Raw genomic sequence first — 57,671 nt, 5'->3', positions numbered from 1 at the left:
TCATTGTTGCAAATATTACTAAAGATACTCCTATAAATAATAATGTAAATGACTTATATACGATTTCTTTTGTAAATCTTCGTCCAAACACTTCAGTATCTTCTCTTCCTTTTATTACACATATAACAGTTAATACTAATATACCGAAAGTTACTGTCTTCAAACCACCTGCAGTTGATCCAGGAGACCCTCCAATAAACATTAATATTATAGTTAAGAATTTACTTGCTAAAGTCATACCACTAGTTGATACACTATTAAATCCTGCAGTTCTCGGGCTAACAGATGCAAAAAATGAATTTAATAGTTTATCTTTAATATTCATATTTGCTATTGTTTCAACGTTATTATATTCAAATATAAACATTAAGATTGCTCCACCGAATACTAATATTGCCGTAGTTATTAGTACTAATTTAGAGTGAAGTGACAATTTCTTAATCCCTTTAAATTCATATATTTCTAAAAGAACTGTAAAGCCTAATCCTCCAATTATTATTAGCGCACTTATTACTAAAATCACTACGCTATTACTTGAATACCCTACAAGGCTTGTTCCAAGCAAATCAAATCCTGCATTACAAAAGGCTGAAATTGAATGGAAAACACTGTAAAACATACCTCGAGCAATACCATATTCAGGCACAAATTGAGTTGATAACAATAAGGCTCCAAAAAATTGGACTGATACAGTAAAAACTAAAACATACTTAACCATTTTTACAAGACCTTGAATTGAATATGTGTTCATTGCTTCTTGCATAACAAGTCTTTCTCTTAAAGTTATTTTCTTACCTAATATCAAGGATATAAGAACTGCAAAAGACATAAATCCAAGCCCACCAATTTCTATCAATGTCATAATAACACTTTGCCCAAAAACACTCCAATGTGTACTAGTATCTAATGTTATTAATCCAGTTACACATACTGCAGATGTAGATGTAAAAATAGCATCTAAAAAATTAGTTGGCTCACCTGTTCTCGATGAAATAGGTAGAGATAGTATAATTCCACCTATTAAAATTGCTATTAAGAATCCTAATGCTAATATTTGAACTCCTTTTAGCCTAAATTTTTTTTTCAAACTAAACTGCATATCTTCACCTCTTAGATATACTAACTATATATATTTAAATTAATAATCATATAATTAATATTAGTATAGTATAAATTAAATTATTTAAAGAAAATATAGTTATTATTTTTATATAAATTATTAACATAACTTTATAAAAATCATATTAAATATTATATTTTTATAATTTATATTCTAATATTAATTATTATAAACTGTTTATATATATATTATTTATATTTATTTACAAAAAATGCGACCCTATGGTCGCAATAGATTATTTGTTTAGTTGGCTTTTTGCTACTTCTACTAAATCTGCAAATGCCTTAGGATCATTTATAGCTATTTCTGATAACATTTTTCTGTTCATATCAATTCCAGCTAACTTGATTCCATTTATGAATTTTGAATATGAAAGACCATTCATTCTTGTAGCAGCATTAATTCTTGCTATCCATAGTCTTCTGAAATCTCTCTTCTTTAATCTTCTTCCAACATAAGCATTTCTTAAAGCTCTTATTACTGATTCATTAGCAGTTTTAAATAATCTGCTCTTTCCACCATAATAACCTTTTGCAAGCTTTAACACTTTTTTATGATTTTTACGTGAATTTACTGCTCTTTTAACTCTTGCCATGTTTCAAACCTCCTACTATCTTATAAATATGGTAATAATTTCTTCATTGCTTTTTCTTGAGTAGTTGAAACATAAGCAGTTTTTCTTAAGTTTCTCTTTCTCTTAGAGCTTTTCTTTGTTAAGATATGACTCTTGAAAGCTTTTGCTCTTTTTAACTTTCCTGTACCTGTTTTTTTAAATCTTTTTGCTGCACCTCTGTGCGTTTTCATTTTTGGCATAATAAAATCCTCCTCTCAGATTATGCTATATTAAGGGGAATAAAAACTAATAATAAAAAATATCATAAATCAATTAGAAAAATATTTACTTAATAATTTTCTGATCTTTATTGACCCCTTAACTGTAAGTAGTAATTTTAAATTAACTCTATTATATCGAATTATTTAGAATCACTTTTAAATTGCATTTTATGCATCTCTAATAATGCTAAATATTAAACCTCTTTTTTATCTTGTAACTTACTATATTTAGACAAAATAAAAAAGACAGCAATATGCCGTCCTCATAATACTCACGCTTTAATTTAAATAATAAATTAAAATAAGAATATACTACCTTACTAAGCTCTGCCGTAAGGTGAGAAACGGCTTTGTTTCTTCTTAACACTTGTAATTATATTATCTGTCAAAAAACTTGTCAACATAATTTTAAAATTTAACTTGTTTTTCTATACATAAAGAACACCCAGTGCAATAGCTTACCTTATCTTCAAATACATTTTCTATAGTATCTATAAATTCTTTATTTAAGCAATTTTTCTTTCCATGTATTATTACTTTTTTAGGAGCATTAGTTATTAATCCACTTATTATTATATCTTCCATCTTCGCATCTGTATCTATTCTACACTCCACTAATTCTTTCATAAATTCATTAAATATATCCTCTTTATTTTTATCTTTTATTGAGTAATTGCCAATTTCATCGATTAATATATTTACTTCATCTATTTTACTTTCTTGAATATCTACAAAATATTTTAGTAATTTAACAAATTCCCTATATTCTTTTTCTACCATGTAGCTTTCAATAACCTTATCTATTATGTTTTCTATATCTTCCCTTAACTCTTTCATTCTAAATCTGATAAATCCATTTATATTTATTTCAGAATTTTCTTCTAAACAATTTTTAATTTTTTCTATAATACTATTCATTTTATTCATACAATAAATCAAGTTATCAAACTTTAATGATTCTTCACCTAATAATACTTTCATAATTTCCTCTTCAACTTCTATTACTTCCTCTTGTTTAAGAAAGAAATAATTTTCAGTTAAAAAATCAAAAATTTCTTTATCTTTATATTCCTCTATAACAATTTTGTATAACACATTACTTATATATAAATTTATGATATCTTTTATTCTTTTATTATAACTATCATCATCACATAATATTTTAACTATATGATTATCAAGTTCCACACTTTCTACTATCCCAATCTTTATGTCTTTTTTCTTTAGAATAGTCCTTAATTCCTGAATTTCACTTACAAAGTCTAGATCGTCGTTATAAACAAGCTTTAGTACAAGCATGGATTCCACTCCCTTCCTAGTAATAGTATGTATAAATTTTAAAACTATATTCAAAAAATATTTCTTAGCAATCGACAAAGATACATATCTAATCTATAATTAATTTATATTTATTATTAATTTTAGGAGCCTATCTATGATTTGTTTTGTTGATTATAGAATCACTGAATTAGAAAAAAAAATACTTAAATCTCTTGATTTATCAATATTAGAAATACCAAAGTGTAATAATTTGTACAAAGCTATTGATGGTCATGTGGACATACAATTGAATATATTAGATAAAAAGTCGAAAAAAGTAATAATTCATAAAGATATATCAAAAGATTTCAAGGAAAAACTTGATTTTTTTAATATAAATTATATAGAAAGTTCAAGCTCTTTAAAAAATGCTTACCCTGATAATGTCTTTTTAAATGCATTGATATTAGAAGATCATTTTGTACATAATTTAAAATATACTGACAAAAATTTATTTTCAACTCAATCCAATAAAAATTTGATTAATGTTAAACAAGGATATACTAAATGCTCTTGCTTACCTGTAAGTGATAAAGCTTTTATAACAAGCGATATAGGAATATATAATGCATTAAAAAATCATGGTTTTGATATTTTGCTATTACCTCCAGGCGATATAATATTAGAGGGTTTAGATTATGGCTTTATTGGTGGTGTAGGTGGCCTTATTAATAAAAATTTAATGGCTTTCTATGGTAGTTTAGATTTATATATTTATGGTGATAAAGTAAAATCATTTTTAAAAAAGTATGGAGTAAGCCCTATTTATTTGATGAATGAAAAACTCCATGATAGAGGAAGCCTACTTGTTTTATAGCCTTTTATATAATACGTTTCATATATATAAATGTTTCTAGTATTAATTTAACAATTTAATTTATAATTCTTTATTTATTGTAAAGTTTTGAATATGATAAAAATAAGATAAGAAAGTTATAGAAAAATATATAAGATTTTTTAATTTTTATAGCTATATAATTAGAAAATTATATAGCTATAAAGTAAACTAAGAAATTATATAATATACTTTTACTGCAATACATCTTTTATTATTAAATCTATTGAATCAATTTCTTTATTTGTATAAGAATTAATCTTATAATCATAAGAATAATCCTTAAGAGCTACTTCTGTATTATGATTACTTTGTTCCTTTGTTAAAGTACTATTATAATCCATCCTAGTAATATGTATTGATATAGTTTTTCCTATTGATTTTAAACATTCTATTTCTTTAGGAAATCTTGCATCTGGTATAATTGCTACATCAAAATCATTTTTAACTAAATTAAGTATTTTTAATAGTTCATTTATTAAAAACATTTCATCACTTTCTCTCATTCTATCACCTAATTTTTGAAGCAGATCTCTTCCATACTCATCCTTTAAACCGTTCCAATTGTATACTTGTGTTGCAATCATTTTTAAGTAATCAGCATAATGAATTATAAATACTCTTCTTCCTTCTTTCTCAAGTATATTTTTTAATTTATTAGCAAGAGTATCTTTTCCATGTCCTGCCCCTCCCGATATTGATATGTACTTCATCATAAGTATCCTCCTTAAAGTAATAAAGTTTTTAATTTTTTTGTCATTTTTTAACTAAGTACATAATTATTTTGTATTACAACAATATTTATTTTAAATATTATATAAAATTCATTTTTCTAATTATAGTAATGCTAAAATGATAATTATTCAAGCATTACTATAATTAGCACTTTGAATCTAAAATATTATAAATAAAATTTGCTTATACAAGATTGTATTAGCTAAATAAATTATATTTAAAATCGGCCTCTAACTTAATATAATTTTCTCTATTTCACTAATGTTTTTTCTTAAATCTTGATATTTTTTATTGCTTTCTTTTTCAAGTATATCTAGTATAGTAATAACCTCTTTTATACTTTTCCTATTTTCATGTATTTCCTGATTACCTCTACCTAATTTATCACAAATAAAAAGTAAAATTATATCATTAAAATTTTTACTATCCAATAATTTAGTAATATTTGAGAAAGGTAAATTTTTCAATATATAAATGTGATGCATATGAAATCTTACAATTTCCCTTATATCTTCTACGAATCTAATATCTTCATACATTTCTAGAAGTTCATATGCCATTTTTGCTCCTTCTATATCGTGCTCATAAGATCTATATCTTCCTTTAATAAATTTAGTTGTAGGTATTTTACCAATATCATGCAACAATGCAGCCCACATGAATTTTCTACTATCACTAGAAAACCCTTTTATCTTAGCCGCCACATCTATTACCATTTTAGTATGGTTCCAAACATTTCCTTCAGGATGAAACTTTTTTTCTTGAGGGATATCCTTAAGCTTAGATATTATACTAAAGTCACTATTTTTAAATTCTTCACTTTTCATTAGTTTATCTATTTCTATAGATGGTTTATCGCTTTCAATTAATATTTTATTTATTTCATCAAATATTTCCACTTGCATACTTTCACCTCCTAGTTTATTATTTGTACTAATTAATTTTTTTATTTTAATTTGGTATCAAAATAAATGTTATTACATAAGATATAATTATAAAGCTCGGCGCTATAGCCAAGTGGTAAGGCAGAGGTCTGCAAAACCTTTATTCCCCAGTTCAAATCTGGGTGGCGCCTCCAAATTAAAAAGGCTTAGATTAATCTAAGCCTTTAGTTTTTCTATTTTCTTGCCTTATCTAATAATTCACCAATTTCTTTATTTGAAAAATTATATGCAGTATTACAAAAATTACATTTAATTTCCTCTTCTTTTCCATCATCATATATTTCTTGAAGCTCTTTTTCTCCAATAGATATTAAAGCTGCTTCAACTCTTTCTCTTGAACAATTGCAAGTATATTCAGGTGTCGCATCTTCTAAAATTTTTAAATCCATACCTTCAAAAATATATTCTAATACCTTATCTATACTTCCATGTTCTTGTAACATTTGAGTTATTGAAGGAATTTCTTCTAATCTATATGTTATTAAATCTGATAATAAATCGTCAGCATTTGGCATCATTTGAATTATAAATCCTCCTGCAACCTTTATTGAATAATCCCTATCTACTAAAACCCCTAAAGCTACGGCAGATGGTGTTTGTTCTGAAACTGTAAAGTAATATGCTAAATCTTCACCAATTTCTCCTGTATATATAGGAACTTGACCTACATAAGGATCTCTCATTCCTAAATCTTTAATAACTGTAAATTCACCATTTACACCTACATATCCACCTACATCTAATTTTCCTTTTGCATTTAAAGGAAGATTTCCATATGGATTCCCAATAAATCCTTTAACCTTTCCTCCTTCATATGCTGTTACAGTAATTCCTTTAGCTTCTCCACCACCATTTATTTTTAAAGTCATTACTTCCTTTTCTGATTTTAATGTAGTCCCCATTAGAGCTCCTGCAGTAAGCATTCTACCAAGTGCAGCTGCTGCTACTGGTGTACATTCATGTATTTTACTTCCTGTATTAACTAAGTCGGTAGTTTCTCCAGCAATAATTCTTACCATTCCATCTTTTGCTGTTGCTCTTATAATCTTATCCATTTATATTCCTCCATTATTTTTTAACTACGTACATTATTCTTTCTGTTTGATTTTCTACTTTTTTATTTGAATATCCATCAAATTTACCTATTATTTTTAAATCTAATTCTTTAAGCTTATTTTCTATAAAATCTTCTTTGTATGCTCTTTCTAAATGCTCTTCTTCGAATCTTTCGTACAATTCACCTTTTTTAACAAAAAAAGTTAAAAACATACTCAAAAGATCATCTTCAAAGGTATTTTCCCAAGTATAAAATACCTCATCTTCACTATATGTATATATATTATTACCTAATATTTCTGAAAGCTTATAATATGAATTTATATCAAATATAAAGATACCATTATCATTTAAATGCTCTTTTACTCTTGTTAAGTAATCAACAAATTTAGATTCTTCTATTATATAATTAGACGAATCCAAAACTGATGTTATTAAATCAAATTTTCTATTTAGACTTAGTTCACTCATATCTTGACAAATTAACTTACATTTAATTTTTTCTTTTTTCAATTTATCAAAAGCTTCTCTAAGCATGTCATCCGATAAATCTACAGCAAAAGATTCTTTGAAATTTCTAGCTAACTTCACTGTAACATTTCCAGTTCCACATGCTATGTCTAAATAATTATTGAAGTCTATATTTTCTTCTTTACAAATTTCAATAATCTTAAAGCACATTTCTTCATAATTTATATCTTCATTTATTAGCTCATCATATATTTTAGCAAACTCTCCATATGTCAAAAAAATTTCCCTCCCCCTTTTTATAGAGTTTTCTAAAACTATATTAAATGTAAAATTTCCTTTAGTCAATCTATACAAAAAAATAAAAATTTTTATGTACTTTTTATTATATACTTTTTCTCTATATAAAATTTGATTTTAAGTTAAAACACATAAATAAAAGTAACATTTATTTTATTCTTTATTTTTCACGTTGTTATTTGCATATAGTTTAGAATTATTTTTATTTTCTGCCTAGTATTTCATCATTTGTAGGTATCTTTAACATTCTCTTTCTTTTTGTCATTATACCTCCTATACGGCCTGTTTCCTCTGCTGTTAAACCTCCCCATCCATATTGATCTACTTTATCCTTTAAACCTAATTCATCAGCTATTTCATACTTTATTTTTTCTCTTAAAACTTCTGCTTCTGATAATTCTTTATTTGATTTTATTTTTGATTTTATTATTTTTTTTAATGGTGTTTTACTCATTTTAATACCCCCTATAAATATAATATTTATATTTTTTCCAAAAGTTTTTCTAATATACTATTAAAATTAATTATTCACTATACACTTCAAAATTCTATATATTATAATAAAGTATTGAATTTATAGAAATATTTAACTATAGTATTAGTAAGTATATTTTTATAAAAGTACTATAAACATTAACATTTAGATAGTTATAAATAACTATTTACATCTTAGTAACTTATATAAAAATAGAACAATATATGTTTTCAATTTTGATATGTTATTAAAAACAAATGTATCAATCATTTATATACTATTAATTCGAATTATGTATATTATTGGAACATATATATCTAGATTAGTAAAAAGGGGGACAAACTTATGTACAATGTTGCAATAGTTGGGGCTACTGGTAATGTAGGTAGAAAGTTTTTAGAAATTTTAGAAGAAAGGAACTTTCCAATAAAAAATCTATATCTTTTTGCTTCGAAAAGATCAGAAGGCACTAAACTAAGATTTAAAGAAAACGAGATAATAGTAGAAGAAACTTTGGAGGAAAATATTAAAAATAAAAAAATAGATTTTGCTTTATTTTCAGCAGGTGGAGATGTAAGTTTAAAATTTTCACCAATTTTTGCATCTTATGGTGCTATCGTAATTGATAATTCTAGTGCATTTAGAATGGATAAAAATGTTCCTTTAGTAGTTCCTGAAGTTAATCCTGAAGATATAACTTGGCACAATGGTATTATAGCAAATCCTAATTGTTCTACTATACAAGCTATGGTGCCTTTAAAAGTTCTATTGGATAATTACGGTATTAAAAGAATTGTATATTCTACATACCAAGCAGTTTCAGGCGCTGGTATGCAAGGTATAGCTGACTTAGAAGATGGAATTAAAGGTATTGCACCTAAAAAATTCCCTTATCCAATATCAGGAAATTGCTTACCTCATATAGACGTTTTCCTAGATAATGGATATACGAAGGAAGAAATAAAAATGATTGAGGAAACAAAAAAAATACTTCATAATAGTAATTTAAAAATTACAGCTACAGCTGTCAGAGTACCTGTTCTTAATAGCCATAGTGAAAGTATAAATGTTGAACTAGAAAAGTCTTATGAGTTAAATGATGTAATTAAACTGTTTAACAGCACTAAAGGGCTTACTGTTTATGATAATATAAACGAACTCAAATATCCAACTGCTTTAATGGTATCTGGAAAAGATGATGTTTTCATTGGTCGTATAAGAAGAGATTTTAGTATAGATAACGGATTAAATCTATGGGTAGTTGCTGATAATATTAGGAAAGGAGCTGCTTTAAATGCAGTTCAAATAGCTGAATTATTAATAAGGAGTGATATATAATGTCAATTTTTAAAGGTTCTGCTGTTGCTATAATTACGCCATTTAAAGAATCAGGTGTAAACTTTGACAAACTTAAAGAATTAATAGAATGGCATATAGAAGAAGGAACAGATGCTATTGTAATTTGTGGTACAACTGGCGAAGCTAGTACAATGAGTAATGAAGAGAGAAAAAAGGCTATAAAATTCACAGTTGATGTAGTAAATAAAAGAATACCTGTAATAGCCGGAACAGGTACTAATAACACTAGTGCCTCTGTTGAAATGAGTGAGTATGCTCAAAGTGTAGGCGTAGATGCACTTTTAGTTATAACACCTTATTACAATAAAACAAACAATAAAGGACTTCTTAAACATTTTGAAGCGATAAATAATGCTGTAGATACCCCTATAATATTATATAATGTTCCAAGTAGAACTGGAGTAAATATTACCCCTATTCAACTATTAGAATTATCTAAACTTAAAAATGTTGTTGCCATAAAAGAAGCTAGTGGCAATATAAGTCAAGTTGCTCAAATGAAGGCTTTATGCAAAGATAGTATAGATATATACTCTGGCAATGATGACCAAGCAGTTCCTATTATGGCTCTTGGCGGTTTAGGAGTTATTTCTGTCTTAGCCAATATAATGCCTAAAGAAGTTCATGATATGGCTACAACATTTTTGTCTGGTAACACTAAAAAAGCTCTACAAATTCAATTAGATACTTTAGATATAGCAAATAAATTATTTATAGAAACTAATCCAATCCCTGTAAAAACAGCATTAAATTTAATGGGAAAAGATGTTGGTACATTTAGATTGCCATTATGCGATATGGATGATAAAAATCTAGATATACTAAAACATTCTTTAAAAGAATATAATTTAATTTAAGGAGTCTATTATGATAAAAATTTTACTAAATGGTTGTTGTGGAAAAATGGGGAAAGTAATTATAGAAGCAGCTAAAAACTTTCCTAATATAGATATAGTGGCAGGAATTGATAAATATCCAAATAATCAATTAAGTTTTAAGATATATACTAGTACTAATGATGTTGATATAGATTACGATGTTTTATTGGACTTTTCTAGACCAGAAGCACTTGCTGATATTTTAAAATTATCATTGAAAAATAATAAACCTGCTATATTATGTTCTACAGGATATACAGATGAAGAATTACTACTTATTTCAGAAAAAAGTAAAGTTATACCTTTATTTAGATCAGCTAACATGTCATTAGGAGTGAATTTATTAAATTCATTGCTAAGGAAAGTCGCTCCTATACTATATGAAAATTATGATATTGAAATAATAGAAAAACATCATAATCAAAAGGTAGATTCACCAAGTGGAACTGCCCTTCTACTTGCAGATACAATAAGTAATTCTATTCAAATAAACTCAAATTATGTATATGGCAGAAGTGGAAAAAGTAAAAGAGAAAAAAATGAAATTGGAATTCATGCAATTAGAGGTGGTTCAATAGTTGGAGATCATGACGTTATATTTGCAGGTTCTGGAGAAATAATCGAATTATCTCATAAGGCAATATCAAGGGAAGTTTTTGCAGTTGGTGCATTAAAAGCATGTGAGTTTATGAGTAATGTTAATACTCCTAAACTATATAATATGGATGATGTATTAGGAATTTAAATAAAAGTATACAGGGGCTGTTTCATAATTAAAATGTAAAAGTTAGAATGTAGAATTAATGTGAAAACTATTGAAAGTAATTTTTAAATAATATAAATTTAAGTATTTTAGTATGAAATACTACTTTAATTTTAAATTTAAAACTTTACATTGTATTACTTTATGCGACAGCCCCTTTTAACTTAAGAATCTTTTTCCAGTTTAAAAATTTATTATAGTGAAAAACTATAATATCAATAATTATAAGGAGGTTATATTATGACTAAAGATAGTCAACCCGATAATAAAAAAGCTAGAATGGAAAAATGTAATTATCAAACTCCTTTAACTGAAGAAGGACATAATCATAATCCTAATGCAAAACATAAATCTATCAAACAAGAAGGAGTTTCAAGTCAACATTTTAATAGAGCAGGTAATTAAAAAAAGAAGAGTCATATGACTCTTCTTTTTATTAAAATTATTCTTCGCCTTCGATGTATGCTTTATCAAAGAATACGTGTCCTAAAGTTGAAACTCTAACGCCCTTAACTTCTGGCTTAAATCCTTTTACTTTAGTATAGTAATATAATGGGATGATAGGCATATCTTCCATAATAATATCTTCTGCTTGTCTCATTAATTCCCATCTCTTATCTTGATCATCTTCTACCTTAGCTTGTGCAACTATCTTATCATATTCTGGGTTTGAATATCCAGCATCGTTATTTCCTCCGCCAGTTACCCATAAATCTAAGAATGTCATTGGATCAACATAATCTCCAGACCAACCATGTCTAGCAATTTGGTATTGTCCTTGTTGTCTTGAATTTAAGAATACTTTCCATTCTTGGTTAGCTAACTCAACTTTTACACCAATCTTAGCCCAGTCTTGTTGAACCGCTTGAGCTATTAAACTGTGGTCTCCTTCAGTGTTATACATAAATTCTAATGTTGGAAGACCTTCTCCATTTGGGTATCCTGCTTCTGCTAATAACTTCTTAGCTTCTTCGATATTAGCTACATTTGCATCATAGTACTCTTTGTTTGCAAATTCTTCGCCCTTTTCATTTAAAATTCCTTTTGGAACAAAGCTATATGCTGGGACTTGTTCTGCTTTAGTAACATTTTCAACAATACCTTTTCTATCAATTGCAATACTTAATGCCTTTCTAACTTTTGCATTACTTAATGCTTTTTTAGCATCTTCTGATAATGTATCTTGTTTACCAACATTTAATACTAACATGTATGTTGCAAGATTTGGATAAATTGTAACTAAACCTTCATTTTTACCATTTTGAATTTCTGCTGGTGGAACTGTATCAACCATATCGAAATCTCCAGCTTTTAATGAAGCATATGCAGTATTTTGATCAGTAACTAGCTTAAATACTACTCCTGGAAGCTTTATCTCATCTTTATTCCAATAATTTTCATTCTTTTCAAATACTAATTGATCTTTCATATCCCATTGTACTAGTTTGAAAGGTCCATTTGATACGTAAGTTTCTGGTTCAGTAGCCCATCCTTCTGGATTAGCAGAAACGATATCTTCTCTTAATGGGAAGTATGTTGTAAATGCAGTAAGTTCTGCAAAGTATGCTGTAGGTGCTTCTAAAGTAACTTTTAATGTATGATCATCTACAACTTCAATACCTACATCTTCTCTAGTAGCTTTTCCTTCATAGAAATTTTCTGCATTCTTTATATAGAATAATTGGTAAGCATATTCTGATGCTGTTTCCTTAGTTAGAGCTCTAATCCATGAATATTCAAAATCTTTAGCTGTAACTGGCTCTCCATCTGACCACTTAGCATCTTCTCTTAAAGTAAATGTGTACACTAATTGATCATCAGATACTTCCATCTTTTCAGCTGCGCCTGGCTTAGCCTTTTCATTTTCATCAAGTCTCATTAATCCCTCAAAAGCATTTTCAATAACTGATCCTGCTCCTGATGAAGTATTTAATGTAGGATCGATTGTTTCTGGATCTTCTCCTAAATTATAAATCAACTTTCTTCCACCATCTGCTGAATCACTATTTCCACAACCTGCAAAAACAGACATTCCAAGCGTAAGTGTTAGTGCAACTGCACAAATTTTTCTAAGCTTATTGCTTTTCATTGTTTTTCCCCCTTAATATATGAAATTTATACTAATTGCTTATATGCAATAGATATCTACTCATTGAACAAATGACATGCTACAAAGTGACCTGGTTCAACTTCCTTAAGTTCTGGATCAACTTCACCACAAATTGGTTTAGCATATTTACATCTTCCTTTAAATCTACATCCTGGTTCTGGATCTATTGGTGATGGAATATCACCTTCTAGAACTATTCTTTTATTACTTTTAGCTACCTTAGGATCAGCAATTGGTACTGCTGAAAGTAATGCTTGTGTATAAGGATGTTTAGGTTTTAAATAAACATCATCAGCAGGACCCTTTTCAACCATTTGTCCTAAATACATAACTCCAATATGTGTTGATATATGCTTAACCATTGATAAGTCATGTGCTATAAATAAATATGTTAATCCAAATTCTTCTTGAAGTTCTTCTAACATATTTATAACTTGAGCTTGAATTGATACGTCAAGTGCTGATATAGGCTCATCACATACTATAAAATCTGGTTGTACTGCAAGTGCTCTTGCAATCCCTATTCTTTGTCTTTGCCCACCTGAAAATTCATGAGCATATCTATTTATATGGCTTCCATTTAATCCAACTCTATCTAAAAGATATCTTATTCTATTAGTTCTATCTTCACCTTTATATAATCCATGAATATCTATAGCTTCTCCTATGATATCACCTACAGTCATTCTTGGATTTAATGAAGCATATGGATCTTGGAATATCATTTGCATATTCTTTCTTAAAGAAACCATTTTCTTTTCATTAAAATTAGTTATATCTTCACCATTAAATATTATTTGCCCAGAAGTTGGCTCATACAGCTTCAATATAGTTCTTCCAGTTGTAGTTTTACCACAACCTGATTCACCAACTAGTCCTAATGTTTCTCCTCTTTTTATACTAAAAGAAACATTATCAACAGCTTTAACAAAGCTCTTTTTAGCAAACATTCCTTTATTTACAGGGAAGTATTTACAAAGGTTTTTAACCTCTAAAATAACATCATTTTTCTTTTCCATTATTCTTCCCTCCTTATTGGTGATTCAACCTTTGGTGCATTTTCATGGCATAACCAACATGCTGCTCTATGTCCTTCTGATATTTCAAATAACGGTGGTTGCTTTTCTATACAAACTTTCATTGTATATTTGCATCTTGCCGCAAATGGACATCCTACTGGTGGTTTTAAAAGATCCGGTGGTTGTCCTTCTATTGGAGTTAATTTTTCCTTAATCTCACTCTTTGGATTAGGAACACTATTTAATAATCCCCAAGTATATGGATGTTTTGCATTATAGAATATATCTTCATCTGATCCTTCTTCTACTACTATTCCACCATACATAACATTTATTCTTGTACAAAGGTCCGCAACTACCCCTAGATCGTGTGTAATTAATATAATTGAACTATTAACTTTTTCTTTTAAATCTTTCATTAAATCTAATATTTGTGCTTGAATTGTTACGTCTAAAGCCGTTGTTGGTTCATCAGCTATTATAAGTTTAGGTTCACAAATAAGACTCATAGCTATCATAACTCTTTGTCTCATACCACCTGAGAATTCATGTGGATATTGTTTAAGTCTCTTTTCAGGACTTGGAATTCCTACCATATCAAGCATCTTTATTGCTAAATCAATTGCTTCTTTTTTAGAAACTTTTTTATGTTTAATTAAATGCTCAGTTAATTGTTCTCCTACTGTAAATAATGGATTTAATGAAGTCATAGGATCTTGGAAGATCATTGCCATTTCATTTCCTCTTATTTTTTGCATTTCTTTTTCTGTAGGATTAGTTATGTCTTGACCATTAAACATAATGTTATCTGATTCAATAATTGCATTATCAGCTAATAATCTCATTAAAGACATCATAGTTACTGATTTACCGCAACCTGATTCACCAACTATTCCTAATGCTTCTCCTTTATCTAAGTGCAATGATACTCCTCTTACCGCTTGTACATCACCTATATGTGTTCTAAAGGAGGTCTTTAAATTTTTAACTTCTAATAATCTACTCATCTGTAATTCCTCCTATCTCTTATTCTTTGGATCTAAAGCTTCTGTTAATCCGTCACCAAACAAGTTAAATGCTAAAATAATTATACAAATTGCTCCTGCTGGGAATAATAATTGATATGCAGCAGTACTCAATAGTCCACTAGCATCATTTGCTAAAGTACCTAAAGATGCAAGTGGTGCATTTATACCTAGTCCTATAAAGCTTAAGAACGCTTCTGTAAAGATTGCTTGTGGTACGAATAACGTTAATGTTACTAATATAGATCCTAAACAGTTAGGAATTAAGTGTCTAAATAAAATTCTTGTTTTTGAAGCTCCAAGTGCTTTTGCTGCAAGAACAAATTCTTGTTGTTTTAATGAAAGGATATCTCCTCTTACTATTCTTGCCATACCAACCCAATAAGAAATTGCCATAGCTAATATAATAGTAGTTAATCCTGTTGATCCTTCCTTTTTAAATGTTGCCATTAAAATTATTACATATATTTGTGTAGGAATAGAATATAATACATCTACTATTCTCATCATTATATTATCTATTTTCCCACCGAAGAAACCTGCTACCCCTCCGTATAATACACCTATAACTAAGTTTATAGCTGCTGCGGAAATTGCAATTATAAGAGAGTATCTAGATCCATACATAACTCTTACAAATAAGTCTCTACCTAGGTTATCTGTCCCAAACCAGTGCTGTGCACTTGGTCTTAAATCGGTTGCACTTAAATTTGTATCATAATAAGTATATCCCATTACTTTTTCCATTATCACTGGTCCTAAAAATGCAAACAACACTACAAGCACAATAATAATTAATGAAAATAATGCCACTTTGTTACATTTTAGTCTTCTCCAAGCATCTGCCCAATATCCAACACTTGGTCTAACTATTTGTTCAAAATTCTTTTCCTCTTCACTTAAAGGAGTAAATAATTCTTTATCTATGTTTATATCCATTTTTAAATCTTCCATGTCTTTACCCCCTCTTATCCTTCAAGCTTAATTCTTGGATCTATTAATACATATAAAATATCCACTAATAAGTTACATATTACTATTAATGTACAATAGAATGCAGTAACTCCTAGTAATGAAGTATAATCTCTATTAGTTATAGATAATGTAAACTCATTTCCAAGTCCAGGTATTGCAAATATTTTTTCAACTACAAATGATCCTGTTAATACTCCTGCTACTAATGGTCCTAAATATGTAACAACAGGTATTAATGAATTTCTTAATGCATGTTTAAATATAATTGTTTTTCCACTTAGCCCTTTAGCCTTTGCAGTTCTTATATAATCTGACTTTAATACTTCTATTAATTTACTTCTTGTTAATCTTGTTATAAATGCCATTGAGCTTCCTGAAAGAGCTATAACTGGCATAATATAATTACTTGGTTTACTTAATCCAGTCGCCGGTAATAATTTAAATGTGACTGTAAATATATAAATTAAAAATGTTCCCATAACAAAACTTGGTATTGTTATTCCTAAAGTAGCTAGTACCATACAAACTCTATCTGGCCACTTGTCCGCTTTTAAAGCAGCTACTATTCCAAGTAAAACTCCAACTACAACAGAAAATGCTATTGATGCCATACCAACTTTCGCTGAGTTTGGAAAACTCTTCTTTATCGTTGTTAAAACTTCTCTTCCTTTATACTTCATTGATTTACCGAAGTCACCTTTTAAAAGATTCTTCATATAAATTGTATATTGTTCTCCAACAGGTTTGTCCAACCCATATTTTTCGTTAAGTTGGGCTTTCATATCCGGTGTTATTTTTTCTCCATCAAATGGACCACCTGGCATCATTCTTACTAGAAAGAATACTATAGTTACAACTGCCCAAACAGTAACTATACTAGTTAAAAGCCTCTTTCCTATATACTTTACCATTTGTTTTCAACCCCCATTCATGATTCTACGCACATTCCATTTTGTAGATATTAATAATTATATTATATTATTAAAATTTGTCAATTAACATTTTAAATTTCTATCCACTATTTTAATAATATATCAATAATATCGGATTTTTTTTTATAATTCATAAAAGAATATCCACATTTCTAGTAAACGCTTACAATTGCTTTTTTTCTAGTTTTCTGCAAGTATAATTATTAATCTTTCATTTTTCTAATTATTATTAATCTATTATTTTTTTGATATATTATATTTATTCTTTCTTTTTATTTTGCGGACATTTATTGAAATATGTTCGTAATCCATGAACAATATTAAATGTATTTTATTGAAGTATTATGTAATAAAATAAGAATATTTATTCAAAACAAAAAGCCGATTAACTATGTAATCAGCTTTTTATTTCGAATAAGTTTAAAAAGTCTTATCTTATATTAAGTTTCTTAATATACCTCTCTAAAGAGTTTAATGCAATTTCTAGTTCTTCAATAGAATAGCAATATGATATTCTAATATATCCTTCTCCCTTACTACCAAAAGCACTTCCAGGTACACATGCAACTTTTTCTTTTTTTAATAAATTTTCACAAAATTCTTCTGAACTACTATTAAATCGCTTTATAGATGGAAATATATAAAACGCTCCACTAGGCGAAAGGCACTCTATCCCCATAGAATTTAACCTATTTTCTACATATGTTTTTCTCTTTATAAATTCTTCTTTCATTTTTTCTACATTGTATAAACCATGCTTTAACCCTTCTAAAACACCATACTGTCCAATTGAGTTAGTACAAGATACATTGTATTGATGAACTTTTGCTATTTCTTTTAAATATTTCTCACTTGCAGCAATAAAACCTATTCTAATACCAGTTGCAGAGAACATTTTTGAAAATCCTCCTATATAAATGATATTTTCTTTTATTTCACTGCACATTGCTACACTATAATAATCATCATAACAAAAAGCTTCATATATTTCATCGCTAATAACAGTTATATTATATCTTTTTATTAAATCTATTAATTTGTTATACTCATTTTTCTTAAGAACTGCACCTGTAGGATTACATGGATATGATAATACCATGTATTTTATATTTTGCTTTTTTAATAGATCATTTAAATTATCGAAATTTATAGAAAAATCATCATTTAAATTGTAACTAATAACTTCTCCACCTAAAATATTGACTATATTTTCATAAGCAGGATAACTTGGATTAGGAATAAGTACTTTATCGTTTTTATTTATTAATGAAGAAATTGATGAATACAAAGCTTCACTTCCACCTACCGTAATACATATTTCTTCCATTAAATAATTAATACCTTTTCTATTTAAATAAGTAGAAATTTCTTTTCTTAATTCTAAAAGTCCAAAATTATCTGTATAAACCGTTTTATCTTCTTTAATAGCTTTTATCATACCATCTTTTATTTCCTTTGGAGTTTTAAAATCTGGCTGCCCTAAGGTTAATGAAATTGCCCCATCTACTTCCTTTACTTTATTAAAAAATCTTCTTATACCTGATATTTCAACATTATTCAAATTTTCATTCATTCTAATAGCCCCCTATTTGACAATTGACAATGGACAATTGACAATGGACAATTGTCCATTTAGGATGATTTGCAAATCAAAACTTAGATTTAATTGGTTCATTGCACCTTTATTTTAAAATCCTTAGGATTTTCCCCTTAATTATCCATTATTCATTATCGATTATCCATTATGAAAATGTTCTTATTTTTATACTAATATTCTATTCCTTTTCTTGCCTCAACTCCGTCTTCAAAATAGTGCTTAATGCACTTCATTTCTGTAACTAAATCACTCTTTTTTAAAATTTCTTCTGGTATATCTCTTCCTGTTAGTATAAGCTCCATAGTTTTTGGTTTATTATCAATAATATATATTACTTCCTCCACTGTTAAGAACTTATTATGCAAAACTCCCATTATCTCATCTATTATTAAAACATCACATTTATTTTCTTTTATAGTATCCAAAATAAATTTATAACCTTCTCTAATTTCAAGCTTCAATTCTTCTTTCTCAGCTTCATTTAAATTCCAAACAAAATCCCTTGGTTTTTCGAATCTAAACAACTTAAAGCTCTCTCCAAGCTCATCAATTGTTTTTAGTTCACCAGTTGGTCCACCTTTTAGAAATTGAAGCATATATATTTTTAACCCATTTCCATATGCCCTCATACCTTGACCTATGGCTGCAGTAGTTTTTCCTTTTCCATCTCCAGTATAAACTTGAACTAGTCCTTTATCTAATTTCAATATTATCAACTCCTTTTTATAAATTGTACATTATGTACAACTCTATTGTAAATCAAATATATTTTAACATATTTTTACTTCTTTCCTATTGATATACATTGAATATATTGATATAATTTCTTCATTCTAACCTTATAGTATAGGAGGGTATAATATGAACTATAATGAGTTAACAGATCCTTATGAAATTGCAAAATTCATAAGGGATACACAAAAAACAACACCAGTAAAAGCTTATATTAATGGAGATCTAAGCAACTCAGATTTAAAAGATCTTGAATGGTATGGTAATAATAACTTTTATATACTTTTTGGCGAGTCTAATATAATTAATGAATTTATAAAAGAAAATAAACATCTTATTAACCACTTTAGGTTTGAAAATGATAGAAGAAATTCAGCTATTCCTATGCTAAACATTTTAGATATAGATGCAAGAATAGAACCTGGTGCAATAATAAGAGATAGGGTGAAAATTGGCAAAAATGCTGTTATTATGATGGGTGCCGTAATTAATATAGGCGCTGAAATAGGAGAAGGTACCATGGTAGATATGAATGCAGTGGTTGGCGCTAGAGGAAAACTTGGTAAAAGAGTACATTTAGGAGCTGGAGCCGTAGTTGCAGGAGTTCTAGAACCTCCAAGTAAATCTCCTTGTGAAATTGGAGACGATGTTTTAATAGGTGCTAACTCTGTTATTCTAGAGGGAGTAAAAATTGGTAGTGGATCTGTCGTTGCAGCTGGATCAGTAGTAGTTAAAGATGTTCCTTCCGGTGTTGTAGTTGCCGGTAGCCCAGCTAAGATTATTAAAATAGTAGATGAGCAAACAAAAGATAAGACAAAACTTTTAGAAGATCTTAGAAAATAGCTCCTACATAATAAAAGGTGAAAAGCATAGCTTTTCACCTTTATTTCATATTACATGACTTCTTGTTCATTTCCTTCATGTTCTGATTCTAAATGATCATTTTGAACCTTTTCCATTTTTGACACAGATACTTCATAAGCAATTTTTTTAATTACCTCAGTATCATTTACCTTCTTTTGATATTCTCTACTTTGTAATCTTCCCCAAACTCTAATATTATCTCCAACTTCTAGAGTTTGGCAGAATCTTGAATTTCTTCCCCAAGCAATTGTAGGAATATAATCTGATTTATTATACGCTCTATTTACAGCTAATAAAACATCAGCAATTTCTCTTCCAAATGGAGTTGTCCTATAAACAGGCTCCTTACATATATATCCATCTAAGAAAATTTCATTTGGATTTTTACTTCTTTCAATACAAGGTTCTATATTTCTAGCAAATACAGTTAATATAAGTTTATTTGACCCATCAACAAACTTATTATAAGATCTTAATTGTCCATCTACTATTATTTCCTTACCAATAGATAAATCCATATTAGCTATTAATCTTTCTGATACTGTTATGTTTAAAACATCAACTGAATCACTAAGTCTCATAACCTCCATTGAAAATGTATAAAACCCTTCCCCATACATTTCATGGCTAAATTCTAGTTCTGATATTACTTGTCCCTCTAAATAAATCTTGTTATTTAACATCAAGTTGTCCATCTCTAACCCCTCTCTCCCTTAGTAATAATTTTAATTAGTTATACTTTTTAACCCCACCGGATACATTTCCATTATAATACATTATATCATCATTTTTCAATATTTTTTCATTTATTTTTTTATTTGTTCACCTTTATCATCAATATAATAATTATCTTCATATATCATTTGACCAACTTGAGTAAAGCTATATCCATCTTCACTAAGTTTTTTTATTATTCTATCTAGATTTCCCGGTGTATACTTTGCATTATTATGAAAAAGTAAAATAGATCCTGAAGTTACTCTCTTCATAACCCTATTATACTCTTCATCTGCACCAACTTGCTTCCAATCAACTGAATCAACATCCCATTGAATACATTTATATCCTTGACCACTTACAAAATCCAAAGATTTTTTATTATAGTCTCCACTTGGAAATCTAAACAAGCTAGGCTTAATCCCTACTGTTTCTTCTATTATCTTATCTGTTTTATCTAGTTCTTCTTTCATCCTTGTTTCATCTATTTTTGTAAACATTGGATGAATGTAACTATGGTTTCCTATCTCATGACCTCCCTCCTTTATCTTCACAAGCTTTTCTCTATTTTCTTCACTATAATTTACCCAGCCTCCCATTATAAAAAAGGTTGCCTTTACATTATATTTATCTAGTACCTCTAATATGTTATAAATTTCATCTTTTTCAGCCCAATTTATATCAAAAGTTAATGCTATAACTTTTTCATCTTTATTAACTCTATAAATTGGCTTATCATTAGATACTTCTACGGAAACCTCTTTGAATCCATCTTTAAATAGAATAGAGAAAACCATAGTACATGCTAATAATAGTAAACTTATTACTACTCTATATCTCCTTTTCACAAAAAACTCCTAAAATTGCTATTATTTATTTATATTCTAAAAAATAATATTAATGACTATAATAACAACTTAGTAAAATTTATGATATAATTAATTTATACTTTCTAAAATGGAGGTTTAATATGTACGAAAACTCAGCAGAATTAGCAGAAAACAAATTATTAGTTTTATATGTAATGGAATCTTTAAAATCCCCCGTTACCAATACCCAACTTACTGAAATTATATTAGAAAATAACTTTATAAATTATTTTACTCTTCAGCAATATATTAGTGAACTTGTTTCATCAGAATTTTTAAGGTATGACGTTGTAAATGATAAAAATTTAATTTATATAACAGAAAAAGGATCAAATGTTCTTTCTTTCTTTTCTGATAGAATTTCTGCAATGAAAAAGAAGATAATCGATGACTATCTTCTTGCAATGATTGACTCTATAAAAAAGGAGTTAACTATTAATAGTGATTATACATTAGGAAAAGATGATACTTTTATAGTAGATTTACAAGCATTAGAAAATGAAAATCTTTTAATTTCTCTAAAAGTATCTGTTCCATCTAAAAAACAAGCTCTATCCTTATGTAATAGATGGAAAAGTAACCCTTCTGAGATTTATACTAAAATAATGAACTCTTTATTTAGTGACGATGATTAATATAAAGTCATAGCATTAGGCTCCTTACCTACTGTTATGACTTTTGTTTTATTTATATTTAAATTAATGCATATAATTCTGCCATTTAAATAATCTGATACAAAAGCTATTTCCCCTAATTTTATTATTGATTTAGGCATGCCACCCAAACTCATTTTTCTAAATTTCTTATAATTGCTACGGTCTATTATAGTAAGAGTTCCATCTCCAAAATTACAAATATAAATACTTCCTTCATCTTCCAAGATATCTACAGGTGATTTTCCAACCTTTATTCTATTTATAGATTCAAATGTCTTTATATCAAACACCTCTATATATCCATTTTTATCGTCACCCATATAACTTTCACATACATATAATAATTTTTTATCATTAGAAACTTTAATTTTGGTTGGATATTCTAATGTAGTTAACTCATTTATTACTTTATTTGTAGTAATATCTATAATAGACACATTATTACTTTGAAAATTTGAGATAAATAACAAATTAAGACTTTTACATAATTCTATATTATGAGGCCAACTATTAACAGTTATATCCAGTACTATCTTTTTTTCCTTTATATCATAAATAACAACTGAATTAGATTCAGAACATGCAATATATAAATAGTTTTTATCTATAGCCAAGTCATTTGGATGAGCTCCTACATAAATACTATTTTCCTCTTTAAGTGTATCCATATTTATTATAGATATTGAGTTACTATAACTATTTGCAGTATAAGCTATATTGTTGGCTAAACAAATACTACTAGGACCTAAAGGCTTGTCTTCATTTTTTAATAATATTTCTTTAGTTGCTAATTCTTCTTCACCAAAATCTTCATCTATAGATACTTTGCTTATAGAATCACTACCTGTATTACATACAATTAAAGAGCTCATATCACACCTTCCTTTCTAGAAATTGAATAAAGATTAATAGATATCTAATTTCTATAAATACTATGTACACTTACAGTATATGATTTATTTAGTTAAACGTAACAACTTTTTATCTTTTATTTCAAATTTCCACATTTTCTCTTCATTTCTACTTGATATAGATATATAATACTACTTGTACAATATTTAGGAGGTATATAAAATGTTCGTTTATAAAACTAATGGGGTTTGTTCTACAGAAATACATTTAGATGTAGAAGATAATATTATTAAAAATGTTGAATTTGTTAGAGGATGTTCTGGAAACCTTATGGGGATATCAGTTTTAGTAAGAGGCATGAAAATCGATGAAGCTATTGAAAAATTAAAGGGAATCGATTGTAAAGGTAGAGGTACATCTTGTCCTGATCAATTATCTAAAGCATTAGAAGAATATAAAAAATCTGCATAATAAAAAGGAGTACTAGTTACTCCTTTTTATTATAATTTTTAATTAAATTTATTACTTTATCCCTAGTATCTTCGAGAGGAAAATTTTTTCCTGGACAAAGTGTACTATAAACATCTCTATGTCCTATTATTTTATATATATCATATTTTAATGATATATATAATGATAGATTATATAAGCTTTCTAATTGTTCTCCTGTTGGATATTCTTCTTCAAAATTTCCTTCCAAACAAATTCCGATTGAACTATTATTTTCGCCTTTTGTATGAGCACCTTCTGCATTTTCTGGTCTTCCAGAATATATACTGCCATCTTTTCTTATATAATAGTTGTATCCAATTCCTTTCCAACCTTTAGATTTATGATATTCATTTATCTCTTCAGGACTCCATTTACTTCTTGCAGAGTGATGATATATTATCTTATTTGGATTATTAGTTAATTCTAAGCTTTCTTTCCACTTATAATCTATATATATAGTATTTAAATCTTTTTCTAATAAGTTAAGATCATTATAACTAATATCTATATTATAAAAATATCTATAACTTATCTTAAAATAGTTTCTTATATTTTCCCTACATAATATTAATATAATAAAAAGACCTATAGGAAGCATTATTAATAAAATTTTTTCTAATTTCAAATCTATCACCGTTTTATAATTATATATTATTTCTCATTCTTAAATTATTATGAAAAAAAGGTAAATATTCTAAAACCAGAATATTTACCCAAACTTTATACATTTCTACAAAATGGAGCTTATTAATGAAGATATTAATCCTCCAATTACTAAAGATACAGTTGTAATATCGATATTTATATTAACTTTACAAGAATCGATTATTCTTCTTCTATCGATTTCATTTGTTTCTAAGCTTATATTAGCTAGCCACTGTGGATTAATTCGACCAAAATCTTGAAGCGATAAGCTCATAGGATTTCCTCCTACTGCAGAAAATATCCCCATCATTAATATTATTATGCCTTCAACAAAAAGTACATCTCTAAAATTGTACCCCTTAAAGTTAGAAATAATTTCTCCTAAGCTAAAAGAAACTATCAAACTAATAATAAAAATAGTTATAAATTTTGATAAAGTTTTTGAATTCTTTTTAATCATAAGAATCACCATCCACCCTTCTTTGAAATCAATTACATTATAGCATTCTAGCCATTTCCTTACAACACCTACTAAACTTTCAATATATATTTAAATTATTAATATTATAAAATTTCCTAATTATCTTTAAATAAAATAGCATTTATTGTATATATTATTTTTTATAATTTAAACTATGTACAAATGTTTTATCATATAAATATATTTTTTGTACTTTTAAAAATTTTTCTTTCACAATTAACTTACTTATTAATTAGAAATACTGTTTTTCAAATTTCCATCCCTAGCATTAATTCTGTTCATATTCAAACTATTATGAACGACGTTCAAGATATGTTATGATAATCTATCAAATTGACTTTTTAAGGCAAAATCTAAAAGATTTTGAATCATTATAGAATTTGATATTTTAAATATTAAAAAGTATTATTAATATAAAGATTTAGTTAATAATCTTTATTTAATTGTACTTTTTAAGGAGTGAATAAAATGAATAATTTAATGATAGAAATTAAAAATAGAAGTAATATATTACACAAAGCAGCAGAAAATACTGGTTTCACAAGAAGACTTCTTGATAAAAATGCTACCGTTGAAAGTTATGCCGAATATATCTATAACTTATATTATGTATATAAAGCTATTGAAAATAATTTGGACAATTTAAAGGATATAGAAACAATTACCCCATTTGTGACAACAGAATTATACAGATCTGAATTAATTAAAGAAGATTTAAAAAATATTTTATCTATTAACTCATTCACCCCGCTTTCATCTACCATAGCATATGTAAATAGAATTAATAATGTTTGCGAAAAGAATCCAAAATTAATCATTGCTCATGCATATACAAGATTTTTAGCAGATTTATTTGGTGGTAGAATGTTTTATAGTTTGCTAAAAGACCATTATAATATAAATAACAATTGCCTAAACTACTACTCTTATAAAAATCTTGGAGATATGAAATCTTATATAATGAATTATCATAATATGTTAAATACACTTACTCTTACAGAAGATGAAAAAGATGAATTTATCATTGAGATTTGTAATTCATATATTTATAATATAGCAATTTCAAATGAATTAGATTCTAAATGCTTTTAAAAAGAAGTGGCTTTGCCACTTCTTTTTAAATATAATATATAATTGTATCTTTTGATTTCTTATAATCATTTACTAAATCTTCTAATGTTATAGAAGAAAAATATTTGCTTATTAAACAATTTATCTCTTTCCATAAATTTTTATTTATAAAATCTTCTACCTCATTTTCTTCTTCTTCATTTATATCTATGAATATATTTTCACCTTCTAGAACTTTTAAAATTTCACTAATTGTTAATTCACTTGGATTTTTTCCTATTGTATATCCCCCTTGAGCTCCTTTTCGACCAACTATAATACCGCCCTTTCTTAGCAAAGAAAATATTTGTTCCAAATATCGTTCTGAAATATTTTGTCTTTCAGATATTGTCTTTATACTCACATTTTCACAATCCATATTTATAGCTAGATCAATTAATGCTCGCAAACCATATCTTCCTTTAGTTGAAATCTTCACATAATCACCTTTTTCTTATTATTTTATATATTTCAATTAATATCTTCCTAAACAAATATAATATAAAATAAATAGTTAATAAATTTGTTCAATACAAATAGTAAAATTGAAAGATTAACTTTAATTTTTTATAAGTTATTAAATAATATCTTTATTTAAATACTCTATTATTATGTCTTTTATTTAATCATATAACTTCTATTATAACTCATATATTTAATATATAAAAGCCACTACTATAAATAGCAATGACTTTGTTAGAATTATTTATATAAATCAGTTGATAAATATCTTTCTCCTGTATCTGGTAATAGGACAACAATATTTTCCCCCTTATTTTCTTCTCTGTTTGCAAGCTCTGTGGCTGCTACTATAGCTGCTCCTGCTGATATTCCAACTAATAGGCCTTCTGTTCTTGCAAGATCTTTAGATGCTTTAAATGCATCTTCATTTTCTACTGCAATAATTTCATCTATTACGGAAACATTTAGATTTTTTGGTATAAATCCAGCTCCTATACCTTGTATTTTATGAGGCCCTGGCTTTCCACCGGCGATAACTTGAGAATTTATTGGCTCAACAGCTACTATTTTAACATTAGGATTTTTAGCTTTTAAAACTTCTCCTACTCCAGTTATTGTACCACCTGTACCAACTCCAGCTACAAAAATATCTATCTTTCCATCTGTATCTCTTAATATTTCTTCAGCTGTAGTTTTTCTATGAATTTCCGGATTAGCTGGATTATCAAATTGTTGCAAAATAACCGCATTTTCTATTGTATCTTTAAGTTCATTAGCTTTAGCAATAGCTCCCTTCATTCCTTCTGTCCCAGGAGTAAGAACTAATTCAGCTCCTAACGCCTTTAAAAGATTTCTTCTTTCTAAACTCATAGTTTCTGGCATAGTTAATATTAATCTATACCCTTTTGCTGCAGATACAAATGCTAGTGCAATACCAGTATTGCCACTTGTAGGTTCTATAATTACTGAATCTTTATTTAAAATTCCATTTTTCTCTGCATCATCTATCATTCCGTATCCAACTCTATCTTTTACACTTCCACCTGGATTGAAATATTCTAATTTACCTATAATGGTAGCTAAAATTTTCTTTTCTTTATTATAATTAGATAATTCTAGTAAAGGTGTATTCCCTATTAATTCAACTAAACTTTTTGCTATTTTCATTTTAACCTCTCCTCCATTTCCTACTACTCCGATATGTTTATTATTATAATTATATAATACTCCATTTTAATTAATTTGTGAATACTTTTTTTGAATTATAAAAAAAGAAACTGTATCGTTATTATGATACAATTTCTTTTAAATTAAACATATTTTAATTTTCTTTAAAACTTTTCATAAACATAGTGAAAAAATTAAATAAAACAAAACTTATTATAGCAGTTGTAATATATATTTGTATTCCTGAGATTTGCTTTGTAATATTTCCCAACATTTCATATCCTTCATTAATTAAAAAACCTGACATTTTAATTGAAGCTAAAGTACCTATAGCCATTGGGAATGTTAATCCTGCAAAAGCTGGAGTAAATTTGTAAGAGAAAAATTTCGGTAGCTTGTACACTACAAATAAAAGTGTAATGACTACTAAAATATATAATAAATATAATACAATTTTATTAGGTTCTTTAACAACATTTATATAACTAACTACACAAAGACTTGATGGAGCTAATAGAATTGCTTGTGTATGGAAAAATGCTTCTTTTAAAGGTAACCTTCTTAATCTTATAATCATGAATGGTAATATTAATAATAATACTAATATACCATAATATAATACTATCTTGCTTATCAAAGGTTCTTTCATAACAGAACCTACAACTGTTGAAACCATTATACCATTATAAGTTACAAACCAACTTGGAACAAATGTATCTTTATTTACACCTTTAATTACATTTCTATATGTAAATATGATTATATGTATTGCATGTAAAATAAGACCTATTAACCATAATATTTTTCCAAATGAATTATTATAATCAAAATAATACGATCCTAATATCATTGTTATCATAGTTATTCCTGCATAAAGGCTCGCTGGAACTGTATTTGAATATTCTTTTTTACAAGTAGGATAGAATGCTAAAATTTTAACTAAATATACTATTAAAATACAAGTTGCTATCCACATTGTTAAATGCCTTACCCAAGTATACCCTAACGATGAGTAAATATTCGATAATGTTGCTGCTCCTACCATTGTAGGTAATATTGGAACAGGTAAATTTTCAATTTTTCTAAAAATTAAATTATTTTTCATAACTCCTCCTAAGTCAGTTTTAATAATTATATAAAATTCTCATTATAACTTTGTTACTTATTGTTAATTTTTTCACTTAGATATGCATAAAAGGCCTTTCAAACATAATTCAACGCTATTATTATATCATTTAATAATATAATTACCGTGATTTTTATCACGAATTCTATTTTTATTTTTAATAAAATACACACTTTACTGAACCATTTATGAAAACTCTAGTTCAATAAAGTGTGCTATTTTTAACTTTTTTTTAAGCTTTTAAATAATATATGTGTAAATTTATATAAAACAAAAGCTATTATAGTTGTAGTAATATATATTTGTATTCCACTTATTTCTTTTATAATGTAACCTAAGAAATTATTATTCATTTTTATAAAAAATGATGATGCCTTAATTGACGCTACTATCCCAATTGCCATTGGGAACGTTAACCCTGCAAACCCTGGTGTAAAAGTGTAAGAAAAAAACTTAGGTAACATATATAAAATAAATAGTAATGTCAAAAATATTATAGTATATAGAACATATATAAGAACCTTATTAGGATTATTAATAAAATTTAAATAACATACTAAACAAAGACTTGATGGCGCTAATAATATAGCTTGGGTATGGAATAGTGCTTCATCTATAGGCTCTTTTCTTAACCTAGAAATCATAAATGGAATTATTAATAAAAAAGCTACTATTCCATAATACACTATTATCTTACAAATAAAAGGTTCATTCATAGGAACTCCTACTACAGCAGAAACCATTATTCCATTATACGTAACAAACCAACTAGGTACAAATGTTTCTTTTTTTATGCCTGGAAATACATTTTTATATGTAAAAATTATTATATGTATTGCATGTAATATTATACCTATATACCACAAACCTTTTCCTATTAGTTTATTAAAATCAAAATAATAAGATCCTAATATCATTAATATCATAGTGAATCCAGCATATAGACTTGATGGAACCGTATTACTATATTCACTTTTACATGTATCAAAATATAGTGTTATTTTCATGATATAGGCAATTAATATTATAGTTGCACATATCATTGTTATATGCCTTATCCACGTATATCCTAAAATTTGATACACATTTGATAAAGTAGCTGCCCCAACCATTGTTGGCAAAATTGGTACTGGCATATTTTTTATTTTTTTTAATATAGATTTCTTCTCCATGATTTGCTCCTTTGTATTTATTATTAATATACAAATTCTAAGTTTTCTGTTTCATTAAAGAAATCAGAATAATCTATATCAAATAAAGGCTTTTTAACTCTATCTACATTAATTTTTTGCTTTATAAGTTGAGTCAAAACTCCAACATATGATAAATCCCCTTGAACTATAGCTCCATAAATTGCACCATCTTTATAAATTATCTTCTTATAATCTTTTCCATCGATATCAGTTATTTCTTCATAACTATCATCTGGCTTTACTACCAACCCTAATGACATTGTAGCAACTCCACAAAAATTCATTGTATTTTTGCTTCCAAAAAAATCCTCCATAAAACTTTCTTTACCTACCATATTGTTTGCTGCTATCATTCCTTCTTTAACAGCAGTTGGCCATATTGGATTTCTTCCTGTTATATCCCCTGCTCCATAAACATCTCTAACATTTGTTTCACCTTTTGCATTTATTATAAGACCAAATTTATCACACTCAACTCCACTATCTTTTAAAAAGCCTACATTTGATCGAACTCCAGTACAAGCAATTATCAATTCACAAGGTACCTCTTCTCCAGTGCTAAGCTTTATAGAAATAGGATTATTTTCATCATCTACAATTACTTTTTCTGCCCTAACGCCAAATTTTAAATTTACACCCTCTTTTTTTAATCTTTCTTCGTATATATTAGCTGCATATTTATCTAATTGAAGAGGAAGTAGTCTATCCCCCATTTCAATCAATGATATATTTACGTTATAATCCAGCAATCCTGCTAATGCATCAACTCCAACAAGTCCAGCACCTAGAATTGCAACATTTTTTACTTTTCGAGCAATATTTTTAATTTTTATAGCATCATCTAAATTTCTTAATCCTATGACATTATTAGCACTCCTTAAATTTTCTATTGGAGGCAAAAAAGATGATGATCCAGTAGCAAGTAAAACTTTATCATAACTTAAATTTTCTTCATTAGATAATTTTAATAATTTTTCTTTTATATCTATTCCAATAACTTCTACTCCTTTTATCCATTTTATTTTATACATTTCAAAAAAGTTGTCAGGAGTAAAGTCTAAATCTTTAATATCCCTTCTCCCATCTAAAAAATGATGAAGTATACATCTTGAATAAACATGATCATCCTTAGATACCAAAACTATTTCTGAATCTTTATCATGTTCTCTAATAGTTCTTGCAGCATTAATTCCAGATGCTGATGCACCTACTATAACATATGACATTATTTATATACCTCCTCTAAGGTTAATGCTCCCATAGGACATCTATCTACGCAATGTGGATATTTAGTATCTGTAGATAGACACATATCACATTTCATTACTTCTCTATTAGTTTGATAATCCATTTTTAATACTCCATAAGGACAACCCATTATGCACATATAACATGTTGCACAACGACTTTTATCATATATGACATATCCACTTTCATCATCTCTTCTCATTGCTCCAGTTGGACATGAATATACGCACTCTGGTCTTGTGCAATGCCTACAATAAATTGGTGCATACCTTCCTTCACTATTAATAACAATCCTTCCTCTTGTATCTCTACATCCATGAGAAACCTTACAAGCAGTTGTACAAGTTAAACAGCCTATACATTTCTTTCTATCGATTTTTATCCTTTTCATAATAATCTCCTAATTGATTTTTTCTATTTTTACTGGACCATATTTATAATTAGGTTCCTTTGAGTACGTATCAAATATTGATGGCAGTACAGAATTTGCTTCTATATAATGCATTGGTGCATAAAGCTGATCTTTTTTAACAGTTCTACTTAACTTAACAAGGAATTGGTTGCTTATTCCATTTGGTGAACTTACTTTAACCATATCATTTTCTTTAATACCTAGCTCTTCTGCTAAATCAGTATTTATATTTATGTACCCTTTCTTCATAATTATAGCTTCTACATCTGGAATTTCTCTTGTTCTTGTTTGGGTATGCCATTGCCCAACTGTTCCTCTACCTGTATTTAAAATATATGGATATTCTTCACTTTGCTCAAAAGGAGGATTAATTATATCTTCATAAATAAATTTTGCTTTTTTATTTGGAGTATAGAACTTTCCATCTTCAAATAATCTTCTTTCTTCTTTTTCAATATCATCTCCTTCTTTAAATGGCCATTGAATTCCCTTTGAGTCCTTTAGCATATCATAGCTTACACCAGTTATATCACAAGGCATATTTCTAGTACATTCCTTCAAAGTTTCAAAGGCATCTCTCGGTGTTTTCCATTTATCTAAAAGACTTCCCATTCCAAGAGCATTTCCTATTCCTAGTAATATGTCATAATCACTTAATTCATCTTCTTTCTTTTCAAGCACTGGCTGAATCTTGGATAATCTTCTTTCCGTATTTATTAAAACACCTTCTTTTTTCAACCCATTTGTTGAAGGAAGTATAAGATGAGCATATTTACAGGTTTCTGTATCACTATAAATATCCTGCACTGCTAAAAACTCTAATTTTTCAGCTGCTTTTTTAAATTCCAAACTATTTATCCATGATACAACTGGATTTGTTGCTAGTACCCAAAGGGCTTTTATTGTTCCATTATTTATACCTTCAATTATTGCATTATATGGTATTGTAGGCTTTTTAGGTAGCATCTCTTCGTCAATTCCTAAAGCTTTAGCGACTACTTTTCTTCTAGCTTTATCAGTATATTCTCCTCCACCATAAAGTCCAGTAGTATTACTAAACAATCTTGATCCCATAGCATTACATTGACCTGTTATTGAATTAGCTCCAGTTCCAGGCCTTCCAATATTTCCAGTCATAAGAGCCAAATTTATCACGGCTTGTGCAGTTCTAACAGCTTGATATCCTTGATTTACACCCATAGTCCACCAAAATGATACTCTTTTTCCTTCATGTATTATTTTAGCTAATTCTAATACTCTTCCTTTTGATATTCCTGTGTACTCTTCAACATCATTTATGTCATATTTTTTAACATGATTTTTAAATCCTTCAAAATCTTCAGTACTATTTTTTATAAATTCTTCATCTATCCACCCTTCTTCAATTAATACATTTGCTAATGTATATAAAAGTCTTAAATCACTTTTAGGCTTTATATCTATCCACATGTCTGAATTAGTTACTGTTTCAGTTCTTCTTGGATCTATACTTATTATTTTTTTATCTTTATTTCTATTTTTTATAACTCTACTCCAAAGGATTGGATGCGCTACTACAGGATTACAACCTATAAATATCATTACATCAGATAATTCTAAATCTTCAAATGTGTATGGTGGAGAATCAAACCCAAAACTTTGTTTATATGCAACAACTGCTGTTGCCATACAAAGTCTAGTATTTCCATCTCCATTCCCTCCTAAGAATGTTCTTCCAATATGCCCTGCCAATGCCATTTCTTCTGTACATAATTGACCTGTACTCAGAAATGCAAAACTTTCTTTACCATATTCATCTTGAATTTTTTTTACTCTTTCTGCAAATATATTAAATGCTTTTTCCCAAGATATATGTTCTAATTTCCCTTTTTCATTTCTTAGTAATGGTAATACAGGATTTTCATATATAGTATTTTGTTTATCTAAATTAAGACCCTTAACACAGCAAAACCCTTTATTTACAGGATAATCCTTTGCTGGCTTAACCCTTTGTATAAATCCATCATCTTCAACATGAAAATCAAAATTACATGCTATGGAACAATAGTTACAAGTAGATCTAACAACTTTCATACTTTTTACCCCTCTTTAACAAACATTTTATAGATATTATTAGTATTGTTTACTTTTTATATTCACGCTAAACAATTAATTATATTTATCCTCTCATAATTTAAATTTCATCTATTTATTTTTTTACAATAAAAAACATCTTGATATTTGATTATTAAAACCAAATATCAAGATGTTTCCTTATTATAAAGTAAATACTTTCTTTTCATTATCTAACAAAGTACATTTATCTCCAACTCTTACTTTTCCACCTTTTAATACCCTTGTAAATATACCATTTTTAGGCATTATACATTCTCCAACTTGATAATATATAGCACATTTATCATGACATTCCTTACCTATTTGAGTTACTTCTAAAAGTACTTCTCCTACTGTTAATCTTTGACCAACTGGAAGTTTATTTAATTCTATTCCATCTACTACTAAATTTTCTCCAAATGCACCAAAATCAACATTTCCACCTTTATTTCTAAATTCATCAATTTTTTCAAAAGCTAATAAACTTACTTGTCTATGCCACTTACCAGCGTGAGCATCACCTTCTATTCCAAATTCCTCTATGAAGTTTGCTTCTTCAACTTCATTTTTTAAAGTTCCTTTGTGTTTACTTGTACATATAGCTAAAACCTTGCTCATATTTTTATCCTCCAATTTGATTCATAAACTTTAATTCTTTATCATTACTTTTTTGCATAAACAAATGTTTTTCCGGCTTATCAAAAATACTATTTTTTATTGCATGTGATAATTCACTATCTGAAACTCCGCTTCTAATTAATTCCTTCAAATCAATACCATAATTAAAGTGTAAGCATTGTTTTAAAAAACCTTCTGAAGTTAATCTAATCCTATTACAATCCTCACAAAAACAATTGCTTATAGCACTAATAAATCCAACCTTACCTCTACCGCCATTTACTTTTATATAAGTTGCTGGTCCACCACTATTAATTCTTTTAACTTCTTCGAAATTTTTATAATTATCTTTAATAATATTTATAATTGCTTCATTATTAATCCCTTTATATTTACTTCCTACTCCAATAGGCATAAGCTCTATAAACCTAACATCTATTGGCTTTTCTAAAGTTAAATTTACAAAATCAAGTATTTCATCATCATTAATGCCCTCTATCATAACTGTATTTAATTTAACTTTTATTCCAAGTGAAATACATTTATCTATTGCTGCTAGTACCTTTTTTAAATCTCCTAATCTAGTTAATCTTTTAAAGGTTTCTTTCTTTAATGAATCCAAACTTATATTAACACCTTTTAGTCCTGATTTTGCAAGAATTTCTGCTTTTTCTTCTAGTAATATTCCATTTGTAGTCAAGTACATTTCTTCTATGCCTGGTATAGTGTTTATCCTTTGTATTAGATCTACTATATCTTTCCTAACTAAAGGTTCTCCACCAGTGAATCTAACTTTTTTTATACCAAGCTTTGCACTTTCGCATACTATTTTATATATTTCATCATTAGTTAATTTATCTTCATCTTTAAGAAAAATATTATTCTTCTCTTCCATGCAATATATACATCTTAAGTTACAATTATCAGTTAATGAAATCCTTAAATAGTCTATTTCTCTATTATATTTATCTTTCATATTATTTTAAAGAGCTATCATAAAAATTAAACTCGCCGCTCTTCCCCCCTGTTTTTTTAAGTAAATGAGTACCTTCTATAATCATTCTTTTATCTACAGCTTTACACATATCATATATTGTTAATGCTGAAATTGTTGCTGCAGTTAATGCCTCCATTTCAACTCCTGTTTTATCTACTATTTTTACAGTTGCTTTTATTTCAATACTACTTTCTTCATCATTTATCTCAAAATCAATATTACAACTAGATATCATTAATGGATGGCACATAGGTATCAAATTAGATGTTTGCTTACTTGCCATTATTCCTGCAACTCTAGCTACACCTAAAACATCACCTTTACCTATTTTTCCTTCTTTTATAAGCTCTAAGGTTTCTTTGCTTACTTTTATTTTAGAAACTGCAATTGCAACTCTCTCAGTTTTATTTTTTTCTGATACATCTACCATTCTTGCATTTCCACTATTATCAAAATGAGTAAATTTATTATTCATTATATCCTCCTATTTTCCAAAAGAACAATGTGGGAAAGTACAAACCTTACAATCTAAGCACATTCCACCATGTCCATAAGCTGCTATATCACCTAAAGTTAATTTTTCATCTGCTAGTATTCTTGGCAGCACTAAATCTAATACTGTTCTTTTTGAATACATAGCACAACTTGGTACTCCAAGTATTGGAATATCTTTATAATAAGCTAGTAAAAACATAGCTCCTGGTAATACTGGTGATCCATACGTAACAAGTTCTCCACCACATTCTTTTATTGCTGTTGGAGTTACATCATCTGGATCTACTGACATCCCTCCTGTACATATAATCATATCTACATTTTCTTTAAAGCCATTTTTTATTTCTTCTATTATTCTTTCCTTGGAATCTGGCAAAATAACTTGCTTAATGACTTCACTACCATAATATCCAAGTTTTGATTTTATAACTGGTAAAAAGGCATCTTTAATTCTTCCGCTATAAACTTCATTACCAGTTGTTATAAGTAAGCATTTCTTAGGCTTTATTTCCTCTATATAAATTATTTTATCTTTTATTAATTTTTCTGCATTAATTATTTTTTCTTCATCAATTATTAATGGAATAACTCTAGTTGCACCAATTTTTTCTCCTTTTCTTATTGGAGTATTATTATGCAATGTTGATACTATTATTTCTCCAAGGCTATTAAGTTTAAATAATTCTTCTTTATCTATTTTTAAAACTCCATCTATATCTGCAAAAAAGTCAACTTTTCCTTCTTTTATTTCTTCTGACTTACATACCCCATCTCCAAGTACAAGATTTGAAATTCTAATTGCAGCATCATTTTCATGCAATTCTCCTTCACTAGGCTCCCATACATAAATGTGTTCTTTCCCTATAGATAGCAGTTTTTCTATGTCTTCCGCTTTTATAATATGGCCCTTTTTAAAAAGTCTTCCTTTAAATTCTCCTGGTATTATTTGTGTAACATCGTGAGATAATATACAACCAACAGAATCATATACGCTTATCATTTTCATTATAATGCATCTCCTATAAAGTTAATCATTTGTCTAGTTACTCATTTTTATAATTTTTTTGAATGAACTTATTTTCTTGCACATTCTTTTGCTTCTCCAATTAATATACCAATTCCATGTTTTAACTCGTCTAATATAAAATCTAAAGCTTCTTCACATGCTTTTGGACTTCCTGGTAAATTTACTATTAAAGTATCTTTTCTTATTCCTGATACTGCTCTAGAAAGCATTGCTCTTTTAGTTATTTGAAGACTATACATTCTTATAGCTTCACATATTCCAGGTGCCTCTCTATCAATTATTTCTTTGGTTGCTTCAGGAGTTATATCTCTTTTTGAGAATCCAGTACCACCTGTACTTAATATTAAGTTCACCTTTAATTCATCACTCATATTTATAAACTCTTTTTTTAACATTTCCTTTTCATCAGGTACAATAACCATCTTTTCTACTTTAAAACCTGCATTTTCTATTATTTCTTTAATAACAGCTCCACTTTTATCTTCTCTTTCTCCTGCGTATCCTTTATCACTACTTGTTATTATTCCAACAGTATACATTAAATCTCCTCCAAGTCTTTATAATCATTAACTGTATTTATATTTGAAAAATCTATCTCATTTAACTTCTCGTATTTTTTATCTTCTAATACTTTGTATTTTGTTGACATTATAAATTTTTGCAATTTATTTTCATTTTTTATTAAAGCATTTTCAATTTTAGGTATTAACCTCTTAGAATACACTGAACACAAAGGTTGTAGCTTTTCATTAATTTTAGGAATTAGAACCTCGTATTCTTCATCCACATTTCCTATTAAATTTAAAGTCTCTTTTGTAATTAAAGGCATGTCACAAGCAATACATAAAACTTTATCATTTTTTGAGTTTTTAAGTGCTGAATGTATTCCACATAAAGGACCATTTCCCAAGTAGATATCACTAAATACCTTCAATGAAAACTTATTATATACTTCTTTATTATTTGATATAATAATAATTTCATCAAAATCTTCTCCAGCACTTATTATATTTTCTATAAAAGTTTTTTCTTTATAAAGTAATAATGCCTTATTATTATAATTCATCCTACTACTTTTTCCACCTGCTAAAATAGCTAATGTTTTATTTATCATATATTCTCCTAAAGCTTTATAATATCTACTAAATCCCCTTGATTTTTTCCATTATTATTAGCTTCTATTTCAATTATACAATTTGAGTTTATTGTAGAACTAAGTATTCCATTTCCTGATTTAGTTTGTGTTATATGTACATATTGTTTGCAATTGTCAACTTCTACATATCCCCTTATGAACCTTCTTTGAGGACTTTTCTTTTTTATGTCTTGTGATAATATTGCTTTTTCCCTATTTATTTTAATTTCTTTATATCCAGATAATTTCTCAAGTGTTGGTTTAACTAATAATTCAAAAGTTGTTAAAGCTGCTGTTGGATTGCCTGATAAACTAATTACAATTGAATTATTTACCTTGCTACATAAAACTGCTGAACCTGGCTTAATAGTTATCTTCCAAAAAAGTTTTTCTCCACTTGTTGTATTTATAGCATCTTTTAATAAATCTTTCTCACCAACAGAAACTCCTCCAGTTGTAATTATCAAATCAACTTTCTTTGAAATTTCTTCTATATAACTACCTATTGCATTAAAATCATCATTTATATGATTTATATATTTGGCTTCATAGCCTAATTCATTTATTCTAGATAAAATAGAATATTTATTACTGTTATAAATTTTTCCTTTTTCTAATTCTAAGCCTATATCCATAACTTCATCACCTGTACTAATAAAAGCTATTTTAGGCTTTTTATATACATTTACTTTCTTTAATCCAGAACTAGCTAAAATTCCAATATCAGCATAATCAAGCTTTTTATTAATATTTAAAAGTAAAGCTCCTTTTGAAATGTCTTCTCCCTTTATACAGATATTTTCATTTTCTTTTACACTTTTCTTTAAAATAATATAATCATCTTGTAAAATTACATCTTCTTGTTTTATAACAGCATTTGCTCCCTTAGGGATTGGTGCTCCTGTCATTATTCTAATTGCTGTATTTTCTTTTACAATACTACTACAATTTCCTCCAGCATAGACTTTATCTATTACCTTTAATTTTTTATTGTTTGATTCAGTATCTCTAGAAATCAATGCATACCCATCCATTGCCGATTTATTAAAAGGTGGATTATTAATTTGAGAATATACATTTTCACCTATTACTCTATTTAATCCATTAATTAAATCTACCTCTTCTATATTCAAATTATTTACGTTATTATTTAGTATTTCTATTGCTTCTTCTAATGATATAAAGGATTTCACTTTTTTCCTCCTTTAAAAAGTTGATGTGTATAAATTTTCTATTCAAAAAAAGCCTATTACCCATAAATTTGGTGAGTAATAAGCTTTTAATTTAAATATAAATAAACACTGTAATAGTGCTAAAATCAACTTAATTATAAACCTCAAAATAAAATTAAACTTAATATTATTTTAAGACTTATATTTCTATAAGTATAATATATTTAAATCAACTTATTTTCCTTCCCAAATCGTGGAGATGCTATCTTTTCAAATTAACACCCTGTGAATATAAAATTCAGGCATAGAATCCATAGATTAATCCTTAGGTAAACTATGCTCAAGAAAATATTATTGATAATTTTCAAATTTAAATTCTTTTTCTTTTTCTATTAAATTAGCAAGTTCCTTAAAATTATCTTTATTTATAACTAAGGCATCATTTAAATTTAAATCTACATCACTTGCTACTGCTATAAGATTATTCTTAGTAGTTATTATTTTACTACTAACCCCACTCCTATATACTTCTATCTTTCTTAAATTACTTTTCTTATATCCTTCTACTAAAATTATATCCTTATCCTTTGCCATATTTATAAGATCATATAAGTTAGTTTCATATTTTAATTCCTTTATTATTGCAAGTCTAGAACTTGAAGATATTATTACAGTTTCTGACCCTGCTTCTCTATGTTTATATGTATCTTTTCCTTTTTTATCAATATCAAATCCATGAACATCATGTTTTATTGTTGCTATACTTAAGTTTCTACTTTTTAATTCTCTTATTAGTCCTTCCATTACAAATGTTTTTCCTACATTTGACTTTTCTCCAACTATATTAATAACCTTTGGCATATCTTTCATCCTTTAAGTATATTTTTGTAACCATTAATATCTATATTTAATTTTAATTATATATGTTATTAACTATTATGTTCTAGATTTTTTATAATAATCCTTCTTTTATGTACACTATTATTAAAAATTTTAATTTATATGGAAATTAGTTTTAATACTAATTTCCATATAAAGTTTATTATTAATAAGTAAATTCAAAATTCTTTTTTATATTGAAGAAATCTGCATAATCTATATCAAATATATTTTTTGTTACTTTTGATATATCTATTTTTTCTTTTATAAGTTGTGTTAATACACCTGCATAAGATAAATCACCTTGAATTATTGCTCCATAAATCTTACCATCTTTGTGTATAATCTTTTTATAGTTTTCACCATCAATGCTTATTTCAACTTTATAAGTTTCATCCTTTGGCTCTACATCCCCTAAAGACATAGTTGCAATACCAACAAAATTCATAGTATTCTTGCTTCCAAAGAAATCTGTCATTATCATTTCTTTTCCTAACATGTTATTTGCAGCAATTATACCCTCTTTCACTGCTGTTGGCCAAATTGGATTTCTTCCAGTTACATCTCCAGCACCATAAATATCATCAATATTAGTTTTACCTTTTTCATCTATTATTAATCCAAATCTATCACATTCAACATTGCTATTACTTAAGAAATTGATATTAGATCTTACCCCTGTTGCTACAATAACTAATTCACATGGTATTTCTTCACCAGTATTGATTAATAATGCTTTAGGATTTTTATTTTCATCTAATATTAGTTTTTCTGCTTTAACACCAAGTTTTAAATTTACACCTTTTTCTTCAAACTTCTTTTTATAAACATCTGAAGTATATTTATCTAGCTGTATAGGTAAAACTTTATCTCCCATTTCTACTAAAGAAACATTAACTCCTGTATCTATAAGTCCACTTACTGCATCTATTCCAACAAGCCCAGCACCTAATACAACTACGTTTTTCACCTTAGAAGCTTGTTCTTTTATAAGTATTGCATCTTCTAAATTTCTAAGACCAACTACATTATTTCCTTCTCTTAACCCTTCAACAGGTGGAATGAATGATGAAGCTCCACTACAAATCATTAATTTATCAAAGTTTAAGACTTCATTGTTTGATAAAGTTAAAGTTTTACTTTCATCATTTACACAAGTAACCTCAACATTATTTATCCATTGTATATTGTATTCTTCAAAGAAATTCTTTGATGTGAAATTTAATTGTTCTACATTTCTATGGTTTGAAATATAGTGATGTAAAATACATCTTGAATAAACTTCTGTATCTTTTGAAATTAATATTATTTCTGCATCTTTATCTAACTCTCTTAATGTTTTTGCTCCACTAATTCCAGCTGCTGATGCTCCTATAACTATATATCTCATTAATTAGGTACCTCCTCTAATGTAATAGCTGCCATTGGGCACTTTTCTACACATTGTGGTGTTCCCTTATCTTTACACGCATCACATTTCATTATTTCCTTATGAACTCTACTATCAGCTTTTAAAACTCCATAAGGGCATGCCATTATACACATATAGCAACTTGCACAGTGTTCTTTATTGTAAGTAACTAATCCAGTTTCCTTATCTTTGCTCATTGCACCAGTCATACATGTATAAACACATTCTGGTCTATCACAATGTCTACAAAAAATCGGAGCATATTTTCCATTACTATCTATTGTTATTCTACTTCTTGTATCTTCTGAATTATGAGAAACAATACATGCAGTTGTGCAAGTTAAACATCCAACGCATTTCGATCTATCTATTTTTATTCTCTTCATATTGAATCCTCCTATTTCTTAGAAATATTTACTGCAACAGTTTTGAAAGATGGTTCTTTTGAGTAAGGATCATAAACTGAAGGAGTAAGTGAATTTGTTTCAATATAATGCATTGGTGCATATATATGATTCTTTTTCACATTTTCTGAGTAAACAACATTAAACTCATTAGTTTTCCCATTTTGTGAAGTTATTTTAACTCTTTCATTTTCACTTATATTTAATTCTTTTGCTAGCTCTGGGTTCATTAAAACATATGATTCCTTGCTGTAAATTCTATTATGTTCTATTTCTCTAGATCTAACTTGAGTGTGCCATTGTCCTACAGTTCCTCTTCCTGTATTTAATATATACGGGAATTCATCTGAAGTCTTTGTTGGATTTTCTGCTATATCTTCAAAATGGAATTTAGCCTTCTTAGATGGTGTATAATAGTTACCATCTTCATAAAGTCTTCTTTCATCTTCTTCTAGAACTTGTCCTTCTTTAAATGGCCATTGAACTCCTCTTGAACCTTCCATATTGTTACCTTCTAACATTTCATAAGTAACTCCTGTTATGTCACAAGGCATTCCTTTAGAACATTTTTTTAATAGTTCAAATACATCTCTTGGAGTTTTCCAATTATCAAGTAAACTTCCCATTCCTAATGCTTTACCTATATTAAAGAATATTTCAAAATCAGATAATTCGCCTTCTTCTTTTGCTACTACTGGATTAACTTTTGATAATCTACGCTCAGTATTAATTAGAACTCCTTCTTTTTTAATAGCTGGAACTGAAGGTAAATATAAATCGCAAAGCTCTGCAGTATGTGTATCCTCATATATATCTTGTACTACTAAGAAATCTAAATTTTCTACTGCTTTTTTGAATTCATCATTATTTGTAAAAGAATGTCTTGGGTTTGTACATATTACCCATAACCCTTTAATTTCTCCTGCAATTGCTTTTTCTATAATAACGTTATAAGGAAGAGTAGGCTTAGTTGCTAATACACTTTCATCAACTTCTAGTGCTTCTGCTACAGCTTTTCTTCTTACTGGATTATCAAAATCTCCACCGCCATAAAGTCCTGCTGTATTACTGAAAGCTCTTGATCCCATAGCATTACATTGACCTGTTAAGGAATTTGCACCTGTCCCTGGTCTACCTATATTACCAGTAATTAATGCTAAGTTAATTATAGATTGTGCAGTTCTTACTGCTTGATATCCTTGGTTTACACCCATTGTCCACCAGAATGATACTCTTTTACCATTATGTATTATTTCTGCAAGTTCTAAAACTCTTTCTTTAGATATTCCTGTTTCTTCTTCAACATTATCTAAGGTAAATTTAGATACATGATTTTTAAATTCTTCATATCCTTCTGTATGTTCCTCTATATATTTCTTATCAATCCAATCATTTTGAATTAATACATTTGCTAATGTATATAATAGAACTAAATCAGCTTTAGGTTTAATATCTACCCATATATGAGAATTTATTGCTGTTTCAGATTTTCTTGGATCAATAGTTATTATTTTTGCATCCTTATTTTTTCTTATTCTTCCCCAAAAAACTGGATGTGCTATAACTGGGTTAGCTCCAATTAAAACAATTGTATCTGAAAGCTCAGCATCATTCAAAGTATAAGGAGGAGCATCAAAACCAAAACTTTGCTTATGTGCTACAACTGATGTTGCCATGCATAATCTTGTATTACCGTCTCCATGCATCCCCATATAATTTCTTCCAACATGTCCAAGTAAAGCCATTTCTTCAGTTGTCATTTGACCAGTACTGATATATGCTACGCTTTCTTTACCATACTTAGCTTGAATCTCTGTCATTTTTTTAGCAAAGACTTGGAAACCTTCGTTCCATGATATTTCTTTCATTTCGCCATTTGCATCTCTTAATAATGGTGACTTTCTTGCCTTAATTTTTGTTTGTTGCTTGTCCAGACTTAATCCTTTTATACAACAAAACCCCTTATTAACTGGATAATCAACAGTAGGTGAAACCTTTTGAATTTTACCATTATCTACATAGAAATCTATGTTACATGCTAAAGCACATAAATTACAAGTTGACTGAATTTTTTTCATATAACTTACATCTCCACTTCACAATTTCATAAACTCACTATATTATTTTATGATTTCTAATTCTATCATTAACTACCACTAAAAACCGTGACAATTATCACATTTTCATCATCGATTGTTATATAATTAACAAATTATTAAAATATATTCTTATTTATACTTCAAAAAAATATTATATAAAAAAAGAAGCATGATCACACTTCTTTTACACTTTAATTATTTCTTTTTTTACTGGTTCATTTTTTAATAATATTATTTTATTTGTAAATTCCATTGCTTCATTTATATCATGGCTTATAATTATAACTGTTTTCTTATTATCGCAAAAATACTTTTTTATTAGTTTAATAATATTTTCTTTATTCTCCTTATCTAATCCTTTAAAAGGTTCATCCATAATAAAGATATCCCCATCATATATTACTGCTCTAGCTATGTTAACCCTTTGCTTCATACCTCCACTTAATTCATGAGGATATAATTCTTTGCAATTTAATAGATTCATATTTTGTAATATATCATTAATTTTTATTTTTCTTTCATCTTTATTTAATTCATTTTTAATTACAATATCTAAATTCTTATATATATTTTTCCAAGGTATTAATCTATTTTCTTGAAAAACAACACTAACCTTAATTCCACTTGAAATTAATTTATCTTTTATATATTTTATTAAAGTGCTTTTACCTATACCTGATTCACCCATTATAAAATTTACATTATTCTCCTCAAAATCTATAGAAAAATCATCATACAAAACTCTATCATTAAACTTTATGTTTATATTATTAAAGTTAATCAACTATATATCTCCCACCCTTAATCAACTTGCTTGTAAAGTAAATAATTATCTTATCAGTTATATAGCATAATATAGCTACTATAATTATCCACGCAAATATACCTGATGTATTAAAATTAATTTTTTCACCTTGAATTGCAGTTCCAATTCCATACAATGGTTGCCCATAAACTTCTCCTGCTATAACCACCTTTAGTACTAAAGAAAATGTTGAGGTTGCTATAGATGAAATACTAATGATAATTGATTGAATATGTACATTTAAAAGTTTGTCTAAAAAATTAACTCTAAAAGTTTCAACCATATCATTTAATTCACTATTTCCATTCAAAATTGAATTCACAGTTGTTTCATATATTATAGGAAATGAGATAATTATTCCTATTAAATAAGGTGCGTAATTCTTATTTAGCCAAATTAACGCAATCAATATAAAAGCTATTGTTGGTATAGATTTTAATATTGAATTTATTGGATATAAAAAATTATATGCAAATTTATTGAATCCTGAAACTATTCCTAAAACTATTGCTATTATTAAAGCAATAAAAAAGCTTATAATCCCTCTTAGCAATGAGTTGCTTATATTTAATAAAAAATTATCTTCTTTTACTATTATAAAAATTTCATCTATTATCTCACTTATTTTAGGCAAGTAAATAGAATTATTAATTCTATTTGATAAAAATATCCATATCGCTACTATTATAAGTAGCGATATAAATATAATCTTTTTATCCTTCATAGAAGAAGTCTTCACCTGGTATATTTTCTCCTATTGATTTCGGGTTTTCACTTTCTAAAATTTTAAAATAATTTATATAGTCTTCTTTACTATCTCTTGCCTTTGAAAAGTTTATATTACTATTGTTTATTGATTTCTCTATTATAGAAGCTTCAACCTGTGATCCATTTTCTACTGAATAATCTGCAGCTTCTTTATTGTTTTCATTTACCCATTCAATAGAACTATCTACTTTATCTATAAAATCGTTAAGAAAATCCTTATCATTATTTATTATCTCTTCTTTTACTATTATACTTGCTTGTGGAAATCCTTTTTCATTATCAAACCTTTCTTTCCATAAATCATTTAAACTAGCTATTATATTTATATTAGGATTTTTGCTTAGTATAGTAGTTAATGCTGGTTCAGGAACGACTGCAAATTTAGCTTTACCACTCAATATTGCTGGCGCTAACTCAGTGGATCCACCAACATAACTTAAGGTTACATCATTTAATATTCCACTTTCTTTTAATAAAGCTTTAAAAACTATATCAGGAGTTAGACCATTGCCTATATTATATATTTCTTTTCCTTTAATATCGCTAAAATCTATTTTCCCTTCAGTTGAAATTAAATATAGAGCTCCATATCCAGTTGTACCAACTAACTTATAACCTAGCCCTTTATTATAAGCTTGTGCTGCTAGATTAGATGGAACTATAGCTATATCCGGTTCTCCTTTCATAACTGAAGTTGCTAATGTATCTGATGTGTTTTCTATATAGTAATTAATTGAATAATTATCGTTAACTTGCGTATTTTCTTTTATCAATTTTGATATAGCTGTAGATGGAACTCCATTAGGGACAACTATTGATATTTCTTTTCTTGCTGTATCTTGAATTACATTTTCATCCACTTTTGCTTTACAGCCTGTAAACATTAAGAATATAGCTGCTATAAAGAAAAGGCTTAATTTGATTTTATTGCTTCTTCTCATTTTATCTACTCCTTCATCTTTTACTATATATTACCATTATATCATTAATCTTGATATACTCAAAACCAATAAAATCAATACTAACACTTCTTTATATGTTATTTTTTATTATATAAAATAGATTTTAATATCGAAATAATATTATTTTATCTATATAATATTATTATAAAATTTTGAAAGGAATGAAAATTTATGATAGAAAATAAAATTGAATTACTAATCAAAAATAGTAATAACTTAGAGAATGTAAAATCTACCTTTGGTATGGGTACATTTAAAAAATGTAATGCACTAAATTTAACATTACGAAATATTGAGGCAAATGTAGAAAAGATTAATAACTGCATAGATATAATTAAGAGTAATTCCTCTATTTTTTCTAACTTTAGAGGAAATAACCTATTAACTACTGCGGTTAATTTATCTATGCAAACTAATCCTGAAGAAAGCTTTAATGATATTATGATAATATATGACAAATTAAAGAATCATTTCTTCAACAATCAGTTTTTAGTTTTAGCTGCTCAAATAATATACAATTACAAAAATACAAATGATATTGATTTAATAGTTATAAATACTAGAAAAGCTTATGATACTATGAAAAAAAATCATTTATTTTTAACTGGCCAAGATGACATTTGTGCTGCAGCTCTCATTGCAACAACTTCCAATAACTTAGAGCAAACATTTATAGATATGGAAGAATGTTATAATATTTTAAGAAATAATGGTTTTTTTGGTGGTAATAATCTTCAAGCTTTATCTCATATACTATCACTTTTTGAAGGGTTTCCAGAGGAAAAATGTAATAAAGTTATTTTATTAGATAAAGTTTTAAGGAATTACTCTGTTCCTTTAAAAGGTTATTCTTTGCCAATTTTAGGAGTTGCAGCTGTTGCTAATACTGATTATGAAAAATTTGCTACTGACTTAAATTCAATAAATAATTCCTTAAAGAAACAACATGGATTTGGAAGCTTTACTTTAGGCCGAGATGTTAGAAATATGATTATAGCTTCTTTACTTTCATTAGAATCTATAGAAGATAATAATTCTTTAATAAAAGAAAAATTAATAGAGACAACTAACAATATATCTTTAAATATAGTTATTGTAATGCAAATAGCAGCAGCAACCGCTGCCACATCTGCAGCAGCAGCCGCTGCAGCTTCAAGTAATTAACTTTATCAAAACCTTAAAGCTTATTCTGTAAACTTTAAGGTTTTTGTTATTTCATCTTCACCAATTATTACATCACTAAATGCTTCAGTAGCATTTTCTAAATACTCGTTCGGATTTAACATAGCAGGACTAAAATGAGTTAAAAGCATTTCTCTTACATCACCATTCTTTGCTAAGCTAGCAGCTTCTCTAAAAGTCATATGTTTATTTTTTATAGCCTTTTCAATATCATTGTCATCTCCATAAGTACCTTCGCAAACAAACAAATCACTATTTTTTATAAAGCTAGCAATACAATTTGTTGGTCTTGTATCTGTAATAAAACTTATTTTAATACCTTTTCTTTCTTCTCCTAAAACCATTGTATAGTCATATTTAAATCCATCATAAATTACTTCTTCTTCTTTTTGCAATCTATTCCACAAGACTTTAGGCACATTATTTTTAGTAGCTTTTTCTACATCGAATTTCCTTTTTCTTTTGAAGTAAAACCCATATCCTAAACAAGCTGCTGAATGTTCAAGTTCTATAGTTTTTAAAATTAAATCACTTTTTTCACTTATATCTAGTTCAATCAAATCCTTTTTCACATTAAAATATAATTCATTAGGGTTTTCTATTATATTTAAATCATAAGGTAAATAAGGTGCAATAACTCTAAGATTATTTACTACATTAGTAATTCCTATTGGGCCAATTATGGTTAAAGGATTCTCTCTTCCGCTATTTCCTATAGTTGAAAGAAGTCCTGGAAGCCCAACAATATGATCACCATGGCAATGAGTTATAAGTATTAAATCTATAGCCTTAAATCCAAGACCCATTTTTCTTATTGCTACTTGTGTCCCCTCACCACAATCTATTAATATTTTTCTACCTTTATAATTTATAAATAGTGAAGATAAATTTCTATTTGGCATTGGCATTCCTCCACCACATCCTAATAGCGATATATCAATCAAATTAATCACCTTCTTTTCTAATAAACTTGTAAATTTAAAATTTATATTTTTAATAATTTTTATCTTAATCAATAACTTAATACCTATATTATTATTTATCATATTTTAAACTTATACTCTAAAATATAGCCTTTATTTATTAATACATATAAATTAATAAAGACAGTAGAGTAACTATCTACTGTCTTCACTTAAATTATATAAAAAATTATTTTGCTAGTTCTAAGGCTATTTCCATCATATCAGTAAAGCTTTCTTGTCTTTCTTCAGGACTAGTTTCTATTCCTTTAAATATATGATCAGAGATTGTTAATATAGCTAATGCTTCAACTCCAAATTTTGCTGCTAATGTATAAAGCTCTGCTGATTCCATCTCCACAGCTAAACAACCGTAATCAGCCCATAATTTTATTCCTACATTAGTATCATCGTAGAATAAATCTGAAGATAAAACATTACCAACTTTAATGTTTAATCCTTTTTCTTTTCCTTTGTTATATGCTTCTAATAAAAGATCAAAATTTGCTGTTGGTGCATAGTCCATACCTTGAAATCTTCTCTTATTAATTGCTGAGTTTGTTGAAGCACTTTGTGCTAAAACTATATCCCTAACATTAACATCTTCATTCATAGATCCTGCAGATCCAATTCTAATAAGTCTCTTTGCTCCATAAAATTGAATTAATTCATTTACATATATAGAATGTGATGGTAATCCCATTCCTGTTCCTTGTACAGATATTCTTTTTCCTTTATATGTACCAGTATAACCATACATTCCTCTAACTTCATTATAACAAACAGGATTTTCTAAATAATTTTCAGCTATGAACTTAGCTCTTAATGGATCTCCTGGTAATAATACTGTTTCTGCTATATCTCCTTCATTAGCCATTATGTGTAAATGCTTTGCCATATGTTAAAAGCCTCCTTAAATTTATAATTAATAAAATACTACCATATTTCTAAAAACAAATAAACCTCTTCATTTTAAAATCTTATTATTGTTATATTTATTATTAAAAATAAAATAATTTTTACTCTTCACCATATATTATTCTGCCAATTTACATAGTTAAATTAAGAATTATCCTCATTAATGATATGTATTAAATTGGAGATTTTATTATAATAATAAACTACAATTCTATTATATAAAAATCGGAAAGTTAATACATGTCATTAAGTTTAATTCACAATTTATAACAAAAGTGTAATTAATAAAATTAATTTTACTAATTGCGCTAAAATCCTACTTCATTTCCTATCACAGATGTTCTACTTAATGAATATACTCTCCAAGTAGCAACTAATTTATTTAAATTTAAATACTTATCTGTACCTGGGGTAGTTGTTGGTGGGTTTACTGGAGGATTTATTGGTACTTCTAACCTTATATATTATTAAGTTTCTTTCTTATTTCTCCTATCATATAAAGTGAACCAGCTGCAACTATTAAATCATCTTTTTTTGCTTTATTTAATGATAGTTTTATTGCATTGTCATAATCATCAAAAGCAATACAATTATTGTTATATTTTAATACTACTTTCTTTAGCTCATTTGCACTAGCTGCTCTTATTGAATTTGCAGTAACAGTGTACACTTCAGTAGCTACTGGTGCTATTATTTTAACCATTTCCTCGACATTTTTATCTGCTAAAATTCCAAGTATTAAATATATATTTTTATATTTAAAATACTCTTCTATATTTCTTTTAAGATATTCTATACCTGAAATATTATGAGCCCCATCAATTACTATATATGGATCTTTCTTTAAAACTTCAAGTCTTCCTTTCCATTTAACACTTTTTACGCCTTTATATAATTTATTAATATTTACCTTTATACAATTTAAATTTTGAAGCTCTTCCAATGCTTTAATTGCTAAAGATAAATTAATTATTTGATGTTTACCAAGCAAACCTAAATCTAAAGTATATGTATTATTATTAAAATTTACTGAAACTCTTTGATAAGGAATATCATCATTTACTATTTCTAATAAACTAAAATCATTTGAATCTACAATAGTTAATTTAGATTTTGTTAATAATGCTTTACTTCTAATAATATCCATAGCTTCATCTTTTTGATTACAAGTTAAAACTGGAGTAGATTCTTTTATTATTCCTACTTTTTCACTAGTTATTTCTTGTATTGTATTTCCCAAAATATTTGTATGATCTAAGCTTATAGAAGTTATTATTGATAAAATTGGTGTAATTACATTTGTTGAATCCAGCCTTCCTCCAAGTCCTACTTCTATTACTCCAAAATCAACTTTTTTTCTATATAAATATAAAAACATAATACATGTTAATACTTCAAATTCAGTAGGATGTTTATATCCTTCTTCCACTACTTTATTAACATATGGCTTTATTTCTTTTAATAAATATACCAAATCTTCTTCTGGTATATTTTCATCATTTATTCTTATTGTTTCTTCTATTTCTTCTAAATGTGGAGAATTGAAAAATCCTACTTTATAACCATGTTCAATTAAAACTCTACCTAATATAGAGGATGTTGATCCCTTTCCATTTGTTCCTGCTATATGTATAAGCTTTAACTTTTTATGCGGATTTCCAAGTAATTCTAATAGCCTTTCTGTACGTTCTAACCCATAATTTGAACCTAATACTCTTAGCTCCTCTAAATATTTTAATGTTTTTAAATCTTTCATATTTATTTCATTCCTTTAACGCTGTTTCTTATATGTTCTAAAAATAATTCCATAGTATTATTTACACCTAAATGACTTAACATCCTACTTCCAACCGCATCTTCAAATTCATTGAATAATATTTCACCATTTTCTAAAAGTAAGAAATCAATTCCCCCAAAGTCTATATCTATATTATTTAGTATCTTTTCTAATATCTCCTTTTGCAAAGATGAATATTTATATACTTCAACATTGCCACCTCTTGAAAAATTAGATAAAATTTCATCTTCTTTAGGAAGCCTAATTACTGAATTAACTATTTTATTATTTATTATATAAAATCTTATATCCCCAACATAATCCTCAATAAAATCCTGATAAACATTTTTATTAAAATCTAAGGAATCAAAACCCTTTAATATATTTATACCTATTCCACCATGTCCATTTTTAGGCTTTTCTATTATCTTTTTATTTCCTTTTATATCCTCATTACTTCTATAAATCTTTGGATATTTAATATCTAAAGTATCCATAAAATTATATGCTTCTAACTTATCATTTCCAAGCCTACAAAAATTAAATTTATTAAAAACTCTTAATCCTAATGATTCTAAATTATAAGTTATTTTAAAATTTCTAGATCTATTTATAGCAAATTTATATTTTGAATTTACAATTTTGTAATCTATATCTTTTGTTAATATAAGTTCCAAATCTAAATTATATTTTATTCCATCTTCTATTAACCAATTTATATAACTTTTATTTTTTTCTACATCTATTTCATCATAAATAACTAACCCTTTTATCATAAACATTCCTCTAATATATATTTTAATATCTCTGCACCAAAGCTTTTTCCCCAAAGTTCTTCAAAACTTAAGAAGTTTAAATTTGAATTTACCTCACATAATATAGGCTTATCATCTTCGCCGAATAATAAATCGACACCTGAAAAATCTAACCCTAATACATTATGAGCTTTTAATGCAATCTCTTCTTGTTCCTTAGTTAAATTTATTAATTTACCTTTTCCACCTTGAGATATATTAGCTCTAAAATCTTTATCAGATTCCCTAAGCATAGCCCCTATTACTTTATTTCCTATGATATTTACTCTTATATCTTTTCCATAACTACTTTTTATATTTTCTTGTATAATAAAGTCTACATTTCTTTTATTTAATTCTGTAACCTTTTTAATAAACTCTTCTTTATTTTTTATTAAATATACTTGCATTCCAAAAGAACCCTTTGATTCCTTTATTATTACATCCTTTCCAAGCTCATCAAAACATTTTACTAAATAATCTTCATTATTTAATAAGTAATCAAATATCATTGGTGATAATATTGTTCTTGGCATTTGTATATCATTATTAGAAAGTTCTAAATGCATTAACCCCTTATGATCACAGTATTCAATAGATTTACTTGAATTGAAGACTTTAAATCCCATCTTTTCTAAGTGCCTTGCTAATAATACATATTTGTCCCAAAATATAATAAATCTTGGGCTTTCAAGCTCTTTTAAACATAAAAGCTCAGCTTTTCCATCATTATTATATGTAGGTATTATCTCTGTATTTTTAACTGCCTGTAATCTTATATTTAACTTTTCTCCTTCAGTTACTAAAGATTTTACAAGCTTATTTATTTTAGGAATATTTAACGTTCCATTATAAATTATCCATCCTGTCATAAGTAATCCACTCTTTCTATACTAATATTTATTTAATGCTTTCGCCTTTTTTCCATAACTTCTTGCCTAAAAAATACCCAATTATAATAAGTAAAACATTTATTATAATTGTAATAGTTATTAAAAATCTATTTATTATATTTATTTTATTTATCATTACTACTGGTATAAATATCAAATAAAATAATACTAATAAACTTACAATTAAATTTCTTATAAAGCTCTTTTGACCTAATGATTTAAATGGCTGCCACCATATATTAAAATCTTTCATTTTTATATCTCCTATTTTTTCATGATTATAAATAATTCTATCCTTTTAATGTATAATGTAAAATTTATATTATTTTTAAATTACTTTAAAAAGCTTTTGAATTCATCATAAACTATACGTTTTTAATTGTATAATAACTATTAATTACCCTACTTTTATCACTTTTAATTTTTTTTGTCAATATTACATCTTAGTTTATTGCTTTTTATTAATTGAATTTTATATTAAGGTACTTTACAATAATAAATATAAAACCTAAAGAAGGAGCTTATTATGAACAATTTAAATGAAGCATTAAAGTTAAATTTAGATAAAATATCTATTTTTGAAATAGATGAAGAAAAGTTAATAGAACTTAAGTCTTACGATTACTATATGCAAACAAATTTTTATTTTTGGTTAATTACTAAGATAAATTATTTTGAAAATGAAAAACTTTATGATGAGTTAGCATATGCTCATTACTTAATGTCTTACTTTATTTTTATTATCCTAACACCTTTATCATATGAAGATTTAGCATTTAATCATATTAATAAAGCATTAAAATATAAAGATGAACTTAAATATAAAGAATGGCTTCTTATTTTTTCAACCCTTCCAAATAACTTTATAAAAACATATGATACAATAAAAATTGCTGAAGAAGTTATTGAAAAAGATCCAAGTAGTACTTTAGCTAATACTATATTACAAATGTTTTAAAAACACTAAAGGCCCTAGCTTAAGCTAGAGCCTTTAATGCCTTTTATCTTATTAAATCTTTTATCTTAAATATTATAAACCAAATACTCTAAATTAGAAACAAAAATTTTCTTTAATAATAAAATAAATTCTTTTAATGTTGTATAGCAATGAATATTATTTTAATATCTAAAAATAATATATTCTATTTTAAAGTATCTATTCTAACTAAAACTGCATTAAGCATTTCTTGATATTTTTCTCTCTTTTCTTTTTCACCATCAATTACAGCTTGTGGTGCTTTAGCTACAAATCCTTGATTAGATAGTTTTTTATCTATTCTTTCTACTTCGCCTTCTAACTTTTTCTTTTCCTTATTTAATCTTTCAAGTTCCTTTTCCTTATCTACCAAATCTAAAAGTGGCATAAATAATTCTCCACCTTTAACAACTAGTGATACTGCATTTTCAGGAACCATAGTTTTATCATCTATAAATGATACTTCAGATGCAGATGCTAACTTTTCTATATAGTGAACACCAGAAATAAATGCATCTTTTGCTTCACTTGTAGCATAGCTAATTACTTTAGCTTTTCTTGATGGTGGAACATTCATTTCAGCTCTTACGTTTCTTAAACCCTTTATAGCTTCAATTATAAAGTCCATATCCTTTTCAGCTTTTTCATCAGTTAAACTTTCATTGTATTCTGGCCAGTTTGAAACTACTATTGAATCACCATCTGTTAAAGTAGTATATATTTCTTCAGTTATAAATGGCATTACAGGATGTAATAACTTAAGTCCAGTTTTAAGAACATCATTTAAAACATTATAAACTATACCTTTTTGTTTTTCATCTTCGCCATATAACACGCCTTTAACTAATTCTATATACCAATCGCAGAATTCTGTCCACATGAAATCATATACCTTTTGAAGAGCAATTCCAAGTTCATATTTTTCCATGTTTTCAGTTACTTCTTTAATTAAAGTATTCATTCTTGAAAGAATCCACTTATCAGCTAAGCTATATTCTTTGCAATCAGCATACTTTTCCATTACTTCTTTATCAAGATTCATCATAACAAATCTAGAAGCATTCCACATCTTATTTGCAAAGTTTCTAGCAGCTTCAACTCTTTCTGGAATATATCTTATATCATTTCCTGGAGAGTTACCAGTTACTAGCATGAATCTTAAAGCATCTGCTCCATATTCATCAATAACTTCTAATGGATCAACACCATTTCCTAGAGATTTACTCATTTTTCTTCCTTGAGAATCTCTTATAATTCCATGAATTAAAACTGTATCAAATGGAGTTTTATCCATATTGTGTATTCCTGAGAATATCATTCTTGCTACCCAGAAGAAGATAATATCATATCCTGTAACTAATACATTTGTTGGATAGAAGTATTCAAGGTCTTCTGTTTCATTTGGCCATCCTAAAGTTGAGAAAGGCCATAAAGCTGAGGAGAACCAAGTATCTAATACATCTTCATCTTGATGCATATGTTTTGATCCACACTTAGGACAAGTTTCTGGTGCATCTACTTGAACTACAATTTCTCTACAATCATTACAATACCAAACTGGAATTCTATGTCCCCACCATAATTGTCTTGATATACACCAATCTTGAATGTTTTCCATCCAATTGAAGTATATTTTATCAAATCTTTCTGGAACAAATTTAGTTTCATTATTTTTTACTGCTTCTATAGCTGGTTTAGCTAAAGATTCCATTTTAACATACCATTGTTTTGATATTATAGGTTCAACTACAGTTCCACATCTATCATGTGTTCCTACATTATGATTATGTGGTTTAACCTTAACTAATAAGCCTTGTTCATCTAAATCACTAACCATTTGCTTTCTAGCTTCATATCTATCTAAACCTTGATATTTTCCACCTAGTTCATTAATAACACCATTATCATCCATAACTCTTATTTGAGGTAAGTTGTGTCTAAGTCCTACTTGGAAGTCATTTGGATCATGAGCAGGAGTTATTTTCACAGCACCAGTTCCAAATTCAATATCTACGTAGTCATCACCAACTATAGGAATTTCTCTATCTGTTAGTGGTAATTTTAATGTTTTTCCTATAAGATGTTTGAATCTATCATCATTTGGATTTACAGCAACTGCTGTATCTCCAAGTAAAGTTTCTGGTCTTGTTGTCGCAATTTCTAAATGTCCACTGCCATCAGCTAATGGATAATTTATATGCCAGAAGCTTCCTTCTTTTTCTTCATACTCTATTTCAGCATCTGAAAGTGCTGTAGTACACTTAGGACACCAGTTAGTTATTCTATTTCCTTGATAAATTAAGCCTTCATTATATAGCTTAACAAAAACAGTTCTAACTGCTTTATTTAGATTTTCATCCATTGTAAATGCTTCTCTTGAGAAGTCACAAGAAACTCCCATTTTCTTTAATTGAGTTCTTATTGTATCTCTATATTCATCAGCCCATTCCCAAACCTTTTCTAAGAATGCTTCTCTTCCCATTTCTTTTTTAATTAAGCCTTCTTTTAAAAGTTCATTTTCAACCTTAACTTCAGTTGCAATAGATGCATGGTCTTGTCCTGGTAGCCATAAAGTACAATATCCTTGCATTCTTTTAAATCTAATAAGCATATCTTGAAGTGTATTATCAAGAGCATGACCTAAATGAAGCTTTCCAGTTATATTTGGTGGTGGCATAACTATAGAAAAAGGCTTCTTATTTTTATCGATTATTGGTGTGAAATATTTTTTTTCTTCCCAAAGTTTATAAATTCTTTCTTCGAACTCCTTTGGATTGTATGTCGTTGCTAAGTTTTTCTTTTCAGACATCCTTTTTGCCTCCTTTTTTATTTTATATAGACTAAAAGCTAATACCCTAAATTTACTTATATTAAAGTTAATAAAACTATATTAAATAAAAAAATTAAAGTATTTATATAATTTGAAGGTTCATATAAAAATTTATTTATATTTATTAATTAGTTATATTAACACTAACATATCAAGATAATTAACAAATTTCATTATATGTACTAAATGGTAATAAAGTATTTATATAATTTGAAGGTTCATATATTTTAGATTCACATAATTAATTTATAAATTCACTTTTGTAATTTAGAAATAAAACAAAATAGTTTAGTATATCTTAATATTTATTTTTAAGCAATAAAAAAAGCCCTCATCACAAAAGGACGAAGACTCGCGGTACCACCTTTTTTCTTAATACAAAAAAATTATATTAAGCTCTTTATTTATTAACGACTAAGAAAGCCGCCTTTACTTACTTTAGTTCAGTAAAGATGCTCAAAAGCTACCTTCGGGATACTCAAATATAGAAGGCTTTCAGCCTGTGACCTTCATTCTCTTTATATATTGTATTCCTTACTCCTCTTTATCATTGCTTTTATAATATGATTTTGTAAGGCTATCTTATAATATATTATTATTTTTGTCAATATTGTCCTTATAATAAAGTCATGTACCACCAGCTTAGCTGGTGGCTTGATTAAGCCCTATAAGGGCATGATACTGGCGGCACTACTCGTGCTC

General features: G+C 27.4%; 60 protein-coding genes, 1 tRNA gene, 1 riboswitch and 2 other annotated features (1 of these 64 running past the window's edge). Of the genes, 12 read left to right on the top strand and 49 right to left on the bottom strand.

Annotated elements, in window-relative coordinates; all coding sequences use genetic code 11:
• The 4 genes from I2A75_RS08360 to ytxC form a co-directional block, all read right to left on the bottom strand.
• Positions 1-1,099: the 5' portion of a TrkH family potassium uptake protein gene (locus I2A75_RS08360; RefSeq protein ID WP_195264017.1), read on the bottom strand. 242 nt of this gene lie to the left of the window's left edge; only the first 1,099 of its 1,341 coding nucleotides appear in the window; it begins with the start codon at positions 1,097-1,099; the stop codon falls past the left edge of the window.
• A gap of 256 nt (positions 1,100-1,355) precedes the next feature.
• On the bottom strand, positions 1,356-1,715 hold the full coding sequence (gene rplT, locus I2A75_RS08355) for a 50S ribosomal protein L20 (RefSeq protein WP_008679234.1): 360 nt from the start codon (positions 1,713-1,715) through the stop codon (positions 1,356-1,358).
• A gap of 20 nt (positions 1,716-1,735) precedes the next feature.
• Positions 1,736-1,933, bottom strand: coding sequence for a 50S ribosomal protein L35 (gene rpmI, locus I2A75_RS08350; RefSeq protein ID WP_008679235.1), 198 nt, complete (start codon positions 1,931-1,933; stop codon positions 1,736-1,738).
• A 253-nt stretch (positions 1,934-2,186) separates the two neighbouring features.
• Positions 2,187-2,322 (bottom strand) — a sequence feature (ribosomal protein L20 leader region).
• A gap of 40 nt (positions 2,323-2,362) precedes the next feature.
• Complete coding sequence (gene ytxC / locus I2A75_RS08345; RefSeq protein WP_195264016.1) at positions 2,363-3,253, bottom strand: putative sporulation protein YtxC; 891 nt, start codon at positions 3,251-3,253, stop codon at positions 2,363-2,365.
• Between the two features lie 136 nt (positions 3,254-3,389).
• On the opposite strand from ytxC, the gene I2A75_RS08340 reads away from it, so the two are divergent.
• A complete protein-coding gene (locus tag I2A75_RS08340; RefSeq protein WP_195264015.1) occupies positions 3,390-4,091 on the top strand; it encodes a DUF6873 family GME fold protein in 702 nt (233 codons plus the stop codon).
• Positions 4,092-4,303: 212 nt separating this feature from the next.
• Here the strand turns inward: I2A75_RS08340 and I2A75_RS08335 are convergent, their stop codons facing one another.
• Both I2A75_RS08335 and I2A75_RS08330 read right to left on the bottom strand, forming a co-directional pair.
• Positions 4,304-4,825 carry a hypothetical protein gene (locus I2A75_RS08335; RefSeq protein ID WP_243242093.1) on the bottom strand — a complete coding sequence of 174 codons (522 nt, stop codon included), beginning with the start codon at positions 4,823-4,825 and terminating at the stop codon, positions 4,304-4,306.
• A gap of 249 nt (positions 4,826-5,074) precedes the next feature.
• Positions 5,075-5,749 carry an HD domain-containing protein gene (locus I2A75_RS08330; protein WP_195264014.1) on the bottom strand — a complete coding sequence of 225 codons (675 nt, stop codon included), beginning with the start codon at positions 5,747-5,749 and terminating at the stop codon, positions 5,075-5,077.
• Between the two features lie 98 nt (positions 5,750-5,847).
• On the opposite strand from I2A75_RS08330, the gene I2A75_RS08325 reads away from it, so the two are divergent.
• Positions 5,848-5,922: transfer RNA gene (locus tag I2A75_RS08325), tRNA-Cys, on the top strand.
• 39 nt (positions 5,923-5,961) lie between these two features.
• Here the strand turns inward: I2A75_RS08325 and hslO are convergent.
• The 3 genes from hslO to I2A75_RS08310 form a co-directional block, all read right to left on the bottom strand.
• Positions 5,962-6,843 (bottom strand): Hsp33 family molecular chaperone HslO, encoded by an 882-nt coding sequence (gene hslO / locus I2A75_RS08320; RefSeq protein ID WP_195264013.1) that lies wholly within the window; start codon positions 6,841-6,843, stop codon positions 5,962-5,964.
• 13 nt (positions 6,844-6,856) lie between these two features.
• Positions 6,857-7,591, bottom strand: coding sequence for a class I SAM-dependent methyltransferase (locus I2A75_RS08315; RefSeq protein WP_195264012.1), 735 nt, complete (start codon positions 7,589-7,591; stop codon positions 6,857-6,859).
• A gap of 223 nt (positions 7,592-7,814) precedes the next feature.
• Complete coding sequence (locus I2A75_RS08310) at positions 7,815-8,066, bottom strand: small, acid-soluble spore protein, alpha/beta type (RefSeq protein WP_195264011.1); 252 nt, start codon at positions 8,064-8,066, stop codon at positions 7,815-7,817.
• A 366-nt stretch (positions 8,067-8,432) separates the two neighbouring features.
• Between I2A75_RS08310 and I2A75_RS08305 the strand changes: the two genes are divergently transcribed.
• The 4 genes from I2A75_RS08305 (at position 8,433) to I2A75_RS08290 (ending at position 11,492) form a co-directional block, all read left to right on the top strand.
• The gene (locus tag I2A75_RS08305; RefSeq protein WP_195264010.1) at positions 8,433-9,425 is read left to right on the top strand and encodes an aspartate-semialdehyde dehydrogenase; all 993 of its coding nucleotides are present in this window, start codon (positions 8,433-8,435) and stop codon (positions 9,423-9,425) included.
• Positions 9,425-10,303 (top strand): 4-hydroxy-tetrahydrodipicolinate synthase, encoded by an 879-nt coding sequence (gene dapA / locus I2A75_RS08300; protein WP_195264009.1) that lies wholly within the window; start codon positions 9,425-9,427, stop codon positions 10,301-10,303. The genes I2A75_RS08305 and dapA overlap by 1 nt, the downstream gene beginning before the upstream one ends.
• Positions 10,304-10,313: 10 nt before the next feature.
• Complete coding sequence (gene dapB, locus I2A75_RS08295; RefSeq protein ID WP_195264008.1) at positions 10,314-11,069, top strand: 4-hydroxy-tetrahydrodipicolinate reductase; 756 nt, start codon at positions 10,314-10,316, stop codon at positions 11,067-11,069.
• 258 nt (positions 11,070-11,327) lie between these two features.
• The gene (locus tag I2A75_RS08290; protein WP_195264007.1) at positions 11,328-11,492 is read left to right on the top strand and encodes a hypothetical protein; all 165 of its coding nucleotides are present in this window, start codon (positions 11,328-11,330) and stop codon (positions 11,490-11,492) included.
• A 37-nt stretch (positions 11,493-11,529) separates the two neighbouring features.
• Here I2A75_RS08290 and I2A75_RS08285 read toward each other — a convergent pair whose 3' ends face one another.
• The 7 genes from I2A75_RS08285 to I2A75_RS08255 all read right to left on the bottom strand — a co-directional run bounded on the left by I2A75_RS08285 (position 11,530) and on the right by I2A75_RS08255 (position 19,455).
• Entirely contained in the window at positions 11,530-13,176 is a 1,647-nt protein-coding gene (locus I2A75_RS08285) for a peptide ABC transporter substrate-binding protein (protein WP_195264006.1), read from the bottom strand.
• Positions 13,177-13,232: 56 nt separating this feature from the next.
• Positions 13,233-14,216, bottom strand: coding sequence for an ABC transporter ATP-binding protein (locus I2A75_RS08280; RefSeq protein WP_195264005.1), 984 nt, complete (start codon positions 14,214-14,216; stop codon positions 13,233-13,235).
• Complete coding sequence (locus I2A75_RS08275) at positions 14,216-15,223, bottom strand: ABC transporter ATP-binding protein (protein WP_195264004.1); 1,008 nt, start codon at positions 15,221-15,223, stop codon at positions 14,216-14,218. Before I2A75_RS08275 ends, I2A75_RS08280 begins: the two co-directional genes overlap by 1 nt.
• 12 nt (positions 15,224-15,235) lie before the next feature.
• Positions 15,236-16,195 carry an ABC transporter permease gene (locus tag I2A75_RS08270; protein ID WP_279325032.1) on the bottom strand — a complete coding sequence of 320 codons (960 nt, stop codon included), beginning with the start codon at positions 16,193-16,195 and terminating at the stop codon, positions 15,236-15,238.
• Positions 16,196-16,209: 14 nt separating this feature from the next.
• Entirely contained in the window at positions 16,210-17,127 is a 918-nt protein-coding gene (locus I2A75_RS08265) for an ABC transporter permease (protein WP_195264003.1), read from the bottom strand.
• Between the two features lie 451 nt (positions 17,128-17,578).
• The gene (locus I2A75_RS08260; protein WP_195264002.1) at positions 17,579-18,721 is read right to left on the bottom strand and encodes an aminotransferase class I/II-fold pyridoxal phosphate-dependent enzyme; all 1,143 of its coding nucleotides are present in this window, start codon (positions 18,719-18,721) and stop codon (positions 17,579-17,581) included.
• A 194-nt stretch (positions 18,722-18,915) separates the two neighbouring features.
• Positions 18,916-19,455, bottom strand: coding sequence for a cob(I)yrinic acid a,c-diamide adenosyltransferase (locus I2A75_RS08255; RefSeq protein WP_195264108.1), 540 nt, complete (start codon positions 19,453-19,455; stop codon positions 18,916-18,918).
• A gap of 151 nt (positions 19,456-19,606) precedes the next feature.
• Here I2A75_RS08255 and dapD point away from each other — a divergent pair, with 151 nt between their 5' ends.
• The gene (gene dapD, locus I2A75_RS08250; protein WP_195264001.1) at positions 19,607-20,320 is read left to right on the top strand and encodes a 2,3,4,5-tetrahydropyridine-2,6-dicarboxylate N-acetyltransferase; all 714 of its coding nucleotides are present in this window, start codon (positions 19,607-19,609) and stop codon (positions 20,318-20,320) included.
• A gap of 50 nt (positions 20,321-20,370) precedes the next feature.
• Here dapD and I2A75_RS08245 read toward each other — a convergent pair whose 3' ends face one another.
• Entirely contained in the window at positions 20,371-21,036 is a 666-nt protein-coding gene (locus tag I2A75_RS08245; protein ID WP_195264000.1) for a single-stranded DNA-binding protein, read from the bottom strand.
• A 111-nt stretch (positions 21,037-21,147) separates the two neighbouring features.
• Positions 21,148-21,855 carry a polysaccharide deacetylase family protein gene (locus I2A75_RS08240; RefSeq protein ID WP_207733790.1) on the bottom strand — a complete coding sequence of 236 codons (708 nt, stop codon included), beginning with the start codon at positions 21,853-21,855 and terminating at the stop codon, positions 21,148-21,150.
• Positions 21,856-22,028: 173 nt separating this feature from the next.
• On the opposite strand from I2A75_RS08240, the gene I2A75_RS08235 reads away from it, so the two are divergent.
• Positions 22,029-22,562 (top strand): DUF4364 family protein, encoded by a 534-nt coding sequence (locus I2A75_RS08235; RefSeq protein WP_195263998.1) that lies wholly within the window; start codon positions 22,029-22,031, stop codon positions 22,560-22,562.
• On the opposite strand, the gene I2A75_RS08230 is transcribed toward I2A75_RS08235, so the two are convergent.
• Positions 22,559-23,455 carry a beta-propeller fold lactonase family protein gene (locus I2A75_RS08230; RefSeq protein ID WP_195263997.1) on the bottom strand — a complete coding sequence of 299 codons (897 nt, stop codon included), beginning with the start codon at positions 23,453-23,455 and terminating at the stop codon, positions 22,559-22,561. The two genes, I2A75_RS08235 and I2A75_RS08230, sit on opposite strands and share 4 nt — an antisense overlap.
• Before the next feature lie 202 nt (positions 23,456-23,657).
• On the opposite strand from I2A75_RS08230, the gene I2A75_RS08225 reads away from it, so the two are divergent.
• The gene (locus tag I2A75_RS08225) at positions 23,658-23,906 is read left to right on the top strand and encodes a TIGR03905 family TSCPD domain-containing protein (protein ID WP_195263996.1); all 249 of its coding nucleotides are present in this window, start codon (positions 23,658-23,660) and stop codon (positions 23,904-23,906) included.
• A 16-nt stretch (positions 23,907-23,922) separates the two neighbouring features.
• On the opposite strand, the gene I2A75_RS08220 is transcribed toward I2A75_RS08225, so the two are convergent.
• Positions 23,923-24,561: a peptidoglycan recognition family protein gene (locus I2A75_RS08220; RefSeq protein ID WP_195263995.1), complete on the bottom strand. Its 639-nt coding sequence runs from the start codon at positions 24,559-24,561 to the stop codon at positions 23,923-23,925.
• 96 nt (positions 24,562-24,657) lie between these two features.
• On the bottom strand, positions 24,658-25,032 hold the full coding sequence (locus tag I2A75_RS08215; RefSeq protein WP_195263994.1) for a hypothetical protein: 375 nt from the start codon (positions 25,030-25,032) through the stop codon (positions 24,658-24,660).
• Positions 25,033-25,521: 489 nt separating this feature from the next.
• On the opposite strand from I2A75_RS08215, the gene I2A75_RS08210 reads away from it, so the two are divergent.
• Entirely contained in the window at positions 25,522-26,145 is a 624-nt protein-coding gene (locus I2A75_RS08210; RefSeq protein WP_195263993.1) for a biliverdin-producing heme oxygenase, read from the top strand.
• Positions 26,146-26,170: 25 nt separating this feature from the next.
• Here the strand turns inward: I2A75_RS08210 and I2A75_RS08205 are convergent, their stop codons facing one another.
• The 21 genes from I2A75_RS08205 to I2A75_RS08105 all read right to left on the bottom strand — a co-directional run bounded on the left by I2A75_RS08205 (position 26,171) and on the right by I2A75_RS08105 (position 46,616).
• On the bottom strand, positions 26,171-26,602 hold the full coding sequence (locus tag I2A75_RS08205) for an Rrf2 family transcriptional regulator (RefSeq protein WP_195263992.1): 432 nt from the start codon (positions 26,600-26,602) through the stop codon (positions 26,171-26,173).
• 263 nt (positions 26,603-26,865) lie between these two features.
• Entirely contained in the window at positions 26,866-27,792 is a 927-nt protein-coding gene (gene cysK, locus I2A75_RS08200) for a cysteine synthase A (protein WP_195263991.1), read from the bottom strand.
• Positions 27,793-27,946: 154 nt separating this feature from the next.
• The gene (locus tag I2A75_RS08195; protein WP_195263990.1) at positions 27,947-28,897 is read right to left on the bottom strand and encodes a TDT family transporter; all 951 of its coding nucleotides are present in this window, start codon (positions 28,895-28,897) and stop codon (positions 27,947-27,949) included.
• A 242-nt stretch (positions 28,898-29,139) separates the two neighbouring features.
• The gene (locus I2A75_RS08190; protein WP_195263989.1) at positions 29,140-30,090 is read right to left on the bottom strand and encodes a TDT family transporter; all 951 of its coding nucleotides are present in this window, start codon (positions 30,088-30,090) and stop codon (positions 29,140-29,142) included.
• A gap of 23 nt (positions 30,091-30,113) precedes the next feature.
• Positions 30,114-31,337, bottom strand: a complete 1,224-nt coding sequence (locus tag I2A75_RS08185; RefSeq protein WP_195263988.1) for an FAD-dependent oxidoreductase — start codon at positions 31,335-31,337, stop codon at positions 30,114-30,116.
• Positions 31,337-31,750, bottom strand: a complete 414-nt coding sequence (locus I2A75_RS08180) for a 4Fe-4S dicluster domain-containing protein (RefSeq protein WP_195263987.1) — start codon at positions 31,748-31,750, stop codon at positions 31,337-31,339. The genes I2A75_RS08185 and I2A75_RS08180 overlap by 1 nt, the downstream gene beginning before the upstream one ends.
• A 9-nt stretch (positions 31,751-31,759) precedes the next feature.
• Complete coding sequence (locus I2A75_RS08175) at positions 31,760-33,844, bottom strand: molybdopterin oxidoreductase family protein (protein ID WP_195263986.1); 2,085 nt, start codon at positions 33,842-33,844, stop codon at positions 31,760-31,762.
• Between the two features lie 183 nt (positions 33,845-34,027).
• Positions 34,028-34,483 carry an MOSC domain-containing protein gene (locus tag I2A75_RS08170; protein WP_097032876.1) on the bottom strand — a complete coding sequence of 152 codons (456 nt, stop codon included), beginning with the start codon at positions 34,481-34,483 and terminating at the stop codon, positions 34,028-34,030.
• Between the two features lie 4 nt (positions 34,484-34,487).
• Positions 34,488-35,459, bottom strand: coding sequence for a GTP 3',8-cyclase MoaA (gene moaA / locus I2A75_RS08165; RefSeq protein WP_195263985.1), 972 nt, complete (start codon positions 35,457-35,459; stop codon positions 34,488-34,490).
• A gap of 1 nt (position 35,460) precedes the next feature.
• The gene (moaC, locus tag I2A75_RS08160; protein ID WP_195263984.1) at positions 35,461-35,955 is read right to left on the bottom strand and encodes a cyclic pyranopterin monophosphate synthase MoaC; all 495 of its coding nucleotides are present in this window, start codon (positions 35,953-35,955) and stop codon (positions 35,461-35,463) included.
• 9 nt (positions 35,956-35,964) lie between these two features.
• Positions 35,965-36,981: a molybdopterin-binding protein gene (locus tag I2A75_RS08155; protein ID WP_195263983.1), complete on the bottom strand. Its 1,017-nt coding sequence runs from the start codon at positions 36,979-36,981 to the stop codon at positions 35,965-35,967.
• Positions 36,982-37,049: 68 nt separating this feature from the next.
• Positions 37,050-37,541: a MogA/MoaB family molybdenum cofactor biosynthesis protein gene (locus tag I2A75_RS08150; RefSeq protein ID WP_195263982.1), complete on the bottom strand. Its 492-nt coding sequence runs from the start codon at positions 37,539-37,541 to the stop codon at positions 37,050-37,052.
• The gene (locus I2A75_RS08145; protein WP_195263981.1) at positions 37,541-38,116 is read right to left on the bottom strand and encodes a molybdenum cofactor guanylyltransferase; all 576 of its coding nucleotides are present in this window, start codon (positions 38,114-38,116) and stop codon (positions 37,541-37,543) included. The genes I2A75_RS08150 and I2A75_RS08145 overlap by 1 nt, the downstream gene beginning before the upstream one ends.
• 8 nt (positions 38,117-38,124) lie before the next feature.
• Positions 38,125-39,330, bottom strand: coding sequence for a gephyrin-like molybdotransferase Glp (gene glp, locus I2A75_RS08140; RefSeq protein ID WP_195263980.1), 1,206 nt, complete (start codon positions 39,328-39,330; stop codon positions 38,125-38,127).
• A 202-nt stretch (positions 39,331-39,532) separates the two neighbouring features.
• A riboswitch (molybdenum cofactor riboswitch) is annotated at positions 39,533-39,669 on the bottom strand.
• Complete coding sequence (gene mobB / locus I2A75_RS08135; protein ID WP_195263979.1) at positions 39,661-40,170, bottom strand: molybdopterin-guanine dinucleotide biosynthesis protein B; 510 nt, start codon at positions 40,168-40,170, stop codon at positions 39,661-39,663. Its footprint overlaps the riboswitch before it by 9 nt.
• A 184-nt stretch (positions 40,171-40,354) precedes the next feature.
• Positions 40,355-41,578, bottom strand: coding sequence for an FAD-dependent oxidoreductase (locus tag I2A75_RS08130; protein ID WP_195263978.1), 1,224 nt, complete (start codon positions 41,576-41,578; stop codon positions 40,355-40,357).
• The gene (locus I2A75_RS08125; protein ID WP_195263977.1) at positions 41,578-41,985 is read right to left on the bottom strand and encodes a 4Fe-4S dicluster domain-containing protein; all 408 of its coding nucleotides are present in this window, start codon (positions 41,983-41,985) and stop codon (positions 41,578-41,580) included. Before I2A75_RS08125 ends, I2A75_RS08130 begins: the two co-directional genes overlap by 1 nt.
• Positions 41,986-41,996: 11 nt before the next feature.
• The gene (locus tag I2A75_RS08120) at positions 41,997-44,081 is read right to left on the bottom strand and encodes a molybdopterin oxidoreductase family protein (RefSeq protein WP_195263976.1); all 2,085 of its coding nucleotides are present in this window, start codon (positions 44,079-44,081) and stop codon (positions 41,997-41,999) included.
• A gap of 205 nt (positions 44,082-44,286) precedes the next feature.
• Positions 44,287-44,886: an ATP-binding cassette domain-containing protein gene (locus tag I2A75_RS08115; RefSeq protein ID WP_195263975.1), complete on the bottom strand. Its 600-nt coding sequence runs from the start codon at positions 44,884-44,886 to the stop codon at positions 44,287-44,289.
• Positions 44,879-45,631: an ABC transporter permease subunit gene (locus I2A75_RS08110; RefSeq protein WP_207733786.1), complete on the bottom strand. Its 753-nt coding sequence runs from the start codon at positions 45,629-45,631 to the stop codon at positions 44,879-44,881. The genes I2A75_RS08115 and I2A75_RS08110 overlap by 8 nt, the downstream gene beginning before the upstream one ends.
• The gene (locus tag I2A75_RS08105; RefSeq protein ID WP_195263973.1) at positions 45,621-46,616 is read right to left on the bottom strand and encodes an MqnA/MqnD/SBP family protein; all 996 of its coding nucleotides are present in this window, start codon (positions 46,614-46,616) and stop codon (positions 45,621-45,623) included. Before I2A75_RS08105 ends, I2A75_RS08110 begins: the two co-directional genes overlap by 11 nt.
• A gap of 192 nt (positions 46,617-46,808) precedes the next feature.
• Between I2A75_RS08105 and I2A75_RS08100 the strand changes: the two genes are divergently transcribed.
• A complete protein-coding gene (locus I2A75_RS08100) occupies positions 46,809-47,801 on the top strand; it encodes a DUF4003 family protein (RefSeq protein WP_195263972.1) in 993 nt (330 codons plus the stop codon).
• A 20-nt stretch (positions 47,802-47,821) separates the two neighbouring features.
• On the opposite strand, the gene I2A75_RS08095 is transcribed toward I2A75_RS08100, so the two are convergent.
• The 6 genes from I2A75_RS08095 to I2A75_RS08070 form a co-directional block, all read right to left on the bottom strand.
• The gene (locus I2A75_RS08095) at positions 47,822-48,763 is read right to left on the bottom strand and encodes a ribonuclease Z (RefSeq protein ID WP_195263971.1); all 942 of its coding nucleotides are present in this window, start codon (positions 48,761-48,763) and stop codon (positions 47,822-47,824) included.
• Positions 48,764-48,971: 208 nt separating this feature from the next.
• Positions 48,972-49,679 carry a purine-nucleoside phosphorylase gene (gene deoD, locus I2A75_RS08090; protein ID WP_195263970.1) on the bottom strand — a complete coding sequence of 236 codons (708 nt, stop codon included), beginning with the start codon at positions 49,677-49,679 and terminating at the stop codon, positions 48,972-48,974.
• Between the two features lie 477 nt (positions 49,680-50,156).
• Positions 50,157-51,455, bottom strand: coding sequence for a folylpolyglutamate synthase/dihydrofolate synthase family protein (locus tag I2A75_RS08085; RefSeq protein ID WP_195263969.1), 1,299 nt, complete (start codon positions 51,453-51,455; stop codon positions 50,157-50,159).
• Between the two features lie 2 nt (positions 51,456-51,457).
• On the bottom strand, positions 51,458-52,252 hold the full coding sequence (locus tag I2A75_RS08080) for an ATP-grasp domain-containing protein (RefSeq protein ID WP_195263968.1): 795 nt from the start codon (positions 52,250-52,252) through the stop codon (positions 51,458-51,460).
• Positions 52,249-53,142 (bottom strand): RimK family alpha-L-glutamate ligase, encoded by an 894-nt coding sequence (locus I2A75_RS08075; protein ID WP_195263967.1) that lies wholly within the window; start codon positions 53,140-53,142, stop codon positions 52,249-52,251. The genes I2A75_RS08080 and I2A75_RS08075 overlap by 4 nt, the downstream gene beginning before the upstream one ends.
• A gap of 28 nt (positions 53,143-53,170) precedes the next feature.
• On the bottom strand, positions 53,171-53,416 hold the full coding sequence (locus I2A75_RS08070; RefSeq protein ID WP_195263966.1) for a hypothetical protein: 246 nt from the start codon (positions 53,414-53,416) through the stop codon (positions 53,171-53,173).
• Positions 53,417-53,689: 273 nt separating this feature from the next.
• Here I2A75_RS08070 and I2A75_RS08065 point away from each other — a divergent pair, with 273 nt between their 5' ends.
• A complete protein-coding gene (locus I2A75_RS08065; RefSeq protein ID WP_195263965.1) occupies positions 53,690-54,121 on the top strand; it encodes a hypothetical protein in 432 nt (143 codons plus the stop codon).
• A gap of 184 nt (positions 54,122-54,305) precedes the next feature.
• Here I2A75_RS08065 and I2A75_RS08060 read toward each other — a convergent pair whose 3' ends face one another.
• Entirely contained in the window at positions 54,306-56,948 is a 2,643-nt protein-coding gene (locus I2A75_RS08060) for a valine--tRNA ligase (RefSeq protein WP_195263964.1), read from the bottom strand.
• 358 nt (positions 56,949-57,306) lie between these two features.
• Positions 57,307-57,529: a binding site (T-box leader), on the bottom strand.
• Positions 57,530-57,671 lie beyond the last annotated feature (142 nt).

Source organism: Clostridium sp. 1001275B_160808_H3, from assembly GCF_015550425.1.
Taxonomy (GTDB): domain Bacteria; phylum Bacillota; class Clostridia; order Clostridiales; family Clostridiaceae; genus Clostridium.
The sequence above is the reverse complement of the archived record's forward strand: the minus strand, read 5'-3'. Positions and strand labels throughout refer to the sequence as shown.

What these genes read in the sequence shown, in the direction of transcription:
- rplT (WP_008679234.1), bottom strand. Translation starts at nt 1,715, where the DNA reads ATGGCAAGAGTTAAAAGAGCAGTAAATTCACGTAAAAATCATAAAAAA.
- rpmI (WP_008679235.1), bottom strand. Translation starts at nt 1,933, where the DNA reads ATGCCAAAAATGAAAACGCACAGAGGTGCAGCAAAAAGATTTAAAAAA.
- ytxC (WP_195264016.1), bottom strand. Translation starts at nt 3,253, where the DNA reads ATGCTTGTACTAAAGCTTGTTTATAACGACGATCTAGACTTTGTAAGT.
- I2A75_RS08340 (WP_195264015.1), top strand. Translation starts at nt 3,390, where the DNA reads ATGATTTGTTTTGTTGATTATAGAATCACTGAATTAGAAAAAAAAATA.
- I2A75_RS08335 (WP_243242093.1), bottom strand. Translation starts at nt 4,825, where the DNA reads ATGATGAAGTACATATCAATATCGGGAGGGGCAGGACATGGAAAAGAT.
- I2A75_RS08330 (WP_195264014.1), bottom strand. Translation starts at nt 5,749, where the DNA reads ATGCAAGTGGAAATATTTGATGAAATAAATAAAATATTAATTGAAAGC.
- hslO (WP_195264013.1), bottom strand. Translation starts at nt 6,843, where the DNA reads ATGGATAAGATTATAAGAGCAACAGCAAAAGATGGAATGGTAAGAATT.
- I2A75_RS08310 (WP_195264011.1), bottom strand. Translation starts at nt 8,066, where the DNA reads ATGAGTAAAACACCATTAAAAAAAATAATAAAATCAAAAATAAAATCA.
- I2A75_RS08305 (WP_195264010.1), top strand. Translation starts at nt 8,433, where the DNA reads ATGTACAATGTTGCAATAGTTGGGGCTACTGGTAATGTAGGTAGAAAG.
- dapA (WP_195264009.1), top strand. Translation starts at nt 9,425, where the DNA reads ATGTCAATTTTTAAAGGTTCTGCTGTTGCTATAATTACGCCATTTAAA.
- dapB (WP_195264008.1), top strand. Translation starts at nt 10,314, where the DNA reads ATGATAAAAATTTTACTAAATGGTTGTTGTGGAAAAATGGGGAAAGTA.
- I2A75_RS08290 (WP_195264007.1), top strand. Translation starts at nt 11,328, where the DNA reads ATGACTAAAGATAGTCAACCCGATAATAAAAAAGCTAGAATGGAAAAA.
- I2A75_RS08285 (WP_195264006.1), bottom strand. Translation starts at nt 13,176, where the DNA reads ATGAAAAGCAATAAGCTTAGAAAAATTTGTGCAGTTGCACTAACACTT.
- I2A75_RS08280 (WP_195264005.1), bottom strand. Translation starts at nt 14,216, where the DNA reads ATGGAAAAGAAAAATGATGTTATTTTAGAGGTTAAAAACCTTTGTAAA.
- I2A75_RS08275 (WP_195264004.1), bottom strand. Translation starts at nt 15,223, where the DNA reads ATGAGTAGATTATTAGAAGTTAAAAATTTAAAGACCTCCTTTAGAACA.
- I2A75_RS08270 (WP_279325032.1), bottom strand. Translation starts at nt 16,195, where the DNA reads ATGGAAGATTTAAAAATGGATATAAACATAGATAAAGAATTATTTACT.
- I2A75_RS08265 (WP_195264003.1), bottom strand. Translation starts at nt 17,127, where the DNA reads ATGGTAAAGTATATAGGAAAGAGGCTTTTAACTAGTATAGTTACTGTT.
- I2A75_RS08260 (WP_195264002.1), bottom strand. Translation starts at nt 18,721, where the DNA reads ATGAATGAAAATTTGAATAATGTTGAAATATCAGGTATAAGAAGATTT.
- dapD (WP_195264001.1), top strand. Translation starts at nt 19,607, where the DNA reads ATGAACTATAATGAGTTAACAGATCCTTATGAAATTGCAAAATTCATA.
- I2A75_RS08245 (WP_195264000.1), bottom strand. Translation starts at nt 21,036, where the DNA reads ATGGACAACTTGATGTTAAATAACAAGATTTATTTAGAGGGACAAGTA.
- I2A75_RS08240 (WP_207733790.1), bottom strand. Translation starts at nt 21,855, where the DNA reads ATGGTTTTCTCTATTCTATTTAAAGATGGATTCAAAGAGGTTTCCGTA.
- I2A75_RS08235 (WP_195263998.1), top strand. Translation starts at nt 22,029, where the DNA reads ATGTACGAAAACTCAGCAGAATTAGCAGAAAACAAATTATTAGTTTTA.
- I2A75_RS08230 (WP_195263997.1), bottom strand. Translation starts at nt 23,455, where the DNA reads ATGAGCTCTTTAATTGTATGTAATACAGGTAGTGATTCTATAAGCAAA.
- I2A75_RS08225 (WP_195263996.1), top strand. Translation starts at nt 23,658, where the DNA reads ATGTTCGTTTATAAAACTAATGGGGTTTGTTCTACAGAAATACATTTA.
- I2A75_RS08215 (WP_195263994.1), bottom strand. Translation starts at nt 25,032, where the DNA reads ATGATTAAAAAGAATTCAAAAACTTTATCAAAATTTATAACTATTTTT.
- I2A75_RS08210 (WP_195263993.1), top strand. Translation starts at nt 25,522, where the DNA reads ATGAATAATTTAATGATAGAAATTAAAAATAGAAGTAATATATTACAC.
- cysK (WP_195263991.1), bottom strand. Translation starts at nt 27,792, where the DNA reads ATGAAAATAGCAAAAAGTTTAGTTGAATTAATAGGGAATACACCTTTA.
- I2A75_RS08195 (WP_195263990.1), bottom strand. Translation starts at nt 28,897, where the DNA reads ATGAAAAATAATTTAATTTTTAGAAAAATTGAAAATTTACCTGTTCCA.
- I2A75_RS08190 (WP_195263989.1), bottom strand. Translation starts at nt 30,090, where the DNA reads ATGGAGAAGAAATCTATATTAAAAAAAATAAAAAATATGCCAGTACCA.
- I2A75_RS08185 (WP_195263988.1), bottom strand. Translation starts at nt 31,337, where the DNA reads ATGTCATATGTTATAGTAGGTGCATCAGCATCTGGAATTAATGCTGCA.
- I2A75_RS08180 (WP_195263987.1), bottom strand. Translation starts at nt 31,750, where the DNA reads ATGAAAAGGATAAAAATCGATAGAAAGAAATGTATAGGCTGTTTAACT.
- I2A75_RS08175 (WP_195263986.1), bottom strand. Translation starts at nt 33,844, where the DNA reads ATGAAAGTTGTTAGATCTACTTGTAACTATTGTTCCATAGCATGTAAT.
- I2A75_RS08170 (WP_097032876.1), bottom strand. Translation starts at nt 34,483, where the DNA reads ATGAGCAAGGTTTTAGCTATATGTACAAGTAAACACAAAGGAACTTTA.
- moaA (WP_195263985.1), bottom strand. Translation starts at nt 35,459, where the DNA reads ATGAAAGATAAATATAATAGAGAAATAGACTATTTAAGGATTTCATTA.
- moaC (WP_195263984.1), bottom strand. Translation starts at nt 35,955, where the DNA reads ATGAATAATAAATTTACTCATTTTGATAATAGTGGAAATGCAAGAATG.
- I2A75_RS08155 (WP_195263983.1), bottom strand. Translation starts at nt 36,981, where the DNA reads ATGAAAATGATAAGCGTATATGATTCTGTTGGTTGTATATTATCTCAC.
- I2A75_RS08150 (WP_195263982.1), bottom strand. Translation starts at nt 37,541, where the DNA reads ATGTATACTGTTGGAATAATAACAAGTAGTGATAAAGGATACGCAGGA.
- I2A75_RS08145 (WP_195263981.1), bottom strand. Translation starts at nt 38,116, where the DNA reads ATGATAAATAAAACATTAGCTATTTTAGCAGGTGGAAAAAGTAGTAGG.
- mobB (WP_195263979.1), bottom strand. Translation starts at nt 40,170, where the DNA reads ATGCCAAAGGTTATTAATATAGTTGGAGAAAAGTCAAATGTAGGAAAA.
- I2A75_RS08130 (WP_195263978.1), bottom strand. Translation starts at nt 41,578, where the DNA reads ATGAGATATATAGTTATAGGAGCATCAGCAGCTGGAATTAGTGGAGCA.
- I2A75_RS08125 (WP_195263977.1), bottom strand. Translation starts at nt 41,985, where the DNA reads ATGAAGAGAATAAAAATAGATAGATCGAAATGCGTTGGATGTTTAACT.
- I2A75_RS08120 (WP_195263976.1), bottom strand. Translation starts at nt 44,081, where the DNA reads ATGAAAAAAATTCAGTCAACTTGTAATTTATGTGCTTTAGCATGTAAC.
- I2A75_RS08110 (WP_207733786.1), bottom strand. Translation starts at nt 45,631, where the DNA reads ATGAAGGATAAAAAGATTATATTTATATCGCTACTTATAATAGTAGCG.
- I2A75_RS08105 (WP_195263973.1), bottom strand. Translation starts at nt 46,616, where the DNA reads ATGAGAAGAAGCAATAAAATCAAATTAAGCCTTTTCTTTATAGCAGCT.
- I2A75_RS08100 (WP_195263972.1), top strand. Translation starts at nt 46,809, where the DNA reads ATGATAGAAAATAAAATTGAATTACTAATCAAAAATAGTAATAACTTA.
- deoD (WP_195263970.1), bottom strand. Translation starts at nt 49,679, where the DNA reads ATGGCAAAGCATTTACACATAATGGCTAATGAAGGAGATATAGCAGAA.
- I2A75_RS08085 (WP_195263969.1), bottom strand. Translation starts at nt 51,455, where the DNA reads ATGAAAGATTTAAAAACATTAAAATATTTAGAGGAGCTAAGAGTATTA.
- I2A75_RS08080 (WP_195263968.1), bottom strand. Translation starts at nt 52,252, where the DNA reads ATGATAAAAGGGTTAGTTATTTATGATGAAATAGATGTAGAAAAAAAT.
- I2A75_RS08075 (WP_195263967.1), bottom strand. Translation starts at nt 53,142, where the DNA reads ATGACAGGATGGATAATTTATAATGGAACGTTAAATATTCCTAAAATA.
- I2A75_RS08070 (WP_195263966.1), bottom strand. Translation starts at nt 53,416, where the DNA reads ATGAAAGATTTTAATATATGGTGGCAGCCATTTAAATCATTAGGTCAA.
- I2A75_RS08065 (WP_195263965.1), top strand. Translation starts at nt 53,690, where the DNA reads ATGAACAATTTAAATGAAGCATTAAAGTTAAATTTAGATAAAATATCT.
- I2A75_RS08060 (WP_195263964.1), bottom strand. Translation starts at nt 56,948, where the DNA reads ATGTCTGAAAAGAAAAACTTAGCAACGACATACAATCCAAAGGAGTTC.